This window comes from Streptomyces sp. NPDC048644 (genome assembly GCF_043199105.1).
Taxonomy (GTDB): domain Bacteria; phylum Actinomycetota; class Actinomycetes; order Streptomycetales; family Streptomycetaceae; genus Streptomyces.
Genome location: NZ_JBICVO010000002.1, coordinates 673,255 through 723,378, shown reverse-complemented (window position 1 = coordinate 723,378; position 50,124 = coordinate 673,255). Strand labels below are relative to the sequence as shown.

At 71.4% G+C, this 50,124-nt stretch carries 41 protein-coding genes (1 of these 41 only partly in view); 26 read left to right on the top strand and 15 right to left on the bottom strand.

The genetic code is table 11. The annotated features are described in order from the left end of the window. Positions 1 to 193 precede the first annotated feature (193 nt). The 8 genes from ACGFNI_RS07355 (at position 194) to ACGFNI_RS07320 (ending at position 8,713) form a co-directional block, all read left to right on the top strand. Positions 194 to 1,417: a CapA family protein gene (locus ACGFNI_RS07355; protein ID WP_393681426.1), complete on the top strand. Its 1,224-nt coding sequence runs from the start codon at positions 194 to 196 to the stop codon at positions 1,415 to 1,417. Between the two features lie 75 nt (positions 1,418 to 1,492). Next, the gene (locus ACGFNI_RS07350; RefSeq protein WP_393681424.1) at positions 1,493 to 2,029 is read left to right on the top strand and encodes a hypothetical protein; all 537 of its coding nucleotides are present in this window, start codon (positions 1,493 to 1,495) and stop codon (positions 2,027 to 2,029) included. A 159-nt stretch (positions 2,030 to 2,188) separates the two neighbouring features. Next, the gene (locus tag ACGFNI_RS07345; protein WP_393681422.1) at positions 2,189 to 2,812 is read left to right on the top strand and encodes a TetR/AcrR family transcriptional regulator; all 624 of its coding nucleotides are present in this window, start codon (positions 2,189 to 2,191) and stop codon (positions 2,810 to 2,812) included. A gap of 334 nt (positions 2,813 to 3,146) precedes the next feature. Continuing rightward, the gene (locus tag ACGFNI_RS07340; RefSeq protein ID WP_393681420.1) at positions 3,147 to 4,361 is read left to right on the top strand and encodes a cytochrome P450; all 1,215 of its coding nucleotides are present in this window, start codon (positions 3,147 to 3,149) and stop codon (positions 4,359 to 4,361) included. Between the two features lie 78 nt (positions 4,362 to 4,439). Beyond that, positions 4,440 to 4,634 carry a ferredoxin gene (locus ACGFNI_RS07335; RefSeq protein WP_393681418.1) on the top strand — a complete coding sequence of 65 codons (195 nt, stop codon included), beginning with the start codon at positions 4,440 to 4,442 and terminating at the stop codon, positions 4,632 to 4,634. Beyond that, positions 4,631 to 5,923: an NAD(P)/FAD-dependent oxidoreductase gene (locus ACGFNI_RS07330; protein ID WP_393681416.1), complete on the top strand. Its 1,293-nt coding sequence runs from the start codon at positions 4,631 to 4,633 to the stop codon at positions 5,921 to 5,923. Before ACGFNI_RS07335 ends, ACGFNI_RS07330 begins: the two co-directional genes overlap by 4 nt. Before the next feature lie 49 nt (positions 5,924 to 5,972). Beyond that, positions 5,973 to 8,444 (top strand): ATP-binding cassette domain-containing protein, encoded by a 2,472-nt coding sequence (locus ACGFNI_RS07325; RefSeq protein ID WP_393681414.1) that lies wholly within the window; start codon positions 5,973 to 5,975, stop codon positions 8,442 to 8,444. Between the two features lie 56 nt (positions 8,445 to 8,500). After that, the gene (locus tag ACGFNI_RS07320) at positions 8,501 to 8,713 is read left to right on the top strand and encodes an EF-hand domain-containing protein (protein ID WP_393681413.1); all 213 of its coding nucleotides are present in this window, start codon (positions 8,501 to 8,503) and stop codon (positions 8,711 to 8,713) included. Between the two features lie 7 nt (positions 8,714 to 8,720). Here the strand turns inward: ACGFNI_RS07320 and ACGFNI_RS07315 are convergent, their stop codons facing one another. Further along, positions 8,721 to 9,644, bottom strand: coding sequence for a LysR family transcriptional regulator (locus ACGFNI_RS07315; RefSeq protein ID WP_393681411.1), 924 nt, complete (start codon positions 9,642 to 9,644; stop codon positions 8,721 to 8,723). A gap of 84 nt (positions 9,645 to 9,728) precedes the next feature. Between ACGFNI_RS07315 and ACGFNI_RS07310 the strand changes: the two genes are divergently transcribed. Further along, positions 9,729 to 10,391, top strand: coding sequence for a LysE family transporter (locus tag ACGFNI_RS07310; protein ID WP_393681410.1), 663 nt, complete (start codon positions 9,729 to 9,731; stop codon positions 10,389 to 10,391). Here ACGFNI_RS07310 and ACGFNI_RS07305 read toward each other — a convergent pair. Then, the gene (locus ACGFNI_RS07305) at positions 10,356 to 12,737 is read right to left on the bottom strand and encodes a GH92 family glycosyl hydrolase (protein WP_393681409.1); all 2,382 of its coding nucleotides are present in this window, start codon (positions 12,735 to 12,737) and stop codon (positions 10,356 to 10,358) included. The genes ACGFNI_RS07310 and ACGFNI_RS07305 overlap by 36 nt on opposite strands. Positions 12,738 to 13,114: 377 nt before the next feature. On the opposite strand from ACGFNI_RS07305, the gene ACGFNI_RS07300 reads away from it, so the two are divergent. Next, positions 13,115 to 13,582, top strand: coding sequence for a hypothetical protein (locus tag ACGFNI_RS07300; RefSeq protein WP_393681407.1), 468 nt, complete (start codon positions 13,115 to 13,117; stop codon positions 13,580 to 13,582). Between the two features lie 58 nt (positions 13,583 to 13,640). Here ACGFNI_RS07300 and ACGFNI_RS07295 read toward each other — a convergent pair whose 3' ends face one another. The 4 genes from ACGFNI_RS07295 to ACGFNI_RS07280 form a co-directional block, all read right to left on the bottom strand. Then, positions 13,641 to 15,080 carry an amino acid permease gene (locus ACGFNI_RS07295; RefSeq protein ID WP_393681405.1) on the bottom strand — a complete coding sequence of 480 codons (1,440 nt, stop codon included), beginning with the start codon at positions 15,078 to 15,080 and terminating at the stop codon, positions 13,641 to 13,643. Between the two features lie 133 nt (positions 15,081 to 15,213). Further along, positions 15,214 to 15,429: a dodecin gene (locus ACGFNI_RS07290; RefSeq protein WP_393681403.1), complete on the bottom strand. Its 216-nt coding sequence runs from the start codon at positions 15,427 to 15,429 to the stop codon at positions 15,214 to 15,216. Between the two features lie 135 nt (positions 15,430 to 15,564). Further along, positions 15,565 to 16,026, bottom strand: a complete 462-nt coding sequence (locus ACGFNI_RS07285; RefSeq protein ID WP_393681401.1) for a universal stress protein — start codon at positions 16,024 to 16,026, stop codon at positions 15,565 to 15,567. Between the two features lie 80 nt (positions 16,027 to 16,106). Beyond that, positions 16,107 to 16,778 (bottom strand): PAS domain-containing protein, encoded by a 672-nt coding sequence (locus ACGFNI_RS07280; RefSeq protein ID WP_393681489.1) that lies wholly within the window; start codon positions 16,776 to 16,778, stop codon positions 16,107 to 16,109. Between the two features lie 205 nt (positions 16,779 to 16,983). On the opposite strand from ACGFNI_RS07280, the gene ACGFNI_RS07275 reads away from it, so the two are divergent. After that, positions 16,984 to 20,157 (top strand): bifunctional cytochrome P450/NADPH--P450 reductase, encoded by a 3,174-nt coding sequence (locus tag ACGFNI_RS07275; RefSeq protein WP_393681399.1) that lies wholly within the window; start codon positions 16,984 to 16,986, stop codon positions 20,155 to 20,157. A gap of 123 nt (positions 20,158 to 20,280) precedes the next feature. Continuing rightward, positions 20,281 to 21,462 carry an FAD-dependent monooxygenase gene (locus ACGFNI_RS07270; RefSeq protein ID WP_393681397.1) on the top strand — a complete coding sequence of 394 codons (1,182 nt, stop codon included), beginning with the start codon at positions 20,281 to 20,283 and terminating at the stop codon, positions 21,460 to 21,462. A 55-nt stretch (positions 21,463 to 21,517) separates the two neighbouring features. On the opposite strand, the gene ACGFNI_RS07265 is transcribed toward ACGFNI_RS07270, so the two are convergent. Continuing rightward, positions 21,518 to 22,042 (bottom strand): DUF2165 domain-containing protein, encoded by a 525-nt coding sequence (locus ACGFNI_RS07265; protein ID WP_393681395.1) that lies wholly within the window; start codon positions 22,040 to 22,042, stop codon positions 21,518 to 21,520. Positions 22,043 to 22,265: 223 nt separating this feature from the next. Here ACGFNI_RS07265 and ACGFNI_RS07260 point away from each other — a divergent pair, with 223 nt between their 5' ends. Beyond that, the gene (locus tag ACGFNI_RS07260) at positions 22,266 to 23,300 is read left to right on the top strand and encodes a phosphatidylinositol-specific phospholipase C domain-containing protein (protein WP_393681393.1); all 1,035 of its coding nucleotides are present in this window, start codon (positions 22,266 to 22,268) and stop codon (positions 23,298 to 23,300) included. Between the two features lie 51 nt (positions 23,301 to 23,351). Here ACGFNI_RS07260 and ACGFNI_RS07255 read toward each other — a convergent pair whose 3' ends face one another. The 7 genes from ACGFNI_RS07255 to ACGFNI_RS07225 all read right to left on the bottom strand — a co-directional run bounded on the left by ACGFNI_RS07255 (position 23,352) and on the right by ACGFNI_RS07225 (position 32,111). Continuing rightward, positions 23,352 to 24,893 carry a DUF4157 domain-containing protein gene (locus ACGFNI_RS07255; protein WP_393681391.1) on the bottom strand — a complete coding sequence of 514 codons (1,542 nt, stop codon included), beginning with the start codon at positions 24,891 to 24,893 and terminating at the stop codon, positions 23,352 to 23,354. Positions 24,894 to 25,009: 116 nt separating this feature from the next. Beyond that, positions 25,010 to 25,924, bottom strand: a complete 915-nt coding sequence (locus ACGFNI_RS07250; RefSeq protein ID WP_393681390.1) for a phosphatidylinositol-specific phospholipase C — start codon at positions 25,922 to 25,924, stop codon at positions 25,010 to 25,012. Between the two features lie 192 nt (positions 25,925 to 26,116). Further along, positions 26,117 to 27,079 carry an L-histidine N(alpha)-methyltransferase gene (gene egtD, locus ACGFNI_RS07245; RefSeq protein WP_393681388.1) on the bottom strand — a complete coding sequence of 321 codons (963 nt, stop codon included), beginning with the start codon at positions 27,077 to 27,079 and terminating at the stop codon, positions 26,117 to 26,119. Continuing rightward, positions 27,076 to 27,831, bottom strand: a complete 756-nt coding sequence (egtC, locus tag ACGFNI_RS07240; protein WP_393681387.1) for an ergothioneine biosynthesis protein EgtC — start codon at positions 27,829 to 27,831, stop codon at positions 27,076 to 27,078. Before egtC ends, egtD begins: the two co-directional genes overlap by 4 nt. 50 nt (positions 27,832 to 27,881) lie before the next feature. Continuing rightward, positions 27,882 to 29,201, bottom strand: a complete 1,320-nt coding sequence (gene egtB / locus ACGFNI_RS07235; protein ID WP_393681386.1) for an ergothioneine biosynthesis protein EgtB — start codon at positions 29,199 to 29,201, stop codon at positions 27,882 to 27,884. Continuing rightward, entirely contained in the window at positions 29,198 to 30,598 is a 1,401-nt protein-coding gene (gene egtA, locus ACGFNI_RS07230; RefSeq protein ID WP_393681385.1) for an ergothioneine biosynthesis glutamate--cysteine ligase EgtA, read from the bottom strand. The genes egtB and egtA overlap by 4 nt, the downstream gene beginning before the upstream one ends. Positions 30,599 to 30,899: 301 nt before the next feature. Then, entirely contained in the window at positions 30,900 to 32,111 is a 1,212-nt protein-coding gene (locus tag ACGFNI_RS07225; protein ID WP_393681383.1) for a pyridoxal phosphate-dependent aminotransferase, read from the bottom strand. 116 nt (positions 32,112 to 32,227) lie between these two features. On the opposite strand from ACGFNI_RS07225, the gene ACGFNI_RS07220 reads away from it, so the two are divergent. From ACGFNI_RS07220 to ACGFNI_RS07160, 13 genes are all read left to right on the top strand, one after another. Beyond that, positions 32,228 to 32,857: a winged helix-turn-helix transcriptional regulator gene (locus tag ACGFNI_RS07220; protein WP_393681382.1), complete on the top strand. Its 630-nt coding sequence runs from the start codon at positions 32,228 to 32,230 to the stop codon at positions 32,855 to 32,857. A 405-nt stretch (positions 32,858 to 33,262) separates the two neighbouring features. Then, positions 33,263 to 35,002: a condensation domain-containing protein gene (locus tag ACGFNI_RS07215; protein ID WP_393681380.1), complete on the top strand. Its 1,740-nt coding sequence runs from the start codon at positions 33,263 to 33,265 to the stop codon at positions 35,000 to 35,002. A 165-nt stretch (positions 35,003 to 35,167) separates the two neighbouring features. Beyond that, positions 35,168 to 36,190, top strand: coding sequence for an LD-carboxypeptidase (locus tag ACGFNI_RS07210; protein WP_393681378.1), 1,023 nt, complete (start codon positions 35,168 to 35,170; stop codon positions 36,188 to 36,190). Positions 36,191 to 37,282: 1,092 nt separating this feature from the next. Then, on the top strand, positions 37,283 to 38,629 hold the full coding sequence (locus tag ACGFNI_RS07205; protein WP_393681377.1) for an SUMF1/EgtB/PvdO family nonheme iron enzyme: 1,347 nt from the start codon (positions 37,283 to 37,285) through the stop codon (positions 38,627 to 38,629). Positions 38,630 to 38,642: 13 nt separating this feature from the next. Beyond that, complete coding sequence (locus ACGFNI_RS07200; RefSeq protein ID WP_393681376.1) at positions 38,643 to 39,392, top strand: class II aldolase/adducin family protein; 750 nt, start codon at positions 38,643 to 38,645, stop codon at positions 39,390 to 39,392. A gap of 31 nt (positions 39,393 to 39,423) precedes the next feature. Continuing rightward, the gene (locus ACGFNI_RS07195; RefSeq protein WP_393681375.1) at positions 39,424 to 40,509 is read left to right on the top strand and encodes an LLM class flavin-dependent oxidoreductase; all 1,086 of its coding nucleotides are present in this window, start codon (positions 39,424 to 39,426) and stop codon (positions 40,507 to 40,509) included. A gap of 41 nt (positions 40,510 to 40,550) precedes the next feature. Continuing rightward, positions 40,551 to 42,395 carry a non-ribosomal peptide synthetase gene (locus ACGFNI_RS07190; protein ID WP_393681374.1) on the top strand — a complete coding sequence of 615 codons (1,845 nt, stop codon included), beginning with the start codon at positions 40,551 to 40,553 and terminating at the stop codon, positions 42,393 to 42,395. Beyond that, the gene (locus ACGFNI_RS07185) at positions 42,392 to 44,128 is read left to right on the top strand and encodes a condensation domain-containing protein (protein ID WP_393681373.1); all 1,737 of its coding nucleotides are present in this window, start codon (positions 42,392 to 42,394) and stop codon (positions 44,126 to 44,128) included. The genes ACGFNI_RS07190 and ACGFNI_RS07185 overlap by 4 nt, the downstream gene beginning before the upstream one ends. Before the next feature lie 53 nt (positions 44,129 to 44,181). Further along, on the top strand, positions 44,182 to 45,348 hold the full coding sequence (locus tag ACGFNI_RS07180; protein WP_393681372.1) for a PLP-dependent aminotransferase family protein: 1,167 nt from the start codon (positions 44,182 to 44,184) through the stop codon (positions 45,346 to 45,348). Continuing rightward, complete coding sequence (locus ACGFNI_RS07175; protein ID WP_393681371.1) at positions 45,345 to 45,854, top strand: pyridoxamine 5'-phosphate oxidase family protein; 510 nt, start codon at positions 45,345 to 45,347, stop codon at positions 45,852 to 45,854. Before ACGFNI_RS07180 ends, ACGFNI_RS07175 begins: the two co-directional genes overlap by 4 nt. Beyond that, entirely contained in the window at positions 45,847 to 47,310 is a 1,464-nt protein-coding gene (locus tag ACGFNI_RS07170; RefSeq protein WP_393681370.1) for an MFS transporter, read from the top strand. The genes ACGFNI_RS07175 and ACGFNI_RS07170 overlap by 8 nt, the downstream gene beginning before the upstream one ends. Then, on the top strand, positions 47,307 to 48,038 hold the full coding sequence (locus ACGFNI_RS07165) for a class I SAM-dependent methyltransferase (RefSeq protein ID WP_393681369.1): 732 nt from the start codon (positions 47,307 to 47,309) through the stop codon (positions 48,036 to 48,038). Before ACGFNI_RS07170 ends, ACGFNI_RS07165 begins: the two co-directional genes overlap by 4 nt. Positions 48,039 to 48,146: 108 nt before the next feature. Then, on the top strand, positions 48,147 to 49,646 hold the full coding sequence (locus ACGFNI_RS07160) for an AMP-binding protein (protein ID WP_393681368.1): 1,500 nt from the start codon (positions 48,147 to 48,149) through the stop codon (positions 49,644 to 49,646). 69 nt (positions 49,647 to 49,715) lie between these two features. On the opposite strand, the gene ACGFNI_RS07155 is transcribed toward ACGFNI_RS07160, so the two are convergent. After that, positions 49,716 to 50,124, bottom strand: the 3' end of a protein-coding gene (locus ACGFNI_RS07155; protein ID WP_393681366.1) for a calcium-binding protein. It continues 437 nt past the right edge of the window; the window shows 409 of its 846 coding nt (coding positions 438–846); its start codon lies beyond the right edge, outside the window — the gene reads right to left on this strand; it ends in the stop codon at positions 49,716 to 49,718.

The window sequence follows — 50,124 nt, the reverse complement described above, 5'->3', positions numbered from 1 at the left end:
CAACCGCCATCTGGCACAACTGGACCACCGGAGCCCCAGCCAAACGATCCCTGACCGCCTACGACCACTGAGAACATCGGACTCATTCATCTAGGCGGTCTCGCCCGGCACACGACCGGCCGTACGGGGGATAACGCGGGACACCGGCGGGCGACGGCGATTTCCGTCCGGTTGATGCTGATATGCCTCGCTCATGAGTGCGTATACCAGGTATGCAGCGGCCGTCCTGCTCGCCGGTCTCGCCGTCGGCTGCGCCGCCAGGACCGAGGCGCCGCAGCCACCGCCGTCCCCGCGGGCCACCCCCGGCGGGCACGCAGGTGCCCCCGCGCCCGCCGCGTCAGCGGAGCCCGCCAAGAGCCCCTTCACCCTCGTCGCGTCCGGCGACGTCCTCGCCTCGTATGCGACGGTGCTGGACACCGCGCAGCAGGACGCGCAGAGCAGCGGCTTCGACTACCGGCCGATGCTCAAGGGCATCAAGCCCGTCATCGCGTCGGCCGGCCTCGCGCTGTGCCAGTTGCCGACGCCGCTCGGCCCGCTGGAAGGCCCCTTCGCCAGTGGCCGCGAATTCCAGGCGCCGCCCCAGGTCGCCACCGCCCTCAAGGACGCCGGCTTCGACTCCTGCGCGACCGCGTCCGCGCACAGCCTGGACCGCGGCGCCGACGGCGTCGGCCGCACGCTGGAGGCCCTGGACACGGTGGGGCTGCGGCACGCCGGTACGGCCCGCAGCGTCGCCGAGGCGTCCCGCCCCGCGCTGCTCACGGCGCCAGGCGGCGCCAAGGTCGCCCAGCTCTCGTACACCGTCGGCGCGCAGGGCCGGGGCGCCGCCGCGCCGTGGGCGGTGAACCTGGCCGACGAGCAGCGGATCATCGCCGACGCCCGCGCGGCCCGCCGGGCGGGCGCCGACCTCGTCGTGGTCAGCGCGCACTGGGGGACCGAGTACCGCACCGCCCCCGACGCGCAGCAGACCGAACTGGCCCGCGTCCTCACCGCGTCGGAGACCGACGGGCGTCCCGACATCGACCTCATCGTCGGCAGCCGCGCACGCACCCCGCAGCCGTACGAGAAGGTCAACGGCTCCGGGGACGGTGACACGCAGGACGATCAAGAGGTGAGCGACGGGGGGACGTGGGTCGTCTACGGCTTGGGCGACCAAATCGCGGGCGAGATGAGAAACAAGCACGGGAAGATGGGGACCGTCGCCCGGTTCACCTTCACGCCTCCCGCGGAGGACGGCGACCGGTGGCGCGCGTCAAAGGCCGAGTTCATCCCGCAGTGGTTCGACACGAAAACGGGACGCGTGCGGAAGCTCGGCAAGTCCGCGAAGCTCAGCCGGGAACTGGCGGCCGTACGCGAGGAAATCCGCCGGACGACGCTGAGCCGGGGCGCGGCCAAGCACGGTCTTGTGATGGGGGACTGAGGAAACCGGCCGTGCCGAGGCCGTGCGAAGGCGACCGTGACGACCCGGTCCCAGCAGGTCGGTACATTGTCCGCGATGGACAGGACCGGATTTCCTCAGCTGCACGTCGTCACCGGTGCTCCAGGAGCCGGGAAGTCCACGCTCCTGCGCCACCTGGGGGCGTACCCGTTCGCCACCGTCGATTTCGATGAATTGCTGGAATCCGACGGCAGCTTGCTCGGGATCGACATCGCCTCGCCCGAGGCGAGCTTGGCATGGCCCGCCTACAACAGGCTCTGGGTGAAGATCGCGACGATGCTGCTCCGGGCGGGCAGCCCTGTGCTGATCTTGTGCCCCCTCGCGCCGGACGAATGGACGGCGGCGACCGCACACGCCCGCAATCCGCCGGGCGCCGCATGGGGGCGCCTGGACTGCGACGACGCGGACAGGCGGGTACGCCTCGCCGCTCGCGGGTGGACACCCGAGCAGATCGAGGAAGCGGTCGAGGACGCGGAGGAACTGCGCCTCGCGATCGGCCGGGAGTTCACCACCACCGGCAGCAGCGCTGCCGACGTTGCCGCGGCCGTGGCGGACTGGGTGCTCAACGGTGCGGAGAAGCAATCGGCGCAGTAGCTGCCGAGAGGCCGTTTCGGCCGGTCAAGGCACGTTGTACGTTCCGCATCCGGACTTGACGGACATGCCCTCGCGTGGGCCGGGCCGCCGCGGTGTGAAACCCTGGTGGACGCGGCAGGGTGCCGAAAGCAGGGCAGCAGGGGAGAGGACCGGCGGGCAGTGAGCGGGAATGCGGCCACCCGGGCCAGGAATCCACGCGGTCAGGGCGACCGGCTGCGTGAGGAGCTGCTGCGGGCCACCGAGCGTCTCCTGGAGCAGGTCGGCAGCGAGGACGCGCTGTCGCTGCGTGCCGTCGCCCGCGAGGCGGGGGTCGCCGCCCCGAGCATCTACCGCCACTTCGCCGACAAGACCGAGCTGGTCTGGGCGACCCTGGAGATCAGCTTCGAGCGGCTGGCGCGGGCGATGTCCGAAGCCGCCGCGCAGGCAGGGGCCGATGCCGACCCGGTGGCCAGGCTCCGCGCCCAGCTGCGCGCCTACTGCCACTACGCGGTCGAGCACCCCGCCACCTACCGCCTGCTCTACGAGACCCGGCAGACGCCGGTCGGTCCCGAGCGGCTGGCCGGGCACCCGGCAGGTCTCGTGGTGCGCAGCTGGCACGACGCGCTGACGGCCTGCGAGGACGCCGGCTGGCGGGTCCGCTGCGCCCGCTCCGAGGCCCCGTACATGCTGTGGTCGTCGGTGCACGGCCGGGTGATGATCTGGCAGGTCATGCCGAGCCGCAAGGACGCCAGCCGGCTGGACAGGTTCGTCGACGAAGTCCTGCATCTGCTCCTGGAGCGCTGACGTTCATCGAGGGATGCTGATGTTCCTCGTCGAAAGGTGACCGGCCGCTTAGCCCCGCGTCGCCGCCGTCCTCCCGGACGCCACCGCCCTTTCCGGCCGCCCGCGTCTGTCTCCTGAGCCGTGCCCTCCGGGCGCCTCCCGCCCGTTCCCTGCCCTTCCGCGCCCGCCTTGCCCTGCCTTGGCGCGGTTTCCTGCTGTTCCCGCCCCCGCGGGTTCCCTCTTCCGGCACCCCCGGCCCGTTCACCTGCTCATTACGGTTGTAAGTTTACGAGTGTTAGGCGATACGTCCGACGTGAGGCGCACACCCCCGACGGTGTGCGCCCGAGGAGCGAAGATGACTCTTTCCGCCGCCGCACCGGCGCCCCTTCCCGTCCAGCCGCCGAGCGGCTGCCCCTTCGACCCGCCGCCGGAGTTCGGCGCCCTGCGCACCGAGGAGCCGATCTCCAAGATCTCGCTCCCGGACGGCAGTTGGGCCTGGCTCGCGACCCGCTACGCGGACATCCGGGCGATACTCGGCGACCTCCGCTTCAGCTCCGACACCACCATCGCCGGCTACCCGCTCAGCGGCATGACCGGCGGCGCCACCGCAGGTGAGCACCGTGGCTTCATCCGCATGGACCCGCCCGAGCACACCCGGCTGCGCCGGATGGTCACCCGTGAATTCATGGTCAAGCGGGTCGAGGCGCTGCGCCCGGAGATCCAGCGCATCACCGACGAACTGTGCGACGCGATGGAGCGCGAGCAGGGCCCGGTGGACTTCATCGAGGCCCTCGCGCTGCCCGTACCCTCGCTCGTCATCAGCCTGCTGCTCGGCGTCCCCTACGACGACCACGCCCTCTTCCAGCGGCTGACCGGCACGCTGCTCTCGCGCACCGTCGCGGACGGCGAACGGGGCGTCGCGCGCACCGAACTCCGTGACTACCTCGACCGGTTGGTCACGGCGAAGGAGGCGGCGCCCGGCGACGACATCCTGAGCCGGCTCATCGTCGAGCAGCAGCGGACCGGCGAGATCACCCACGACGACGTGGTCTCGTTCGCCGCCCTGCTGCTGATCGCCGGGCACGAGACCACCGCCAACATGATCGGCCTCAGCGCCCTCACCCTGATGCGGGACGAGGAGTCCGCGGGCCGGCTGCGCGAGGACCCGGCGCTGATCCGCGGCGCCGTCGAGGAACTGCTGCGCTTCCACAGCATCATCCGCAACGGACCGCGCCGGGTCGCCACCGCCGACGTCGAGATCGACGGGCACCTCATCCGCGCCGGCGAGGGTGTCGTCGTCGCCGTGCCGTCCGCCAACCGGGACGAGGACGTCTTCCCCGACGCCGGCCGCCTCGACGTCTGCCGGCCCAACGCCCAGCACCACGTGGCCTTCGGCTACGGCATCCACCAGTGCCTCGGCCAGGCGCTGGCCCGCGTCGAGCTGCAGGTCGTCATCGGCACCCTGCTGCGCCGCTTCCCCGCGCTGCGGCCCGCCGTGCCGGTCGACGAGGTCCCGTTCCGAACCGACATGTCGATTTACGGCTGTCACGCCCTGCCCGTCACCTGGTGACATGGGGCGGCACCACCCACCCGTGCCGCCCCGAACCGACCGCATCCGCACACCGAACCACCCCACGGGAGTCCTGCCATGAAGATCACCATTGCTGCCGACAAGTGCTGCGCCGCAGGCCAGTGCGTGCTGATCGCCCCCGAGGTCTTCGACCAGCGTGACGAGGACGGCGTCGTCGTCGTGCTCGACGACGCGCCGCCCGCCGCACAGCACGACGCGGTCCGCGAAGCCGCCGCGATCTGCCCCGCCGCCGTCATCGAGCTGCACGCATGACCGCCCTGCCGCTCGCCGTGGTCGGCGCGTCGGCCGCCGGGCTCGCCGCCGCCGAGGCGCTGCGCCGCTTCGGCTGGACAGGACCGCTGACCCTCATCGGCGACGAAACACACCTTCCCTACGACCGGCCGCCGCTGTCCAAGCAGCTGCTGCACGGCACCTGGGAGGCCGAGCGGCTGCTGCTGCGCAGCGCCGAACAGCTCGACCCGCTCGGCCTCGACCTGCGGCTCGGCACCCGGGCGACCGGCCTGGACGCCGCCACCCGCACCCTCACCCTCGACGGCGGCGAACAGCTCAGGTGCGCCGGAGTGATCATCGCCACCGGCGTCGCCGCCCGCACCCTGCCAGGGGCCGCGCACATCGACGGCGTGCGCACCCTGCGCACCCTCGACGACGCGCTGGCCCTGCGCGCCCGGATGACCGGCGGAGGCCGTCGCCTCGTGGTCGTCGGCAACGGCGTCCTGGGCTGCGAAGCCGCCGCCGTGGCACGGGAGTTGGGGCACGAGGTCACTCTCGTCGGCCGCGACCCGGTGCCGATGTCGCGTGCCGTGGGCCCCGGCGTCGGCGCGCTGCTCGCCGATGAGCACCGGGCGCGCGGCGTACGGCTGCTCACCGGCGCCGTCGACGGCTTCGAGACCGCGCCGGGGAGCACGGACGAGGGCGCGCGGCTGACCGGCGTACGGCTCGCGGACGGCGGCCTGCTGCCCGCCGACACCGTGCTGCTGGCCATCGGATCCGAACCGGCCGTCGGCTGGCTGCGCGACGAACCGGCGCTGGACACCAGCGACGGGCTGCGCTGCGACGCGTACTGCGCGGCGGCCCCCGGCATCTACGCCGCGGGCGACGTGGCGCGCTGGGACCACCCCGTCCACGGCGCACCGCTCCGCTTCGAACACCGGATGAACGCCACCGAGCAGGGCATGGCCGCTGCCCGCAACCTCCTGGCCGAACTGGCCGCCGAAGCACCGGAATCCGCGGCGGACGACACCCCCGCCCAGGAACGCCGCCCGTTCGCGCCGGTGCCGTACTTCTGGTCCGACCAGTACGGCATCAAGCTCCAGGCGTACGGGCTCACGGCGGGCGCCGACCAGGTGGAGACCACCGTCATCGACCGCGCCGCGCACCGCACCGTCGCCCTCTACGGCAGGGACGGCACCGCCACCGGCGTCCTGGCGGCCGGCCTCCCGCCACGCCAGGTCAGGGCGCTGCGCGCGCTGGTCGCCACCCCGCTGCCGTGGGAGGAGGCACGCGAGCGGGTCAAGGACGCCACCGCCACCGCCACCGGCTGAGCGGCCGGGCCGCCCGACGCCCCGGACGGCCGTGCCCGATCATGGAGGGATGACCGACTCGTACGTACGGGTGCGCGGCGCCCGTGAGCACAACCTCCGCACCATCGATGTGGACATCCCGAGGGACGCGCTGGTCGCGTTCACCGGGGTGTCCGGATCGGGCAAATCCTCTCTCGCCTTCGGCACCCTCTACGCCGAGGCGCAGCGCCGCTACTTCGAGTCGGTCGCCCCCTACGCCCGCCGGCTGATCCACCAGGTCGGTGCGCCCAAGGTCGAGGAGATCACCGGACTGCCGCCCGCCGTCGCCCTGGAACAGCGGCGCTCCGCCCCCACCTCGCGCTCGTCCGTCGGCACCGTCACCACCCTCTCCAACTCCCTGCGGATGCTCTTCTCCCGGGCCGGCGACTACCCCGAAGGCACGTCCGAACGGCTCGACTCCGACGCCTTCTCGCCCAACACCGCGGCCGGCGCCTGCCCCGCCTGCCACGGTCTCGGCCGCGTCCACCGCGTCACCGAGGACTCCCTGGTCCCCGACCCCTCGCTCACCATCAGGGACGGCGCCGTCGCCGCCTGGCCCGGCGCCTGGCAGGGCAAGAACCTCCGCGACATCCTCGCCGTACTCGGCCACGACATCGACCGGCCCTGGAGCGAGCTGCCGCAGGCCGACCGCGACTGGATCCTGTTCACCGACGAGCAGCCGGTCGTCACCGTCGAGCCGGTCCGCGACGTCGGCCGCATCCAACGCCCCTACCAGGGCCGGTACATGAGCGCCAGACGCTATGTGCTGCACACCTTCGCCGACTCCAAGAGCGAGACGCTGCGCAGCCGCGTGCGCGGCTTCATGGTCGCCGAGCCCTGCCCGTCCTGCGACGGCCGGCGGCTGCGCCCCGAAGCGCTCGCCGTCACCTTCGCGGGACACGACATCGCCTCACTCGCCGCCCTGCCGCTGACCGCGCTGGCCGGGCTGCTGCGCCCCACCGCCGACGCGCCGGACGACGGCGTGGCCCCGACGCTCGCCCGCGACCTGATCGCCAGGATCGGCGTGCTCACCGAACTCGGCCTCGGCTACCTGAGCACGGACCGGCCCGCGCCCACCCTCTCGGCCGGCGAACTCCAGCGGCTGCGGCTCGCCACCCAGCTGCGGTCCGGGCTCTTCGGCGTCGTCTACGTCCTGGACGAGCCGTCCGCCGGACTCCACCCGGCCGACACGGAGTCGCTGCTCACCGTGCTCGGCCGGCTGAAGGAGGCGGGCAACTCGCTGTTCGTCGTCGAGCACGACATGGACGTGGTGCGCAACGCCGACTGGCTCGTGGACGTCGGCCCGCGCGCCGGCGAACTGGGCGGACGGGTGCTGCACAGCGGCCCGGTCGCCCAGCTCGCCGACAGCGCGGAGTCCGCCACCCGCAGATTCCTCTTCGACCCGCCACCGCTCCCGGACCGCGCGCCCCGCACCCCATCGGGCACCGTACGGCTGCGCGGCATCACCCTGCACAATCTGCGCGGCCTGGACGCCGACGTCCCGCTCGGCGTCTTCACCGCGGTCACCGGCGTCTCAGGATCGGGCAAGTCGACCCTGGTCACCCGGGTCCTCGCGGACGCGGTGCGGGACCATCTGGGCGCGTCCGACGGGCAGTTGGGGGCCGGTGAAGCGGCCGAAGCGGCGGGCGCGGCCGAGGACCCGGAGGTCAGGGCCAGGATCGGCAGCGTCGACGGCCTCGACGCCGTCGACCGGCTGGTCCGCGTCGACCAGAAGCCGATCGGCCGCACCCCGCGCTCCAACCTCGCCACCTACACCGGCCTGTTCGACGCCGTCCGCAAGCTCTTCGCCGCCACCGACGAGGCCCGCGCCCGCGGCTACACCGCGGGCCGGTTCTCCTTCAACGTCACCTCCGGGCGCTGCGAGACCTGCCAGGGCGAGGGCTTCGTCGCCGTCGAACTCCTCTTCCTGCCCGGCACCTACGCGCCCTGCACCGCCTGCCACGGCGCCCGCTACAACCCCGAGACGCTGGAGATCACCCACCGCGGCCACACCGTCGCCGACGTCCTGGAGATGACCGTCGACGCCGCCGCCGGCTTCCTCGCCGACGTGCCCGCAGCCGCCCGCAGCCTGCGCACCCTCCAGGACGTGGGCCTCGGCTATCTGCGGCTCGGCCAGCCCGCCACCGAACTCTCCGGCGGCGAGGCCCAGCGCATCAAGCTCGCCACCGAACTCCAGCGCACCCGCCGCGGCCACACCCTCTACCTCCTCGACGAGCCCACGACCGGGCTGCACCCGGCCGACACCGAGGTGCTGCTGCGCCAGCTGCACGGCCTGGTGGACGCGGGGCACACCGTCGTGGTCGTCGAGCACGACATGGGGGTGGTCGCGGGCGCCGATCACGTCATCGACCTCGGTCCCGGCGGCGGCGCCGACGGCGGCCGGATCGTGGTGGCCGGCACACCGGCCGAGGTCGCGGCTGCCGGCGATGGCCGCACGGCGCCCTATCTGGCCCGGTGGAGGGGCCGCCGGGATGCCACCTGACCGTCGGCTAATCTACGCAGGTCACATCACCGGACACGACGAAGGGGGCACCTCTCGTGGCAGACATCGAGAAGGCCAAGGAGCAGTTCGAGCGGTTCGACGCGGACCAGGACGGTCTGGTCACGCCGGATGAGTTCAAGCGCGCGATGGCCGAGATGGGCGACCCGTTCGTCACCGGACCGATAGCCGAGTCGGTCATCAAGTCCAAGGACAGCGACGGCGACGGCCGGATGTCGTTCGACGAGTTCTGGGCCGCACTCCAGGGCTGACGGCCCGTCACATCCCCTTCGCCGCCCGCTCGTCCGCGGTCGCGCGCAGAGCCGCGAGGCCGCGGGCGACCGGCGGCTGCCGCTCACTGCCCCGGCGCACCGCCGCCACGAACCGCCGCACCGGGACCGGGTTCCCGCGCAGCGGCACCCGCACGACGGGACAGTCCCCGGGAACCGGGGCCAGCCGCGGCAGCAGGCAGATCCCGAAGCCGTGGGCGACCAGCGCGGCGATGGCGTACCAGTCGACCGCGTGGTGGCACGTGCGCGGCGTGAATCCGGCGGACGCGCAGGCGGCCGGCAGCAGTTGGTGCTGATCGGCCGGATCGCCCGCGCGGATCCAGACCTCATCGCCCGCCTCCGCCAGCTCCACACCCTCCGCGGCTCGGGCGGCGAACGGATGCCCGGCGGGCACCAGCAGATCCTGCGGCTCCCGCAGCACCGGTTGCTGGGTGAACCGTATGTCGGCCGCCGGAGGCCCGTTTGGCGCCGGGATCACGACGGCGATGTCGGCCCGGCCCGCCAGCAGCAGCTCGAAGCGGTTCTCGCCCGGGTCCTCGCCGATCTCCACGTGCAGCCGCGGCAGTTCACGGCGCAGTCGCTCGGCGGCCGGTGCGATCACGCCGGTGATGGCCGTCGCGACGCCGGTGATCCGCAGTCTCCCTGCCACCTGGTCCGCGTATCCCGCGAGGTCGGCGCGGGCCTCCTCCCAGCGGGCGAACAGCGCGTCCGCGTGCCCGACCAGCGCCCACGCCGCCGGCGTCAGCCGCACCCTGCGCCCATCAGGCACCAGCAGTTCCACACCGAGCCGCGCCGACAGCTGCCGCAGCTGCTGCGAGACCGTCGAAGGCGTCAGATGCAGGGCCTCGGCGGTGGCGGTGACGGTGCCCCGCTCGGACAGCACACGGAGGGTCTGCAACCGGGGGTCGATCATCAAGCGATCGTAAGGCGCCGCCGCACGACACCGTGCGGAAACCTTCGATGGACCCGAACGGCCGGGCCCGCCGATGCTGGCGGCATGAGCGACTGGAGCGGGACGCTGAGCGGAGTGCTGACCGAGGGCTTTCTGCCGGGGCTGTGGGCGGGGTATGCGCTGGCGGTGCCCGTCGGGGCGCTGGCCGTACTCCTGGTGAGCGTGACGGCACGGACCTCGTTCCGGGTCGGGGCGACGGCCGCGCTGGGTGTGGCGACCGCCGACGGTCTCTACGCCCTGCTCGCGGTGGCCGGCGGCGCCGCGCTCTCGCACGCACTCGCCCCGGTGGCGGGCCCGCTGCGCACGACCGCCGCCGTCATCCTGCTGGCCATGGCGCTGCGCACCGCCGTACGGGCGGTGCGGGCCCGCGGGAGCGACCCGGCAGACGCGGGCCGGGACGTCCTGGGACGCCCCGGCCGGGCCTATCTCGCCTTCCTGGGGCTGACGTTGGTCAATCCCTGGGCGATCCTCTACTTCTCGGCGCTGGTGCTCGCGGGCGGCACCGGGGCGGGTGGCCTCGGCACCGCCAGGGGCGTGGCCTTCGTGGCCGCCGTGGTCACCGCGTCCGCGAGCTGGCAGCTGTTCCTCGCCGCCGGGGGAGCGGCCCTGGGCAGGGTGCTGACCGGCGCACGGGGGCGGTCCTTCACGGCGGTGGTGTCCGCCGTGGTGATCTCAGCCCTGGCGATCGGCCTGCTGTGCTCCGGCTGACGTGCCCACCGGCGGCGGCGCGTCGTGCTCCCCGGTGCCCCAGCCGGACGGCTTTGAGCCGACGGTGAACGCCAGTTGGCGGCCCGAGCGCAGGTCGTCGGTGGTCAGGTAGGTACGGTCGCCGGCATGGCCGTCGAGGGTCACCGACTGTACGTAGCGGCGGGCGGTCGAGGTGCCGGGTGCCGTGACGGTGAAGTGGCCCGCCGGGTAGTAGCGCCGGTCCAGCGTCAGGTCCACCCGGTCGAAGACCGGCGTGCTCAGCCCCCAGCTGTCGGTGCCTGGCTGCACGGGGAACACCCCGATCGACGACAGCACCATCCACGCCGACATCGTCCCCAGGTCGTCGTTCCCGGTCATCCCGGACGGGGTGTCGGTGAACAGGGTCAGTGCGGCGTGCACCACGTCCGTGGTCTTCCAGGGCTTCCCGGTGGAGAGGTAGGTGTACGGCGCGATCAGATCCGGCTCGTTCTGCGGGTTGTACTTGTCCGCGTTGTAGTAGTCGTACGGGCCGTTGACCCACACCTCACGGGCCGTCTTCGCCGGGTCCTTCAGCAGCTCCGGGTAGGCGAAGAACGCGTCGAGCCTGGCGTCCGCCTTCTCCTTGCCGCCGATCAGGCCGATCATCCCTGGCAGGTCCTGCGGCACCATCCACTGGTACTGCCAGGACGTCCCCTCGTGGAAGCCCTCGCTCTTGGCCGGGTCGGCGGGTCCGGTGAAGGCGCCCCGCGCGTCGCGCGCCCGGAAGAAGCCGGTCGAGGTGTCGAAGATCCTGCGGTAGTTGTGGGCCCTGGCCGCGTACCGGTCGGCGTCCGCGCGATGCCCCAGATCGTGCGCCATCTGGGCCAGCATGGCGTCCGACAGCGCGTATTCGAGGGTCGCCGAAGCGCCGTGGTCGAAGTCCGAGTCGCCGGGCTTGGTGTGTGTGCGGCCCTTGATGTACGGCACGAAACCGTGCTTCAGGTAAGGGGTGTTGGCCTCCCGGCCGACCGCGGGCGAACCGGCGGGCGGCACCCCGTCGGCGTTCTTCTTGAGCGCCGCGTACGCCTCCTCCTCGTGGCCCTTGAGCAGTCCCTGCTGGTAGGCGTTGGTGAGGAACGGGGTGACCGGGTCGCCGGTCATGATGTTCGTCTCGACCGTGCCGTAGCCCCACTTGGGCAGCCAGCCGCTCTCCTTGTCGATCCGCAGCACCGAAAGCGCCATGTCACGGGACTCGCGCGGGGCAAGGAGCGCCAGCAGCTGCGCCTGGGTGCGGTAGGTGTCCCACAGGGACCAGTTCTGGTAGTAGGTGAAGCCGCGCGCCCGGTGGGGTTTTTGGTCCCAGCCGGTGTAGCGGCCGTCCACGTCGCTGCCGACGTTCGGTGCGAGGAAGGACCGGTAGAGCGAGGAGTAGAAGGTACGGCGCAGCGTCGTGCCGCCGCCCTGCGCGGCGACGTGGCCGAGGCGCTGCTGCCAGGCCGCGTCGGCCGCCGCCCTCGTCCGGTCGAAGGAACGGCCGCCCTCCGCACGGAGGTTGCGGGCCGCGCCCGCCGCGTCCACGTAGCTGATCGCGGTGGTCGCCTCGACGGTGCGGTCCTCGCGGGTGTCGAAGCGGGCGTACGCGCCGTGCCTGCCGGTGGCCGTGGAGCCGTGGGAGCCGGGCCGCACCGTGTCGCCATCCCAGGTCCCGTAGGACGCGAAGGGCCGGTCGAAGCGGGTGAGGGTGTGGACGGTGTACGGAGCGGTGTCCTGGCAGAAGCCGTGGCCGGTGACGGAGGTGCGGATGGTGTGCGAGTCCAGCACCTCGACCCGGGTGGAGGTCACCTCGTGCAGCGCCTGTCCCGCGTTGAGCAGCACGTTGGCCTTGCCGGTCGCCGGGAAGGTGTAACGCTGCTTGCCGGTACGGGCGGTGGCGGTCAGCTCGGCCTCGATGCCGCCGTACGAGGTGAGGCCGACGCGGTAGTAGCCGGGGCGGGCGGACTCGTCGTCGTGGCGGTAGGAGGCGGCGTATTTCGCGTAGTCGGTCTCGGTGATGTCGCCGGTCGTCGGCAGCACCGGCAGGTCGCCGCCGAGACCGCACCCGACGCCGGATATGTGCACCGCGCTGAAGCCGCGGATGCGGGTGTCGTCGTAGTCGTAGCCGGTGGTGTGGCCGGTGTCGGGGGAGAGCTGCACCATGCCGAACGGGACGGCGGCGCCCGGGTAGGTGTTGCCGTCGTTCCGGCTGCCGATGAACGGGTTGACCAGGCCGGTGAGCGGGCCGCCCGAGGACGTGGCCTGCGCGGCGGGGGCGGTGAGCGCGCCCCCGATGAGGCAGGCAGCCAGCACCGCGCCCGCGGTGCGCAGCCGGGTGCGACTGAGCCATGGCATGGGTCGGGACCTCCGGAGTCGTCGCTGCGCGGCGGTCCGCCGGGAGTACGGCCCGGAGGGTGCCGACAACGATGTCAGGGCGCGCTCATTCTTGAGGTCGGGCAGGTGCACGTCAAGAGGTCGGGTCGGGTGCCGCTGTGGCACACCCCGGCGGACTGTTTGACAATGACACGTCAAAAATCATGAGGTGTCGGCCTTGCTCTCTTCAGGGGCCCGTGCCTCAATGGTCAGCGCTTCAGGTCGCTGACCACCCATCAGATCTGGGGTGGCCGCCACAGGACCGCACCGCGGCCCCGTGGGACGCCCTGCCGTTCACTCCAGTACCCCGACGGCCCGGCGCCGGCCTGCCCTCTTCCCCTCACGAAGGCGGATCCCCCATGAGACACGGCACGCTCGGAACCGGTACCGCACTCGCCGTCGGCGCGGCACTCGCCTGCACCCTCGCGATGGCACCGGCCGCGGGCGCGGTGACCCCCGACACCGCCACCATCGGCTTCGACTGCGGCAGTTACGGCTCGGGCACGGCGACGCTCACCGCCACCCAGGACGGCACCGCGGCCACCATCAGCCTGTCCACGTCGGCGATCACCGCGCCCCTCGACGTCGGCGCGGGCGCGGTCAACTCCACCCTCACGATGACCAAGAACGGCTCGGGCACCACCACCTTCAGCGGCAGCGACAATCCCGCGATCCCCTCCGGCAGCGCCGTCTCCACCGGCCCCCTCACCGGTACGGTCGCCGCGGGCGACAGCCTCGAAGCCACCTCGCTGAAGGTCGTGGTCTTCGGCATCACCGCCACCTGCAAGGCCACATCGGCCCAGACCCCGGGCCCGTTCGTCTTCTGACGCGACAAGGCGGGCCGCCGGCTTCCCGCCCGGCGACCCGCCCGTCGTCCCTCCGACCCTATGGCCTGTCGTTCTGCTCCGCCCGCCGCTCGGCCTTGGCCACCTCGGACCGCCGGTAGGAGTAGCCGAAGTAGATGACGAGGCCGATCAGCAGCCACACCACGAACCGCACCCAGGTCTGCCACTCCAGGAACGTGATCAGCCAGAGCGAGAAGACCACGCCGATCGCGGGCACCACCGGCATGCCCGGCGTGCGGAACGTCCGCGGCAGGTCGGGGCGCTTGTAGCGGAGCACGATCACCGCGACGCAGACCACCACGAACGCCAGCAGGATGCCGATGTTCGTCAACTCGGCGGCCTCGCCGATCGGCAGGAACCCGGCGATCGCCGCCGAGGCGGCGCCGACGATCCAGGTCACCCGGGTCGGCACGTGCCGGGTGGGGTGCGTCTTGGCGAACCACTTCGGCAGCAGCCCGTCCCGGCTCATCGAGAACCACACCCGGGTCACCCCGAGCATGAACGTGAACATGACCGTCAGAATGCCGATGATGGCCCCGACCGCGATGACGTCCGCGAGACTGCCAAGGCCCACCGACTTGAACGCCGTCGAGAACCCGCTCTCCGGGTCGATGTCCTTGTAGTTCTGCATGCCCGTCAGGACCAGGCAGGCCAGCACGTACAGCACCATCGAGATGATCAGCGAATAGATGATCGCCTTCGGCATGTGGCGCTGCGCGTCCTTGGACTCCTCGGCCGCCGTGCTCATCGCGTCGTATCCGAAGACCGCGAAGAAGACGGTGGCGGCGCCGGTGAACGCGCCGCTCACCCCGAACGGGAAGAACGGCGAGTAGTTGCCGGTCTTGATGTGGAAGAACCCGACCGCGATCACGCCGATGACCACCAGGACCTTCAGGCCCACCACGATCATCTCGAAGCGTGCCGCGTTCTTGATGCCCAGCGTCAGCAGATACGCGATCAGCAGGCAGAGCACCAGGGCGAACAGGTCCACCCGGTGCCCCTCGCCGGTACCCGGGGCGCCGAGCATCCAGGCGGGCAGATCCACCCCCAACTCGCCCACCAGGAAGCTGAAGTAGCCGGAGATGCCGATCGCGACGACCGCCACGATCGCGGTGTACTCCAGCAGCAGGTCCCAGCCGATGAACCAGCCGGCCAGCTCACCGAGTACCGCGTAGCCGTACGTGTAGGCCGACCCCGCCTTCGGGATCAGCCCGGCGAACTCCGCGTACGAGAAGGCCGCGGCGGCGCTCGCGATGCCCGCGATCAGGAAGGAGATCAGGACGGCAGGACCGGCCTTGCCGTTGGCGACGGTCCCGGCCAGCGTGAAGATGCCCGCGCCGATGATGCCGCCGACGCCGATGGCGGTCAGCTGCCACAGCCCGAGCACGCGGGTGAGCTGCTGGCCCGAGCCGCCTTCCGCCTCTTCGATGTGTTCGATCGGTTTCCGGCGCAGTACGCCGTGTCCCGCGCGCAGAGCCATGCCTGACCTCCGTGCCCTCCGTCGTAGCCTGACGGCGGACCATCATGGACCGTCGACGGCCCCTTCGGAAGGCGACTCCCGGTGTATCCGGCGGGCGGCCCGGGAGCTCACCGTGGCGACACGCGGCAGGGCGTCAGCCGGCGTCCTCCAGCCGGAAACCGACCTTCAGTCCGACCTGGTAGTGCTCGATTTCGCCGTCGACGATGTGGCCGCGTACCTGGACCACCTCGAACCAGTCGAGATTGCGCAGGGTCTGCGAAGCGCGCCGGACACCGTTGCGGATCGCGGTGTCGACGTTCTCGTGGGAGGTGCCCACGATTTCGGTCACCCGGTACGTGCGGTCGGTCACGGTGCTCTCCCTCGCCGGGGCGGCGCTCCGCCCGTGCACCTCCACGGTGCCTCAGCACCGGGCCGCCCACCAGCGGAGCGGTCCGCTCAGCGGAAGGCCGGGCTCGCGGCGTCCGGCCTGATCGACCGAGCGGCCCTACGGGACGACCGTGACCGGCCAGCGCCCCGCCTTGACCAGACGGACCGCGACCGAGCCCATGATGCGGTGCCCCGCCGACTCGGACGCGCCCACCACCACCGCGTCGGCCCGCAGCTCGTCGGCCATCCGCACCATGCCCGCGTACGGATCCCCGCGCAGCGTGTGGAACTCCCACCGCATGTCGTATATCCCCTGGAGCCGCTCGGTCGACCTGCGGATCTCGGCCATCAGCTCGTCGGCCACCTCGTGGGTGACGTCCACGACCGGAGCGCCCATGGTCGCACCGGCCGGCAGCACCGGCTGGACGTAGACCAGCGCCAGCATGGCCCCCTGGCGGCGGGCGAGCCCTGCCGCGTAGGCGGCGGCACGCCACGACGAGTCGGAGCCGTCGATGCCGACGACGATCACCTTCGGGCCGTCCGTTCCGCGCTCGAAGGGCGCGGGCTGCTTTTCCTGCACATCAGGGAGGTTATCCGTACGCGCGTCCGAGTACCCCGCGGGGCCGCGCGGTGGCACGCGGACGGCTGCGGCACCGGCTCTCAGGCCGGCTCAGGCGGCCAGCTGTCCCGATCCAGCACGCCCAGCACATAGGCCCTGGCGACCAGCGCGGTACGGCCCTGCACCCGCCAGCGGCGGGACAGCTGCGTCAGGTGGTAGTTGACGCCGTCCACGGTCAGGCCCAGCGCCTTCCCGATCGCCGCCGTCGTGGCACCGCCGGCCGCCAGCGCCAGGATCCGGGCCTCGACCGGGCCGGCCCGGTCGCGCGGCGGGGGCGGCGGCGCGGTGTCGCGCACCCGCAGCAGCGCCAGCAGGGCGGGCGGTCGCACCGAGGGGTCGCCGACCGGATCGACCGTCAGCTCGCCCTCCCGCTCCAGCCCTTGCGACCTGTCACGCCAGCGCACCGCCACCGGATAGCGCGACCTGCGGCCCATCCGGAGCGCCTCGGTCAGCCGGTCCAACTGGGCGGTGTCGCGCGGGTGGAAGAGGTCCAGCAGATTGCGGCCAGGCAGCCGCCCGGGGGCCGCGCCCCACTGCTCGGCCATCGCCGGATTGGCGATCAGCACCCTGCCGTCCGCCCGGCACACCGCGATCGGCATGGGGATGCGGTCGAGCAGGATGAGGAAGTAGTTGCGCCAGGGGCCGTCCCGGTACGCGCCGCCCGGATCCGGGCGGTCACCGCCGGGCGCCGCACCGTCGTCCGGGCCGCACATCGCGTCGCCCGCGGGGTCGTCAGGCCACGCACCCCGGGGATGCCGCGGCCCGTCGCATCCGGCCCCGTCCGCGCCGGTTCCGTCGTCCATGGCCCCTCGTCCGACCCTTCTTCGGCCCGCCGCAAGACCCGGCGGGAAGAATTCACTGCACAATCATGCAGTCGACCGGCCGGGACCTGCACACCGGGCCCCTCACGCTGGAGACATGACCGACACGATCGCGCTCCACGACGACGCACCCACCGGCGGCGACGGCATACCGGTCGCCGACATCTCGGCGGCCGGACTCTCCGCCGCCCCCATCCAGACGACCATGGATCTCGCCCGTATCCACGGCCCGGTGTTCAAGCGCAAGCTCAACGACCGCGAGACGATCTTCCTCTCCTCGCTCGACCTGGTCACCGAGGTCGCGGACGAGACCCGCTTCGCCAAGGGCGTGTCGGTCGTCCTGGAGGACGTACGGGAGTTCGCCGGTGACGGACTGTTCACCGCGTACAACGACGAGCCCAACTGGGCCAAGGCGCACGCCGTTCTGATGCCGGCCTTCGCGCTCGGCTCGATGCGCACCTACCACCCGGCCATGCTCAAGGTCGCCCGCCGGGTGATGGCCGCCTGGGACCGCAAGGCGGCCGACGGCACCGCCGCCGACGTCGCGGACGACATGACCCGGATGACCCTGGACACCATCGGACTTGCCGGATTCGGCTTCGACTTCGAGTCGTTCGCGCGCGACACCCCGCACCCGTTCGTCGAGTCGATGGTGCGCTGCCTCCAGTGGAGCATGACGAAGTTCGCCCGCGAGCCCGGCAGCGACCACTCCGCCGACGACGCGGCCTTCCGCGCCGACGCCGACCACCTCGCGTCCGTCGTCGACGAGGTCATCGAGGCCCGCACCAAGAGCGGCGTCAGCGGTGACGACGACCTGCTCGGCCTGATGCTCGGCGCCTCGCAGGACGCCGGTGCCGGGCCCGCGCTCGACCTCGCCAACATCCGCAACCAGGTCATCACGTTCCTGATCGCCGGACACGAGACCACGTCGGGCGCCCTGTCCTTCGCCCTCTACCACCTGCTCAAGGACCCGGTCGCGCTGCGCATGGTCCAGCGCGAGGCCGACGAGCTGTGGGGCGATGACAGCGACCCCGACCCGTCCTTCGACGACATCGCCAGGCTGCCGTTCACCCGCCAGGCGCTCAACGAGGCGCTGCGGCTGTGGCCCACCGCCGCCGCCTTCACCCGCCAGGCCCGCACCGACACCCTGCTCGGCGGTCGCTACCCGGTCCGCGCCGGACAGCAGGTCACGGTGCTCACGCCGATGCTGCACCGCGACCCGGTGTGGGGCGACAACCCCGAGCTGTTCGACCCGTCCCGCTTCAGTCCCGAGGCCGAGGCGGCCCGCTCCCCGCACGCGTACAAGCCCTTCGGCACCGGTGAACGCGCCTGCATCGGGCGGCAGTTCGCGCTGCACGAGGCCACCATGCTGCTCGGCCTGCTGGCCCACCGCTACCGGCTGATCGACCACGGCGACTACCAGCTGCGCATCAAGGAGACGCTCACCCTCAAGCCGGACGACTTCACCCTGCGCCTCGCCGCCCGCACCCCCGCCGACCGCGCCGCGGTGCGTGCCGCCCTCGCGGTGCTCCCCGGGGGCACCCCGGACGAAGGCGACGCGGCGCCCGCGGCCACCGAAGGGCTGCCCACCCGCGTCCCGCAGGGCACCGGGCTGCTGCTGTTGCACGGCACCAACTACGGCACCTGCCGCGAGTTCGCCGAGCGCCTCGCCGACGAGGCCACAGGAATCGGCTTCGACACCGCCGTGGCACCGCTCGACGCGTACGCGGGCGCGCTGCCAGCCGACCGCCCCACCGTGATCGTCGCCGCCTCCTACAACGGACAGCCCACCGACGACGCAGCCGCCTTCGTCCGCTGGCTGGACACCGCGCCCGACGGGGCAGCCGACGGCGTGCCGTTCGCGGTGCTGGGTGTCGGCGACCGCAACTGGGCGGCGACCTACCAGCATGTGCCGCTCCGCATCGACGACCGGCTCGCCGCGCTCGGCGGCGAGCGGCTGCTGCCCCGCGCCGAAGCCGACGCGTCAGGCGATCTCACCGGCGCCGTCAAGCAGTTCGGCGCCGCGCTCCGCACCGAACTGCTGATCCGCCTCGGCGACCCGGCGAGCATCGGCGCGAGCGCCCCGGCCGCCGACGCCGCCGCCCGCACCGTCACCGAGATCACCGGCGGCCCGCTGGACGCCCTCGCCGTCCGCCACGACGTCGTCCCGATGACCGTCACCGAGGCGTACGACCTGACCGCCCCCGGCAGGCCGCGGCCCAAGCGGTTCCTGCGGATAGCGCTGCCCGACGGCACGTCCTACCGCACCGCCGACCACCTCGCGGTACTGCCGGTCAACGCACCGGCCGCCGTCGACCGGGCCGCGCACGCACTCGGCGTGGACCAGGACACCGTCATCGCCCTGCACGACGGCCGCCCCGGCCGCCCCGCGCTGCCCGTCGACCGGCCGCTGACGGTACGCGAACTCCTCACCCACCACCTGGAGTTGGGCGCCAGGCCCGCCCCCGGCGACCTGGCGGTGCTGGCGGCGCTCAACCCGTGCCCGCCGGAGAAGGCCGCGTTGGAAGGCCTCACCGACGACGACCCGCGCACCCTCATCGACCTCATCGAGGCGCACCCCGCGCTGCGCGAGGCCCTCACCTGGCCGGTGATCCTGGACCTGCTGCCGCCGCTGCGCCCCCGGCACTACTCCCTGTCGTCGTCGCCGGCCGCCGACCCCAGGCACGCGGACCTGATGATCTCGCTGCTGCCCGGCGGCACCGGATCGGGACACCTGCACAGCCTGCGGCCGGGCGACACCGTACTCGCCCGGGTGCAGCCCTGCCGGGAGGCGTTCCGGCTCGACCCGGCCGACCCCGCCCCCGTCATCATGGTCGCGGCGGGCACCGGCCTGGCGCCCTTCCGCGGCGCGGTGGCCGACCGCGTCGCCGCCGGCACCACGGCCCCCGCGCTGCTCTACTTCGGCTGCGACGCCCCGGACGCCGACTTCCTGCACGCCGCCGAACTCGCCGCGGCCGAAACGGCGGGCGCGATCACCCTGCGCCCGGCCTTCAGCGCCAGGCCCGAGCACGGCAGGCGCTACGTCCAGCACCGCATCGCCGCCGATGCCGACGAGGTGTGGCGGCTGCTCCAGGACGGGGCGCGGGTGTACGTGTGCGGCGACGGCAGCCGGATGGCACCCGGCGTACGGGCCGCCTTCCGCGCGGTGCACGCGGCCCGTACCGGCGCGTCCGACGCGGAATCCGATGCGTGGCTGCGGGAGTTGACCGCGTCGGGCCGCTACATCGAGGACGTCTACGCGGCGGGCTGATCCGTACCGCGGCGCGCGGTTTCCCGGCCGCCCCGGCGGGCCCGCGGGTACGTTGATCCGGTATCCGCAGGCCCGCGGGGCCGCACCACCGCCGGTCACGGCCGGCTCAGGACAGGGGAGCGCATGACCGAGAAGGCCCTGATCATCGGCGGCGGCATCGCGGGAGCGGTGACCGCGATGGCCCTGCACAAGGCGGGCATCGAAGCGGAGATCTTCGAGGCGTACCCGACCGGCGCCGATGACGTCGGCGCCTTCCTCGTGGTCTTCACCAACGGCCTCGAAGCGCTGCGGGTCATCGACGCGCACGGCCCCGTCGTCGACCACTCCTTCCCCGCCCGGCGGGTCGCGCTCATCGGCGACGACGGCCAACTGCGGGGAGAGCGGCCGATCTCCGGCATCGACGACGGCACCGCGCTCGGCCCCCGCACCCTGCGGCGGGCCACGCTCTACCGCGTGCTGCACGACGAGGCGGCCCGCCGCGGCATCCCCGTCCGGCACGGCAAGCGGCTGGTCGGCGCGGAGACGGTCAGCGGCCCGCACGGCGACCGGGTCGTGGCGTCCTTCGCCGACGGCAGCACCGCCGAAGGCGACGTCCTGATCGGCGCCGACGGCCTGCACTCGGCCACCCGCCCCCTCATCGACCCCGTGGCCCCGCGGCCCCGCTACACCGGCCAGAACACCGTCTGCGGCTATGCGCACGGCATCGACACCCCGCTCGCACCCGAGACCTACACCATGATCGCCGGGAAGCGTGCCTTCCTCGGCTGCACCCGCGCCCCCGACGGCGACGTCTGGTGGTTCGCCAACGTCCCCGGCGACGAACTGACCGGGGACGGCGCCGCCGACCGCACCCCCGCCGACTGGCGCTCGCGCATCGCCGCACTCTTCGCGGACGACGACACCCCGGCCGCCGCCATCGTCCGCGCCACCGGCGACACCGTCATCGCCTCCAACTCCTACGACATCACCACCACGCCCACCTGGCACAACGACACCATGGTCATCCTGGGCGACGCGGCCCACGCGGCTGCGCCCAACGCCGCCCAGGGCGCGTCGATGGCCATCGAGGACGGCGTGGTGCTCGGCCGTGCGCTGCGCGACCACGCCGATCCGCGCGCCGCGTTCACCGCGTTCGAAGAGCTGCGGCGGGACCGCGTCGAGAAGGTCGTGGCCACCAGCGCGGGCCTGGCCGGGCGGGTCGGCACACAAGACGGTGCCCGCGCCCGCGAGGCCGCAGCATCTCGCGCCGAACGCGGCGGCGCCGGCACGTCCGACTGGCTGACGGGCTACCGCATCGCCTGGTGACCGGGGCCACCGGAGTCGCGAGCGCACCCCCCGACTCCGGTGGCAGGCACCGCCGTTACGCGGCCGGCTCGGCCCGCCGTTCCCCCATCCCCGCCAGCTGCACCACCAGCAGCGCGATCCCCGCGATGGTGAAGTTGCGGGTGGCGGCCTCCGTCCCGTTCCAGTCCTTCGACTGCCACATCGCGAACCACTCACCACCGATGGCGAGGAAACCGGCCCCGAACAGCACCAGCACCATCAGCAGCCCCAGCGTCGACAACAGCCGCCCCCTGCCTCCCTCGTGCCGTATCCGCACGGCCCACCACGCGGCTCCCACGGCCAGCAGCAGCGCGGCGGCGGTCTCCCAGGCGATGACCGCCAGATACGCCACGTCCGCCGCCGTGTGCGAGGTGATCGACCGCCACATCAGGTCCGTGTCCTTGAACGTCGTGTCCATGGCCAGGACGTGGCGCACGAACTGCTGGTTGGTGCCGAAGTCGGTGATGTTGCCGAACGCGACCAGCGCCATGTACAGCGCCACGATCGCGGTCAGTACCACCGCGGCCCAGGGCAGGGCGGTGTGCGGTTTACGGTTCGTCATGGTTCCTCCGTTGGTTGCCCGGCCCGCGAAGCCGGCCGGTGCAGCCCTGATGGTGCCCCGATGATCACTCCGACCGGAAACCGGGGCGTGCCGCGGTGCGCAGTGCCCCACCCCGCACACCCTCAACTCCCGTACGCTGCTGCCCATTCGGCCGCACGGCCGACCGGCGCCGGGCCGCGCAGTGTCCGCACGGCCGGGGGGATCCAGACGGAGGGCGGGACAGATGAACAAGGTCCGGTGTGGGGCAGCGGTCGCCGTCGCGGCGGCGGCGATGGTCGTGGTGAGCGCTCCGGCGGGCGCCGAACCCGCCGCGACGACGTACGCCACCAGCACGGGCGTGGGGGTGCACAACGCCTACGAGAAGGACAAGTACCCGTACTTCGCGGACGCGCTGGACTCCGGCGCCGCGCTGCTCGAACTCGACGTCTGGTCCAACGGCTTCGGCTCGTCCTGGCGCGTCTCGCACAGCAATCCCCTCGGCAACAACAGCAACTGCGTCAACGCGTCCCGCGCGTCCGACCTGCGCACCAAGGACCGCAACCAGGACCTCGGCGGCTGCCTCGCCGACATGCGGGCCTGGCACGACGCGCACCCCGGCCACCGCCCGATACTCGTCAAGGTCGAGATGAAGGACGGCTTCAACGCCAAGGGCGGCCGTGGCCCCGCCGAGTTCGACGCCCTGGTCCGCCGGAAACTCGGCGACGCGGTCTACGGCCCCGGGGACCTGGCCGCCGGGCACGCCACCCTGGACGAGGCGGCAGCGGCCGGCTGGCCCGACCGTTCGTCGCTGGCCGGCAAGTTCCTGATCGAGCTGATCCCCGGCACCGTCGAGGAGAAGAACCCGCTCGACCACCTCTGGACGGACGTCGAGTACGCCACCCACCTCAAGGACCTGGCGGCACAGGGCCGACTGGCCACATCGACGGCCTTCCCCGCGGTGCACGGCGCGGCGCCCGGCGACCCCCGCGAGCGGTACCAGGACCGCTCCCTGCGCCCCTGGTTCGTGGTCTTCGACGGCGACGCGTCGGCCTACCTCAAGGACGGCATCGACACCGCCTGGTACGACACCCGCCACTACCTTCTCGTGATGACCGACGCGCACAAGGTGCCGCCGGAGATCGACGGCACCCGCCCGACCGAGGCCGCGGCGCTGGCCAGGGTGGGCCAACTCGCCGCCGCCCACGCCAGTTTCGCCACCGCCGACTGGTACCCGCTGCCGTCCGTCCTCAAGACGGTGCAGCCGCGCGGCGGCGCCTGAGGCCGGGCGGCCGGTGCCGGGCGCCCGCGACCACGGCGCCCGGCCGGCGGCCTACTTCTTCAGCTGCGGCCTGCGGCTGAGATACAGCTGGGTGCCTTCGGCGAGACCGGACGTCACGGCCTGCGGATTGTTCCTGAGCCACTCAAGGGTGTCGGCTGACGAAGGGATCTGGGGCACGATCTTGTACTGGCTGAGGTAGGCGGCGGTCCGCTCCAGCAGCTTGCTGGAGTTGACGTTGATGGCCGGGCCGAAGGCGGCGAGTATGCCCTTCGGGGTACGCGAGTAGGAGGCGAGGTGCTGGAACTCGATGGCCAGCGCCTTCTGCTCCGGCGAGATCGAGGAACTGCTCAGGGCCGACACCAGGGAGCTGAACGGCTTCTCGCCCTCGGCGTAGTGGTCGCCGAGCGCCAGCTTCGCGCCCGCCGCCGCCTCGACGCCGAAGGCCCGCAGCTCGGCGGCCAGGTGGCCGATTTTCTTGTTCTGCTCCGTGTCGTCCGCGTACTTCACGCCCTTGTCGGCGGGGAAGCGCTTGTTGATGAAGTCCACCGCGTGCTGCAGCTCGTGCGTCAGCGTCGTGGCGAACTCCCGCAGTACCGCGGGGCCCGCGCCCTCGGCAGGCGGCTGGATGGCGAGGCTTCCGCTGCCTCCGTCGGCCCTGAACGACGCGCGTGCGCCGCTCACCGACGGCGGCTGCTCCTGGAAGTACACCTCGCGCCCGCCCTGTTCCACCTGTTTGACCAGGTCCAGGAAGGGCGCCTCGAAACCCTCGGCTCCCGCCCCCCGCTCCGTCGGCGGGAAGAGGCTCATGAACTGCTCGTTCTTGATGTACTTCCCCGACCACGCCCCGTATTCGAGCTTGCGCTGCACCGGTCCTGTGCCCGGAGCCGGGGCGGCGGACTCCGGTGACGGCTGCGTCGTCCCCTCGGCCGCCCGCGGGGCCGCCTCGGGGGGCGCGCCCTGCATGACCCTGGTGGCGTTCTCCTCCGCAGCGCGCTCGTACCGGTCCGACGGGTCGCTCATCGCGAGCCCGTCACCGTGGTCGGTGCCCGCCACCGGCCCCTCGCGCTGCTGGATGACGTGGGTCAGTTCGTGGGCGAGGGTGTGCCGGTCCGCGCCGCCCGACCCGATCACGATGTGGCTGCCCGAGGTGTAGGCGCGGGCACCGATCTCGGACGCGGAGCGCTGCGCCGTGGTGTCGGTGTGCAGGCGTACGTCCGAGAAGTCGGCGCCCAGGCGGGCCTCCATCTCCTCGCGGACCGGCGCGTTCAGGGGCTGCCCCGACCCGCGCAGCACGTCGTGCACGGCGGAGCGCTGCACCGCGGGCGCTTCCTGATGGCCGCAGCCGGCGCCGTGCCGGTGCCGCGCCTCGTCCACCAGGCGGGACGCCGCGGCATTGCCGATGCTGCGCTGCAACGCGAGCATCGCCGCGGCGGACGGCTCCGCGCCGCCGGCCACGTCGGGTCCGACGGCGGGCGCCGCGGTGGGTGTGGGCGTGCGCGGCTGCCGGCGGGACTCGGTGGTGTCGGAACGCTTTCCGGGATCCTGCGCGCGCATGGGGGCCTTTCCGGCGAGGTGCAGCGGTGGTCCCGCCATACCTACTCCCGCGGGGCCCCTCCGGGAAGGCCCTTCGGGGCACTCCTCGGTGTCCTGTCGCGCAATGTGCCGCGCGCGGCCCGGAGTTGGCGAGCCGCGCGCGACGCGCCCGCCGGTCAGGCCAGTGCCGCGCCGACGTTGTGCCGGATCAGCGTCTCGGCCAGGCCGAACTCGTTCGGGAAGTCCATCGGCACGATGCCGAGGCCCTGCCAGCCGCTGCCGTCCGATCCCTCCAGCAGGCTCTTGACCTGCGGGTTGAGCCGGTCCGCGTTGGAGCGGGGCGGGAGCAGGGCGGCGGTGCTGACGTAGTTGACGAACAGCTTGCTCGGTTCGGCGACGGCCTTGCGGAACTGCGCCTCGACCTTAGGCCACTTCCCGAACGGCTCGGCCATGTAGTCGTCCTGGATGTCGAACAGCTCCGGGGCGGCGTAGCGCACCCCCGGCATTCCGTCGGAGTCCGCGAGCAGTACGACCCTGCCCCTGGCCTCGCCCAGCGCGGGCAGCCCGCCGTCCAGCCGGAACAGCGAGCGGTAGCCCTTGTCGTCCAGGTAGATGTCGAAGATCCGGCGGAACTCATCGGCGGCGACCTCGGAGTACTCCTGCTTGACCCGCATCAGCACCGTCTCGGACGGGTGCGCCCGCAGGAAGTCCCGGCACGCGTTGAGCACGTCGCCGAACATCATCTCCTGGTAGAAGGCGCCGTGATGGATGGCGAAGACGTCGTCGATGGCCCGGCAGCGTACGTCGAGGAAGCGGATGCCGGAGGCCAGTTGCGCGTCGACCGCGGTGTTCTGGCAGGCGACCCAGGGGCCGCCGTGCCGGGCGCCGGAGTCGTGGGTTCCGGGGATGCTGAGCCGCTGCACGGGGGTCGCGTCGCCGACCGCCGACATCCAGTCGAGCGCGGACACCGTGGCCGTACGGCGCTCGGCCGCCGACGCCGGGAACCCGCCGCCCACTCCCGCCAGCACACCGGCAGCCGAAAGCCCGGCCGCCCCTCTGAGGAAACCCCGCCGGTCCAGCCTCGTCCCCATACCGCTACCCCTGCCCCTGGACGAGTACCGGCCGCGCCCGCAGCGCGCCGCCGATACGCACGTGTGATCGAAGCATCGAACCATACGGGCGGATGCCGCGGCACCCGCCCGGCACAACCCGACGGGTCACACCGGCCGGATGCCGCGCGGGGCGTTCCCCGGATGAGGCGGGCCGTGCGCCGGCCCGTCAGATCAGCGGCGTACCGCGAGCGACAGGGCGAACCGCCCGGCGTCGTCCGTCCACCAGTGCGCCAAGTCGAGCCCGGCGGCGGCCAGTTCGGCCCGTACACCGTCCGCACGGAACTTGGCGGAGACCTCGGTGCGCACCTCCTCGCCCGCGGCGAACGGCACCGCGAGGTCCAGCGCCGGGATCTTCACGGTCAGTTCACGGCGGGCCCGCAGCCGCATCTCGATCCAGGCGTCATCGGCGTTCCACACCGCGACGTGCGCGAAGTCCGCCGGATCGAAATCGGCGCCCAACTCGCGGTTGATGACCAGCAGCACGTTCTTGTTGAAGGCGGCCGTCACCCCGTCCGGGTCGTCGTACGCGGCGACCAGCGTCTCCTCGTCCTTGACCAGATCGGTGCCCAGGAGCAGCGCGTCACCGGGGGAGAGCAGGCCGTGCACCGTGCGCAGGAACACCGCGCGCTCGGCCGGCAGCAGATTACCGATGGTGCCGCCGAGGAAGGCCAGCAGCCGCGGTCCGGGCGTCGGCGGCAGCGTCATGCCCTGCTGGAAGTCGGCGACCAGCGCGTGCACAGCGAGCCGGGGATGGTCGGCGAGCAGCGCCAGGCCCGCCGATTCCAGCGCGGACCCGCTGACGTCGACCGGTACGTAGGAGTGCAGCCCGGTCAGCGCGTCGATGAGGTGACGGGTCTTGTCGGACGAGCCGGAGCCCAGCTCGATCAGGGTGCGGGCGCCGGTGACCGCCGCGATCCGGTCGGCGCGGGCCAGCAGGATCTCCCGTTCCGCGCGGGTCGGGTAGTAGGCAGGCAGCCGGGTGATCTCGTCGAACAGCTCGCTGCCCCGTGCGTCGTAGAACCACTTCGGCGGCAGCTGCTTGGGCGTGCGGGTCAGGCCCTGGGACACGTCGGCGCGCAGGGCGGCCGTGGTGGCATCGGGGGGCAGGGTGCGGGTGAGGGAGAAGGGGCTCACGGTGCGGGCTCCTCAAGCGGGGTGAGGCGGACTTCGGTGCGGGTGGCGCGCAGCAGCGTGCGGTCGGGCACCTCCGTCCAGTGGGGGGAGTCGTCGTACGGCTCGGAGGCGACGACCGTGCCGCCTCCGGGGATCGACAGGTGGAAGAGGGTGTCGCCCCAGGTGGTGGCGGCGATGCTGGTGCCGTCGGTCATCAGGAAGGTGAGCCGGGATCCGGGCGCGGCCTCGGCCACCGCGGCGACCGTGTGCGCCAGCGCCCGGCCCTGGTCGTCTCCGACGGCCAGCCGGTGTAGGACCAGCGCCCAGCAGAACGCCGCGTCGCACCGGGCCGCCAGCCGCAGCAGCTCGGCGGGCGGCAGCGCGGAGGTGAGCGGGGCCAGCGAATCGGGCCAGCCGCGCACCGCGCCGTTGTGGCTGAACAGGTGGTGCCCGCCGGCGAACGGTGCGGCGGCTGCCTCGGCGTCAGCCCCCGACTCGGTCGCATCGCGGACGGCGCCCAGCAGCGCGCCGGTGCGGACCACCCGCGCGATGCCGGGCAGACATTCGTCCGCCCAGATCGGACCGGCCCGCCGGTAGCGGGCGGGCACCGGGTCGCCCGGCGCGTACCAGCCGACGCCGAACCCGTCGGCGTTGACCGTCCCGTGCCGCTGGTGGCGCGGCGCCCACGACTGCCGGTACAGCCCGTAAGGGGGCTCAAGGAGCACCTGGCCGATGGGGACGTCCGGCCCCAGATAGGCGATGTGACGGCACATCGGCTACCGCCCCTTCCGGTGTGCGTCGTCCGGGGCCGCGAGTGCCGGGCTCATGCGTCCGACGGGACGCCGGCGTCCCGTGCGGTGCGGAATCCGGTGAAGATCTGCCGCCTGACCGGCAGGTCCCAGTTGCGGAAGGTGCCCCGGCAGGCCACCGGGTCCACCGCGAAGGAGCCGCCGCGCAGCACCTTGTACGGGCCGCCGAAGAACACCTCCGAGTACTCCCGGTAGGGAAAGGCGGCGAACCCCGGATAGGGCAGGAAGTCGCCGGCCGTCCACTCCCACACGTCGCCGATCAACTGGCCGACCCCCAGCGGCGACCGGCCGTCCGGATAGCTGCCGACGAGGGCGGGCCGCAGGTGCCGCTGCCCCAGATTGGCGTGGGACGGCGTCGGGTCCTCGTCGCCCCACGGGTAGCGCAGCGACCTGTCGGCCACCGGGTCGTGACGGGCGGCCTTCTCCCACTCGGCCTCGGTGGGCAGCCGCCGCCCCGCCCAGCGCGCGTACGCGTCCGCCTCGTACCAGCTCACGTGTACCACCGGCTCGTCGGGCACCACCTCTTCCGTCACCCCGAACCTGCGGCGCAGCCAGCTGCTGCCCTCCCGGCGCCAGAACAGCGGGGCCCGCAGCCCCTGTTCGCGTACCTGCGCCCAGCCGTCCGCCGACCACCAGCGCGGCTCGTCGTAGCCGCCGTCCTCGATGAAGCGCAGGTAGGCGCCGTTGCTGACGGGCGCGGTGTCGATGAGGAAGGCGTGCACCATGCGGCGGTGCGCGGGCCGTTCGTTGTCCAGGGCCCAGGGTTCCGTGGACGTGCCCATCGTGAACAGGCCGCCGGGCACCAGGACTTCGGCGGGCAGGATGCCGTCCGACGTGACGGGCGGCGGCGGGGCGGTCAGCGCGGCGGGGCCGCTGCGCAGCTGGTGCGTGATGAGCATCGTCTCGTCGTGCTGCTGCTCGTGCTGGGCGATCATGCCGAAGGCGAAGGCGGCGTCCAGCAGCGGCCCGCCGCGCAGCGCGCTGCGCTCCAGCACGTCCAGGACCCGGCCGCGGACCTCGGAGACATAGCCGTGTGCCTCGGCCGGATCGAGCAGCGGCAGCGAGGGGCGGGTGGCGCGCGGGTGCTCGAAGGCGTCGTAGACGGAGTCGATGTCCGGGCGCAGCGCCTCCCGCCCGCCGACGGTGCGCAGCAGCCACTGCTCCTCTTGGTTGCCGATGTGCGCCAGGTCCCACACCAGAGGCGACATGAGGGGGGAGTGCTGCGCGATGAGTTCCGGCTCGTCGACGCAGGTGGTCAGCAGGTGCGTACGGTCGCGGGCGGCGAGCAGCGCGGTGGCCGCACGGGCGCGCAGCGACTCGGGGTCGTAGGTCACGGGCTGTCCTTCCCAGGGGTGAGGTCGGCCTCGGCAGCGCTGCCTGTGCTGTCCTGCGGGTGCCCCGCGCCGCCCATGCCCAGGAATCCGGACAGGTCCAGGGCGTCCGCAGGATCGGCGTCCGGCCGCCCGCCCTGCGGGGCGCCTGAGGTCTCCGCGGCGTACAGGGCGTCGAGGTGGTCGTCGGCGGGACAGCGTCCGCGGGCCACATAGCGGTCGGTGAACTCCGCGACCGCCGCCAGGACTCCGGGCGAGGCGCCGAGCCGCGGCAGCGCGTCCTGCGCGGCGGTGAAACACGCCAGCGCCGCGGCGTGCAGCTCCGGGTCGCTCAGCCCGCCGCGGGCGGCCCTGCGCCACAGCGGATTGCGCGGCGCGGGCCGTGAACCCGCCGTCTCCGCAAGGGGTTTGACGATGCGGTAGGCACGCTCGGCGGCCTCCGGATCGTCGAACAGGGCGGCCGTGACGGCCAGCGGCACGACCCACCCGGCGTCGCCCGCCTGCGCGTCGATCATGCGCAGTTCCAGATGGCCGCGCGGCCTGACCGGCGGGAAGAGGGTGGTGACGTGGTAGTCGAGGTCCTCCAGCGTCGGGGGCCTGGGGCCGCCCGTACGGACCCAGTCGCGGAAGGTGAGGCCGTCGGGAGTGTCCCAGGCCCCCTCACCTGACCTGATGCACATCACCGGCGCGTCCAGGACGTAGCGCGCCCAGGCGTCGCGCGGCTCGCCGTCCAGCGGCGGCGCGAGGGTGCGGGCCGGGTCGAGCTGGGACCAGACGGCCTGCCGGGTCGTGCGGTAGCCCGTGGGACAGCCCTCGCTGGTCGGCGAGTTGGCGAAGGCGGCGGTCAGCACCGCGCCCAGCAGATGCGCCATCAGCCAGCGCCTGCCGAGCCCGAGCGGCCCCGGCTCCTCGTGCCCTGCGTCCAGGCACACCTGCACCGAAGCGGTCGCGCACATCATGGAGCGGCCGGCCGATCCCCAGCGGTCGAAGTACGCCTCCATGGCGTCGTAGCGCGGTTCGGACAGCACTCGGCTCGGGGCGTGCCAGGGATTGTGGCCGTGCCCGGCCAGGCCCAGGCCCCGCTCCAGCATGGCGGGCCTGACCTGCGCGAGGTCGGCGGCGACGGACGTGATGCAGGACGTCAGCGACGTCGCGGGCAGCGAGCTGAGCTCCAGCTGGCCACCGGGTTCGAAGGTGAGGAGGGACTCCAGGGGGAGGGCGCGCAGCGCGTCGGCTGCGGCGTGCAGCCGGGACGGTTCGACCGGACATCGGGGGGTGCGCGCATCGTGCACCAGCCACTCGATCTCGACGCCGATGAGCCGGGGCGGACCCGTCTTGAAGCATATTCCGTGCAGGTGGGCTTCGAGTTCCGCTTCCGTCACCGCAGGCCGTACGGGCATGGGTTCCCTCTCCCCTCCGGAGTGGCGGCAGGCTTGCCGTCCTCCACCTAAGCGGCTGCGGCCGATGCGCTCAAGGGCGTCGGCGCTCCGCCGGTGACGAGGGGCGGGTACCGGCCGCGGAAGCTGGCGGCTCCGGGGGAGGGCAGCTCACTCGGAGTCGTACGTCCATTCGAGTGAGGAGGTGATGCGCGGGTGACGGCAGGCCGTCGTCACCCGCGTCCGCGCCCCGTGCCGCCGGGCGGAACCGGCCAAGCGCGGGGCGCGGACCGACGGCGCGGCGGCGCGGGGCCGGGGCCGTCCGTCACTGCCGGTAGCCGGCGAGAAAGCGGCCGATCCGGCCGATCGCCGCGTCCAGGTCGTCCGCGTGCGGAAGGGTCAGGATGCGGAAGTGGTCCGGGCGCGGCCAGTTGAATCCGGTGCCCTGGACGACCTGGATCTTCTCCCGCAGCAGCAGGTCGAGCACGAACTTCTCGTCGTCGTGGATCTTGTGCACGGCCGGGTCGAGCCGGGGGAAGGCGTACAGCGCGCCCTTGGGCTTGACGCAGGAGACACCAGGGATCTCATTCAGCCGCTCCCAGACCACGTCGCGCTGCTCGCGCAGCCGGCCGCCCGGCAGGACCAGGCCCTCGATGCTCTGCCGGCCGCCGAGCGCGGCCTGGACGGCGTACTGCGCGGGCGCGTTCGGGCACAGTCGCATCGAGGCGAGGGTGCTCAGGCCCTCCAGGTAGTCGGCGGCGTGCTGCTTGGGCCCGGAGACGACCAGCCAGCCGGAGCGGAATCCGGCGACGCGGTACGCCTTGGAGAGCCCGCTGAAGGTCAGGCACACCAGATCGGGGGCGAGCACCGCGGCGTGGTGGTGCACCTCGCCGTCGTACAGGATCCGGTCGTAGATCTCGTCGGCGAACACCATCAGCTGATGCCGCCTGGCGAGGTCGAGCATGCCCTCCAGCAGCTCGCGGGGGTAGACCGCGCCGGTGGGGTTGTTGGGGTTGATGATGACCATCGCGCGGGTCCGGTCGGTGATCTTCGACGCGAGGTCGTCGAGGTCGGGCAGCCAGTCGGCCGACTCGTCGCACATGTAGTGCACCGCGGTGCCGCCGGCGAGGGTGGTGACCGCCGTCCACAGCGGGAAGTCGGGGGCCGGGATGAGGACTTCGTCACCGTCGTCCAGAAGGGCCTGGACCGCCATCGAGATGAGTTCCGATACGCCGTTGCCGAGGTAGATGTCGTCGACGCCGACATCGGGGAGGCCATTGCGCTGGTAGTGCTGGGCCACCGCCCGGCGCGCGGGGAGGATGCCGCGCGACTCGGTGTAGCCGTGCGCACGGGAGAGGTTGCGGATCACGTCCTGGAGGATCTCCTCGGGCGCATCGAAGCCGAACAGCGCCGGATTCCCGGTGTTCAGACGGAGCACGCTGTGACCCGCCTCCTCCAGCGCGTCGGCGTGCTCGATCACCGGCCCACGGATCTCGTAACAGACGTCGGCCATCTTGCTCGACTGCTTGAACTGCATGCGGCGGCCTCCCGGTTCCTCACCCACCGCGGCGCGGCGGCTTCCGTATCCCTCACCGTACTTGGTTTTACCAAGTTGCCACTTGGAAAGTCCAACCGATTGTCTATGCTGGTGTCATGCCGCGCCGAAGTTATGACCAGTACTGCGCCGTCGCCCGAGCCCTGGACGCCGTCGGCGACCGCTGGACGCTCCTGATCGTCCGGGAACTGCTGGGCGGAGCCCGCCGCTACACCGAACTCCACGCCGACCTGCCCGGCGTCAGCACGGACATGCTCGCCTCCCGCCTCAAGGACATGGAGCGCGACGCACTGGTCACCCGCCGCAGACTCGCCCCGCCGGGCGCCGCCTTCGTCTACGAACTCACCGGGCGCGGCCGGGCGTTGCTGCCGGCGCTCACCGCACTCGCCGACTGGGGCGCGCCCGACCTCGGCAGCCCGCGCCCCACCGACGCGGTACGCGCCCACTGGTTCGCCGTACCGCTCATGACCCGCATCGCCGACCACTTCGCCGGCGGTCCCGGCGTGCTGGACGTCGTCCTCGACGAAGGCACCTTCCACCTCACCCTCGACGGCGAAGCGCCCGGCTACCGCGAGGGCCCCGCCGAACACCCGGACGCCCGGCTCGAAATGGACACCGCGACCTGCGCCGACCTCGCGTACGACCGCCTCTCCCTCGCGCAGGCCATCGCAGCCGACCGGATCGCCGTCACCCTGCCCGACGGCACGGCGGACGGCGCCCACGCCTGAACAGCGGGCCGCGGTCCGTATCCGGACGCGCGCCGAACGGCGATTGCCGCTGGGATGCGGCGAGATGACGGTACGTCAGTCGGGGTGCCGGACCGCCGTCCGGCAGGCGGACCGCCCTGTTTTGGAAGCGCAACGGGTGGGCAAGAAGGAAACGGGTGGGCAACAGGGAACTGGTGAGGCGCCAGAAACGATCACGACGGTGCCTGACCTCCGGAACGGCGATGAACGGTCGGACGGCGAGTGTGCGCTCGGCGCCCGGAGCGGTGTGACCGTGGGCGCGCTGCATCGACCGCGGTGACGGGTGAGCGCGGTGACCGACCTCTCCGGACACTGCTCTGCCAGGGCGGTGACGACCGGCTGGACGAGGCAGGTCGAGGCGGAGAATCGCGCGAAAAGGAGAGCACCGTGCAACCATCCCGGGTGGAAGAGATCCGCTTTTCCGGCTGCCGTCGCGACACCCGGCGTCTGACGTGGGCGCAGCGCCTTCTGTGGAACGACACGCAATGGCTCAAGCCGGAGGATCACTTCTACAATCAGGCTCTGCAATTCAAGATCCCCGAAAGGCATTCCACGCAAGACATCTTGGATGCCTTGGGCGCTCTCGTGCAACGCCATGAGGCGCTGCGGACGCGTTTCACCGTCTCCGACGGCGGGGAACCGATGCAGGAGGTGACCGCGGAAGGCGCCCTGTCGGTCGAGATCCTGTCACCCGGTTCAGCCGATGTCGATGCGGTGGCACGTGAATGGCTCGACATCCATCACGACATTTCTTTCAACTTCCCCGAAGAATGGCCTACGAGGGCCGCAGTGGTCGAGGTCGACGGCTCGCCGAACCGGGTCCTGTTCGTCATCTCCCACATCACTATCGATGGGGTGGGCGAGCGCATACTTGAGGATGAATTCCACCGAATCGTGGCGGAGGGCGCCGAGTCCGCGGCGCGGCGCGGCGCGGCGTACCAACCGCTGGACCGAGCTGCGTACGAGGCGACGAGGGAGGGGATCCGGCAGTCCGAGAGCACGCTCGGCTACTGGGAGACCGCACTGCGGGCGACACCTGCGCGCATGTTCTCCTATCGCCGAAGGGAACCCGCCCAGCCGCGCTATGTGAATGTGTCCATGAATTCGGAGGCGATCTCCGAGTCGCTGAACATCCTTGCGGGCCGCTACCGCGTCACCAACCCCGCCGTACTGGCCGCAGCGACCGCGGCGGTGCTGAGTTCCGTGACCGGAAACAGCAACGTCCTCCTCAAGACGGTGAGCAATAATCGATTCGTCGAGGACTTCAGCAACATGGTGGGCATTGCGCTGGGGAACTCCCTCATGGCGGTTCCGATCGGGCACCGCGGATTCACGGAAGTCATCCGGGACGTCGGGAACACGGCCATAGACACCATCATGAATGCGCAGTGTGACCCCGTCGAGCTGTACGAGCGCGTAGCACGTCGGAACCACGAACGCGGTGTCTACACCGACCTCTTCGAAGCATTCATCAACGACCGCCGGTACCTCAAACGCCCGGGAGCCGGTACGGGGCTTTCCGGCGCGGAACTCCGCAAGCTTGCCGAGAAGTCCACCGTGTACGTGAACGGCAGTTGGGAGCGGAAGAACGCCACATTCTTCCTGGACGCGGGCCCGAACGTGCCAGGTGGCGACGACATATTTCACATCATGGCGGACACCGCCTTCCTCTCCACCGTGGAGATCAAGCAGCTGCTGCGTGGCCTGGAGGCGCTCCTCATCACGGCGGTCGACCGCGAGGTGCGCTGCGCGGAACTCCCGGACATCATCGGCTTGCCACGACCGGAACGGGGCGACGGCTGGAAGCTCATCGACCAGTGCTGGGTTGATATGGAGGAGGCATCGGAAGTCCTGCGTCAGGTGACGGGCAGTACGGACGCGGCCCTCTTCGCTGTCGATTCCGGGGCGGGGGAGGAGTTGGTGGCGTATGTCCGGAGCGGGGATCCCCGGGCGACCCCGGAGAGCATTCACCGCTCCTTCGTCGCCGCACTGGAAGACCACCCCTCGGTGTCGGCGCCCGGCCGGTACGTCATCTGCCGCAGTGCCCCTGAGCTGCCTGCAGCAGACGAAGCCGCGTGGATGCGGCAGCCGGTCATCCATGCGGGCACCGGACGCACAGGGCGCTGAACTGGGCGTAGGCGGATGGGAATTGGGTACTCACCGGGTCGGCGCGCAGGGCAACGACGGGGCGCGCGGCACCGGTGAAGGCGCTGCACGACAGCGCCAACAGGGCACCAGGGGTCGATCGGTAAATGTGTAGCGGGTTGTCACGGGTGCCGGGATACTGCGCCGGTGACCCGTGCCGCACTGCCTCAACCGCTTCGTCCTCGCGCCCTGGCGCCCGGAGATCTCGTCGTCATCGCCTCGCTGTCCGGGCCGCTCGAAATCGATCAGGTACCCGGACTCGACCGGTCGGTGGCCGTGCTCGAGCGGATGGGATTCCGTGTGCGCCGGGCGCCGCTGCTCGAAGCAGGGCGGCACCATTGGTGGAGCGCTGCTCCGCCGGCGGAGATTGCCGAGGAGTTCAACGGTCTTCTGCGTGATCCTGAGGTGCGCGCGATCATCGCGCATGACGGCGGCCAGACGGTGCTCGGTTACCTCGACCTGATCGACGTCGAGGCGATCACTGCCGATCCCAAGCCGATCCTCGGCTACAGCGACATCTCGCTGCTGCATCTGGTGCTCCATGCGCGCACAGGTCTGGTCGGATTCCACGCCGACTTGGCCACCCCCGGGCTCGGAGAGGCGTGGCAGACCGCACCCGCAGCTCGTAGAGCGGAACTTGAGACGCTCTACTCGACGCTGCTGACCGGCGCGGAGGCGATCGGTGCGCTGCCTGCCGGCCCGTCGTGGGAGTGCTGGCGTGCCGGTCGCGCCGAAGGCCGGCTGATCGGCGGGGTGCTCAATCGCATCGTGCTGGCGCAGGCGACGCGTTACGCGCTGCCGCTCGAACGGTTCGACGGCGCGGTGCTGTTCTGGGACGAGATGGGTGGCCACGCCTCGCATGTGTGGAGCTATCTGCAGGTACTGCGGCACTGCGGCATCCTCGACCGGATCTCCGGCATGGTCGTGGGCGTTCCGCGCGAGATCGGCGGGCTCGGTGCGCCCGACGCGTCCCCGACTCTCCCCGAGATAGTCCTCGACGTACTCGGCGACCGTGACATCCCCGTCCTGGGCAACGTCGAGTTCGGACATGCCGGCCCGAATCTGCCGATGCCGGTCGGCATCCACGTCGGCCTGGACGCGCAGCAGCGGACATTGTCGCTGCTCGAACCGGCGGTACGGGCGCCCATGGTGGCGGGACCGGCAGGCTGAGCAACACCGATCAGCGAGCCGACGGCCTCGGCAGCATCCGGGGGCCGACTCAGGTTTGGTGACCGTCCCTTGGGCCGTTTGTCCGGCCGGGTGCGGCACTGTGCGCACGGCGCCGGCCTCGATGTGCCCGTCCTCGGGGACGATCTCGCGGCGGTGATCGCGTAGGTGGGCGACGACGACCGTGCCGATCTTGGCCGGATCGAGGCGCCTCGGCGCGCTGCGCGGGGTCCAGCCCGGGGGCGCGTGGTGGGGCAGGCCGAAGGCGGCCGGTTTTTGCCGGCTCCGTGTGGATCGGTGCCCGAGGTGAACGGTGCGGTACGCGAGGTGAACTCGGTGACCGGGCTGCGTACTTGATGCCGTGTGGGCCCCTTACGCAGGGCTTGTGGGGGAGGCCGGGGCGAACGGGAGCGGTGAGGCGGAGGTGGCGCGACGCACACGGCATCTTTGTGGATCTTGGAGTGTGGAGAACTCTATGATCAACGGGGAGTGGTGTGTGCCTGTTCTTGAGGCTCACCGCCTATGCCGACGATCAACTGACCCAAGTCCGGATGAGCCGGGCAAATACCGGGGATCCGGGGTCGTGGGGACGCCTTCTAAACCCATATTTAGCCACGGGAACTGGTCGGTAGGGGAACTGTTTCGGCCAGATGATGTTTCTCTGAGGTGGGGTCTGGATGCGCGCTAATTCATGCTCTACGATCAGTTCATCGTACAGTTGATCTCCGACCTTCAATGAGTCTCACTTATCGCTGTACATTCCTTGAAAACTTCTACGCTGAAGGTATCCGCTGCGTCTGGAACCCTCCGACGCCGCTCGTTCTGCGGCATGCCTTCGCGTTTCCCTGGAATGGCCGGCTCAAGCTCTGGCCGGCCACACGAGCGGCCGTGGAAACCATCCACGGCTTGTCAGTTGCTCCCTCTAGTAGTGAAGGAGGTGACCAGACATGACCGCCGAAGACTTCCTGGCATCGCGCGAATCGGGTGAGGCCGCGACGAAGTGGTAGTCGCCGCCAGCAGATAAGTGAGTGCCGGGTGATCCTTGTGTTCACCCGGCACTCATCCGGCAGACCGTGACAACAATAGGCTGGGGTAATGCTGCACGAGCTTGTGGATGGAGCGCTCCTGAGGTCTCTCGGTGGCCAGGAGTACCGCGACAGAATAGCGAAAATCGAGAAGGCGCTGACCGGCGCGGCGGCCTCCGATCTGTCCGTCCAGGAACTGCGCGAGTGGGCCGTGGGGCACGCTGACTGGAATGTGCGGCGGCTGGCCGTGCAGACCCTGGCGGAGCGCTTCATCGAACACGCGGAGGCCCGCGAGGCGATCAGCGAGGCGATTCACGACGATGTGGACTGGGTTGCCTTCACCGCCATCAAAGTCGCAGGTCAGCACCGCATTGCAGAGGCCGTGCCGCACATGATCCGCATCTCCGGCTGGCCCAGCAACTTCACCAAGCCGGCCTATGCGCGCAAGCCTGTCGGCTGCGGTGCCGCCTTCACCAAAAACGGGCTGCTCAACTTCTTTCAGTCGACCGACTTCCAAGAGTTGCGCACGCTGGAGAACGAGCACTTTGCCGACCTCCACGCCACAGTGGCAGCGGCGGCGAGAGAGCCTGATCTGAGCGATGCGGTCCTCATTCCGGCCGGGCCGTTCATCGCGGGAGCCCGAGTGCTGGAGATCGGCCCGTTCCAGATGGACAACACCGACAATCCGCTGCGGACGGAGGAGCTGCCGGCCTACTACATCGACCGGACCGCGGTGACGAATCGCCGGTATTCTGCTTTCCTCGCGGAGGTCGGAGAGAGCCGTGAATTCTCTCATCCGGATGAACCCGAAGGCAAAGACTACACCCCGGCCCATTGGCATGACCTGCGTTTCAACCATCCCGACCACCCGGTCGTGGGAGTCGACTGGTACGACGCCTATGCATTTGCCCGGTGGGCCGGAGGGCGACTGCCTTCGGAAAACCAATGGGAGAAGGCGGCACGCGGTACGGACGGGCGGGTGTACCCCTGGGGTGACACCTGGAGCAATGAAAGGGCTCAGAGCGTCTTCGCCGCTTACCGGAAGGACGACATCAAGGATCTGGCAGAGCTGGAGGAGCTGCTGGTTTCCACGACGGTGAGCTGGCCCGAAGACCCGGTGGCACCGGCTGATTCCTACCCGCAAGGTGCCAGCCCGTACGGACTGCTGAACATGGCAGGAAACGTCTGGGAGATGACCCGGACCAACTTCTTCACCAGGGAGGACATGGCTCCCTTCTTCCGGGGGCGGTCCAACCAGGAATTCATGAACCGCCCGGAGGCATTCCATGTGCTGCGCGGCGGCACCTGGACCTCGCCCCCGGTGTGCCTGTCCACCTTCTACCGCGGGAAAGACCTGCTGACGGACCGCCACAACGAGGTGGGCTTCCGCTGCGTCTACGACGCCCCTGCAACGTGATGTAAGGAGTGGCATGCCTACTTCCACACCGCCGGCCGCCTCCCCGGACGCGGCCGTCGTCCCGGCTCAGGACCAGGTGCGACAGTCCCTGGTGGAGGCGATCCACCTCCTTGCAGCCCTCGGCTACAGCGAAGGTCTCGCCGGCCATGTGAGCGTCAGGGATCCGGAGGACGACAACGCCTACTGGGTCAACCCGTTCGGTCTTGACTTCCATCACGTGACGCCCGATGACCTGTTGCTCGTCGGCTCCGAAGGCACCGTCCTGCGCGGGACCGGCGCTCTCAACCCCTCGGTGGACCCGCTGCACGGTGAACTGCACCGCAGCCGCCCGGATCTGACCGCTTTCGCGCACACGCACTCCATGTACGGCAAGACGTGGTCCTCTCTCGGCCGCCGCCTCGACCCCATCACCCAGGACGCCTGCGTCCTGTACCAGCGGCACAGCGTCTACGGACAGTTCCTCGGCCTGGTCAACGCCCGCAGGGAAGGCAAGGAAGTCGTCAAGACGATGGGCGACGGCACCGCGGTCATCATGCAGAACCACGGCTTCCTCACCGGTGGGCGCAGCATCGGCGAAGCGGTGTGGCTCTTCATCGTGATGGAACGCGCCGCCCAGTCCCAGCTCATGGCCGAGGCATCGGCGTCCGAACCGCTGCTGATCCCGCACGATGTCGCGGTGGATACCGGACGCGCGCTGGCCAAGCTGGAGTTCGCGGACAAGCAGTACCGGAACTTGTACGAGACGACGTGCCAACGGCGCTGACGCTGTCCGCCGGAGAGAGGAAGCGAACCGGATGAAGCTAGGCATCAACTTCCTGCCCACGGTCGGGCCCGCGGAGGCGGCGGCCGACCAGTTCTACGACGAATGCCTGGAACTGGGCGCGGAGGCGGACGAACTCGGTTTCCACCACGTGAAGATGGTCGAGCACCACTTTCACGAGTGGGGAGGCTACAGTCCCGACCCGGTGGCCCTCCTGTCGGCCATGGCCAGGCACACGCGCCGGGTGCGGCTGGTGACCGGCGCCGTGACTCCGGCGTTCACCCATCCGATCAAACTGGCCTCGTCCCTACTGGTTTTGGACAACCTCTCGCACGGCCGACTGGACGCCGGCTTCGGACGGGCCTTCCTCCCTTCGGAGTTCGCCGCGTTCGGCGTGGACATGGACGACAGCCGGGCGCTTCTTGAGGAAAACGTCGAAGCCATCCATCGTCTGTGGACGGACTCCGGCTTCCGTTGGGAGGGACGCTTCCACCGCTTCGGCCCGCTCCCTCCGATCCTGCCCCGGCCGGCCCAGCAGCCCGCCCCGCCGGTGTTCATCGCGGCCACGACGTCACCCGAGACCTTCGTCTGGGCGGGACGCCACGGCTATCACCTCATGGTCATGCCGGTGGTGGCGAGCCACGAGAAGCTGACGGGTCTGCTGGACAGCTACCGGCGGGCCAGGGTCGAGCACGGTCACTCCCGGACCCACCGTCTGCACGTCAGCTACCACGCCTACGTCGCGGAGAGCCACGCCGAGGCGGTCGAGCGGGCCGAGGAACACTACGAGGTCTACCGCGACAAGCAGATCGAGGCGTACAGCAGCTGGCGGGGCAACGCCTCCGCGCAGTACCCGGGGTACGAGCGCATGGAAGCGTCGGCCCGCAGCACCAAGCTCTCCGACCTGATGGCGGCGGACAACGTCGTGATCGGCGGGGTGGCCGAGGTGGGAGCCGCGCTGCGTCGCATCCACGACCTCTACCCGGGGGCTGAGATCAGCCTCCACTGCCGCTACGGATCGATCACCCAGCCCGAAGCGCTGCGTACCGTACGGCTGTTGGGGGAGAAGGTCCTGCCCGACCTGGCATCGATCGGCCCCGAAGAAGCCGGCCAGGACTGATCACGACGACAGGCGGTCCCAGAACCATGACCCACAGTCCGGTGACGTCAACCCGGCCGTCGACCACGCACGGCCGCGTCGAGCTGATGGCCCGCACATATCCTCGTGCGACCGCCCTGATCAGCACGGGGGAGACGCTCAATTACGCCGAACTCGACGCCAAGGCGTCGGGCCTGGCCCGGATCCTGGGAGAGCACGGCGTCGGGCCAGGCACCACCGTGGCCGTCCGGCTGCCGCGCTGTGTCGACCAGGTCGTGGCGACCCTTGCCATCTGGAAGCGCGGTGGCGCGTGTGTGCCCGTCGATCCGCTGCTCCCCTCGCAACGTGCCGAACGGCTGCTGGCGCTCTCCGGTGCGCAGTTGTCGATCGGCCCCGGCTGCCGCGTCCTGCCGGAGACCGCGGCGGGAGGCGGTCACCGGTGGTTCGCCGATGCTCCCGAGCCGGAGCGGATCGCCTACGTCTTCTTCACCTCCGGCTCCAGCGGTGAACCCAAAGCCGTCGGTGTCCCGCACTCGGGAATCGTCAACGAAGCGGTGTGGACGGCCGAGACCTACCGCTTCGCCCCGTTCGACACGGTGGGCAGCTGGCTGTCGTCGCCCGGGTTCGCCATCACCCGGTGGGAGCTGTGGTCGCCGCTCGGTGCCGGAGCGGCCGTCGCGATCGCCGAGGAGAGCACGGAATGGGACGCCGAAGCGGTCCGGACGTGGCTCCTGGAGTCAGGCGTGACCTGGAGCGTCGTGGTGACCCGCCTGGGCGAGCAGTTGATGGCGCTGCCCTGGCCCGATGACACCGCCTTACGCGTGCTGATCACCGGAGGCGAGCAACTGCGCTCATGGCCGGGCGATGTGCCCTTCGACGTGGTCAACTCCTACGGCATCACGGAGACGTCGGGAGTGCGCCTGGTCGCCCCGTTGACCTCGCGTGGAGCCGTGGACGAACTGCCGCCGATCGGCGACGTGATCGACGGCACCCAAGCCCACGTGCTGGACGACGCCTGGCACCCCGTACCGGACGGCGAGACGGGGGAGTTGTACATCGGCGGCATCGGGCTCGCCCGCGGCTACCTGGGGCGTCCGGGACTGACCGCGGCGACGTTCCTGCCTGACCCGTTCGCCGGCCGGGGGCAGCGGATGTACCGCACCGGCGACCTGGTGCGCCGCGGCGCGGACGGGCAAATCCGGTACGTCGGACGCAATGACGGCGAGAAGAAGACCCGGGGTGTGCGCCTCAACCCCGCCGAAGTGGAGGCCGCCCTCCTGGAGCACCCCGCGATCGACGCCGCCGCGGTCCGGGTACGGTCCGACGCGGTCATCGCGTACGTGGTCTGCGGCGCGGACGACGCCCCTCCGGTGCACGAACTCAGGGGCTTCCTGGCCGAACGGCTGCATCCGTCGACCGTGCCCAAGACCTTCGTCCGGCTCGCCGCCCTGCCGACGCTGCTGAGCGGCAAGACGGACCGTGCGGCACTGCCGGAGCCCGGTCCTGACAACGTCATCACCGACACGTACGCGGCGGCGTCAGGCGCCGGGGAACGCGCCGTGGCCGAGGCGTTCGGCACCCTGCTGGGCGCCGAACGGGTGGGCCGCGACGACGACTTCTTCGCTCTGGGCGGCGACTCACTCGGAGTGGCCCGGCTCATGACCGCGCTCACCGGGCAGTTCCGCGTCGAGGTGCCCGCCGCCGTGCTGTTCGAGGAACGCACCCCCCGGCGTATCGCCGCCGCGCTCCGCCTTCCCGCCGCCGGCCGCCCCGCCCCACCTGACGTGCCGCCGCCACCGGGGCCGACGGCGGCGGACGAGGCGGCCACCACGGACTGGCTGGACACACTCAGCGACGACGAGGTCGAGGACCTGCTCACGGTCATCGACCGGACAGAGGGCACATGACGAGGGGGAACACCGCACCGACGAGCGCACGCCGACGGGAGCTGGCTGGGCACCTGAACGGTGCCCCCACCCGCGACGCACCGCTGGTCCTGCCACTCAGCGGGGCACAGCGCGGACTGTGGCTCCGCGAGCAGCTGATCGCCGGCACCCTCGCGTACACCGAGACCGTGGCGATCGACATCGAAGGGCCGTTGGACACCGCGGCCCTGCGCACCGCGATCAACACCGTGGTCCGTTCCCAGGACTCCCTGCGCACCGCCTTCGTGGTGGGCCGTTCCGGGCCGGTGCAGGTGGTGCGACCGCCGTCCGCTGTCGAGGTGCCGCTGGAGGAGGTGCCGTACCCGGAGAGCCAGGACGGGCCCGACGGCCTGCTGGACACCGTGGTGCGGGACGGACTGCTCGTCCCCTTCGACCTGGGGCGGGCGCCCCTGCTGCGCACGCGGCTCTACCGGGTCTCGGACGTGCGCGCCACGCTCGCCCTCGTCGTGCACCACCTGGTCTGGGACGGCGGCTCGATGGCGGTGCTGCTCAACGGGCTGGCGGACGCGTACGCGGCGGCCGGCGGCGGGGCGCTCGCCCCGCAGGCCGCAGGCGACCCCACGCCGTCGTACGCCGACGTGGTGCGGACGGTACGGGCCCGCGAGGCCGACGCGCAGCACCGGGCCGACGCGGATCGCTGGGCGGACAGGTTCGATGACGTGCCCGCCGGAGCCCTTGCCCGGTCGGTGCCTGCCGATGACGGGACACCGGATCGCGGCGGGCGGCGCAGCGGCGTGATCCACCGCGAGATCCCCCCGCCGGTGCGGCAACGACTGCGCGCCGAGGCGGCAGCGGCCGGATGCACGACGTTCATGATGGGGATCGCCTGCCTGACGGCCGCCCTGCGCAGCGGTCCCGCGCCGCGCCCGGTCCTGGTCTCCGCGCCGATGTCCGTACGCCCCCAAGAGGCGGCAGGGCAGATCGGTTACTTCACCAACACGGCGCCGCTCGTGGTGACGCCTCCCGAGGGCGCGTCGCGCCGGGTGTTCCTGGAGGAGGTGCGGCGCAGTTGTGTGGAGTCCTGGACGCACCGGCACGTACCGCTGGAACACCTCGTCACAGCGGCGAGGACCCGCCACACCGGGACCTCGCCCTTCGAGAGCGTGCTGTTCAACAGCTTCAGCTCGACCGCGCCTGTCCAGGACGGGACCGGTCGGACGTGGACGGCTCGTTGGCTGCCGAGCCGCGGCCCCCGGTGCGACCTGATGGTCTCCTGGGACGAGACGGACGAGCGGATCCTGGCCCGCTTCGAGTACGACGCGGACCTCATCACGGCCGACGACGCGGGCCGGATCGCCGACGCCGTGCTGAGCGCGGCCGAGCACCTGGCCTCCGGCACGGAGGTGCACTACGACGAACTGCCGCGGTTCGCGACGCGGGCCACGACGGCCTCGCGGCCCGCCCGGGACGCGCCCCCGCCCGCAGCGCCGGCCGCTGTGGAGGTGCCCGCCCGGATACGCCAGGCGGCCGAGCAGGTCTGGCGCGAGATCCTGGGTATCGAGGAGACCGACCCCTTGGACGACCTCGACGACTTCTTCGCGCTGGGTGGGCGCTCCCTGGAGGCGGTGCGCATCGCCACGCGGCTGAGCACCGGCCTCGAACGGCGCGTCCCGCCCCGCATGGTTGCCGAGGCCGAGTCCTTCGGCGAGTTCCTCACGCTAGTCGCCGCAACAGAGAGGGAGAAAGCCGAGTGAAGCCCGATCAGCACCGGGGTGGAGCCGTGCCCCTGGCATCGAGGACATCACGGTTGCGTTCCTCCGCGATCGGATCGGTCCTGAGGCTCGCGGAGGCCCCTGGGATCATTCCGCTGGCCGCGGGCAGCCCCGCCCGGGAGCTGTTCCCGAACGCCGACGTCCAGGAGGTGACGAGCCGGCTGCTCAGGGACGACCCGGACGCCTTGCAGTACGGCGATACGGCCGGGCTGGCCGACCTGCGCGAGTGGATCGTCTCCCGCAACGCCACCCGCCTGGGCATCACCGGCCGGCCCGAACACGTGACCCTGACGCACGGTTCGCAGCAGGCGCTGGACCTGATCTGCAAGACGCTGATCGATCCAGGCGACGTCATCGTCGTGGACCGGCCGTCCTACATCGGGGCCCTCCAGGTCTTCCGGCTGTTCGAGGCGGACCTCGTACCGGTCCCCTTGGCCGACGACCCGCAACTCGACGAGCTGAGCGCCGCGTTGCAGCGCGGACTGCGTCCACGGTTCCTGTACGTCGTATCCAACTTCGCGAACCCGACCGGCGCCACGCTGTCCCTGGTGCAACGGCAACGCCTGGCCGAACTCGCCGACCACTACGGCTTCTTCATCGTCGAGGACGATCCCTACGGAGAACTCCGCTACGACGCGCACGACGGCGACACCCTCCCCGCACTCGCGTCCTTGTCGGACCGGGTGCTGAGGCTGGAGAGCTTCTCGAAGGTCCTGTTCCCCGCCGCCCGCCTGGGCCATGTGACCGCGCCAGCCGAACTGGCTCCGGTCATCGGGATGTTCAAACAGGCATCCGACCTGGGCAATTCGGGATTCATCGAACGTGCCGTACTGGAACTCGTCACCCGTCCCGGCTTCGCGGACGCGCGCATCAAGGCGGCCCGATCGCTCTACGCACAGCGGCGGGACGCCCTGGTCGCGGGTCTTCGCCGGTACTTCGGCGACGCGCTGGACTTCGACGTGCCCGGCGGCGGCTTCTTCGTCTGGGCCCGCTTCGCCGGCACGACGAACGCCGAGGACCTGCTCACCGGCGCCCTCGCCCACCGGGTCTCGTACGTGCCGGGTACCGACTTCTACGCCGCCGACCCCGACCGCGGCACGCTGCGGCTCTCGTTCTCCGGAGTCGGCCCGGACGAGCTGACGGAAGCCGCGCACCGCCTCCACCAGGCGTGGGCCGATGGCCAGGGCGGAGCGGCCGGGTGAAGCGAACGTGGAAGGCCACGCGGCGCGGGAGTTCGTTCGGTCCGCTGACCGACGCGCCCTTCGACGTCCCCGCATTCCTGGCGCAGCCACTGGTGGCCCGTCTCGCCACGGACGGTCCGGTCGTGCGGCCGGTCTGGTACCTGTGGGAAGACGAGTCGTTCTGGGTGTTCACCGGGTCCTGGTCCCGGCTGCCCGACCGCTTGGCCCGCAATCCCGCCTTCGAGCTGGTGGTCGACGTCTGCGACCCGGGCACCGGACTGACGCGGCAGGTGGTGGCATCCGGGCGCGGGCGGACGGTCGCGTTCGACACCGCGCGGGCCCGCCGCAAGCTCGTGCGGTACCTGGGCCCTGACGAGTCACGGTGGGACGCCAGGTTCGCCCTCAGCGAGTCCACGGCGGCGAGCGGCGCGCTGTGGGCCCGGCTCGATCCGGACGTACTGCGGGTCGCCGACCTGTCCTTCACACCGTCCGCGATCGAGGCGGGCACGGTGGCGGCCCATGACTGAGAAGCCGGTGGACACCGAGGAGCCGGTCAGCCGCTCCTACCGGGAGGTGCTGCGCAACCGGCGCCTCGCGGCGCTGCTCATCGGTGACCTGCTGTCGCAGGTCGGGATGGGCACGGTGATCGTGGCGATGCCCATCCAGACGCTGCGCATCCACGGGTCGCTCGCCCCCGCCGTCGCGATCTCCGTGGTCGAGACCGCGCCGTTCGTGCTGTCCACCGTGCTGGCGCTGGCGCTGGGTCTCGGCAGGCTGCGGCTGCCGTCCCGTGCGCTGCTGCTCGTCGACTGTGTGCTGCGGCCCGTCATCTTCTTCGCGCTGGCCGTGCTCTCCGCGACGGACGAGCTGACGCTGCCCGTCCTGGTCGTCGGGCTGCTCGTCGGCTCCGTCTTCCGTCTGGCCGGGACCAGCAGCCGCCGCCTCCTGGCGACCGGCATGGTGGACAAGGAGGACCTGTTCGCCGTCAACGGACTGCTCGGCGTCAACAGCAACTTCGCGCTGTTCGTCGTCGGGCCCGTGATCGGCGGCCTGCTGGTGGCGGTCTGGGGTCCTGCGGCGGCGCTGAGCTTCGATGCGCTCGGCTCGGTGGTGCTGCTCGTCGTCGTGGCGCTGTGGGTGCCGGCGCCGCAGCAGGAGGATGCGGAGGCCGACGCCGCCCCTGCCGCGGGCTGGCAGATTCTGCGCAGCAGGCCGCTGCTGGCAAGGCTCTTCGCCGTCATCTTCTTCTTCAATTTCTTCTACATGCCCGTGGAAGTGGCGCTCCCACTGCTGGTCCGCGGCCCGCTGGACTCCGGAAGCGCGGGTCTGGGGCTCGCCTGGGGCGCCTTCGGGGCGGGCGCGTTCCTGGGAGCGCTCGCCACCAACTACGTGCGCCGGGTGCCGGAACGCGTGGTGCTGATCGCCATCATCGCCCTGTGGGGCCTGTGTCCGCTGGCGCTCTCCGCCGCGGGGAACCTGCCCGTCGCCATGGTGGTCTTCGCGCTGGGCGGTCTGGTGTGGGCGCCTTTCATCCCCGTCGCGTTCAGCTTCATCCAGTCCGAACTCGGCCCCGACGAGCAGCAGCCCGTGGTCACCCTCTGGGTGGCGGGCTCCACGCTCGCGGCCCCGCTGGGCCTGGCGGCGGGCGGCCCGATGATCGACGCGGTCGGTAGCCGCGGCGGCCTCGCCCTGTCCGGCGTACTGACGCTGGCGCTCATTCCCCTGGCCGGAGTGGGCCTGTTCGCCGTCCGGAGAAAGAGGTCGGAAGTGCCCCAGGAGACTTCCGTGACCACATACGACGTCGTGGTCAACGACGAGGAGCAGTACTCGGTCCATGACAGCGGCCGGCCGCTGCCCGAAGGGTGGCGCCCGGAGGGCTTCAGCGGGACCGATGAGGAGTGCCGACGCCACATCGACGAGGTAGGGACCACGCTGCGTTCTCCCGAAGGGGCGGCGCACACCCGGAAGGAGACACAGCAGTGAAGGCATTCGACAGCCCCGCCGCATGGGACCGGATGGAAGCCTACGACGCGACGCCGTGGGCCGCCGGTGACGACGAGGAGGCAGCCAGTGCCTTCCTCGCCAAGGTCGCCGACGGCGGCCCGGCACTCGAACTCGGTATCGGGACGGGCCGGGTGGCACTGGCCCTGGCCAGGTCCGGCGTACCGGTCACGGGTATCGAATCGTCCCCGAAAATGCTGGAGCAGCTGCGCGCCAAGCCGGGCGGCGCCGAACTTGACGTCGTCCTGGGGGACTTCGCCGATGTGCCGGTCGAGGGCGAATTCAGCCTGGTCTATTGCGTGTACCACAGCTTCTTCCTGCTCCTCACGCAGGAAGAACAGCTGCGCTGCTTCCAGAACGTGGCCGACCGGCTGAAGGACGGAGGTGCCTTCGTGCTCCAGACCTTCGTTCTGGACGTCGATCAGTACGGCCGTGAGAACTGGACCGACACCATGCACCTCGGCGACGACGAGGCGGTCCTCCTGATGAGCCTCCACGATGCGGACGAGCAACGGGTCAACCGTCAGCAAGTCGTTCTGTCCACGTCGGGGTCGCGCTTCTACCCGATGTCCTTCCGCTACGCCTGGCCATCCGAGCTCGACCTCATGGCGCGCATGGCCGGTCTGACGCGGGAAGAGCGCCGGACGGGGTGGGACGGCGAGCCCTTCCCGCACCCGGGGCACGTCACCGTGTACCGGAAGAGCGAGTAGGGAAACCTCCGAGCGCCCGCCCTGGCCGCCGAGTTGGCCGCGCGGCCGGCCAGGGCTGAAGAAGGCCACCCACACCGAACCGCAGCACCCGCTGGAGGGGCGCACAGGATGATCCTGGCGGCAGATGCATTCCTGAGACATGCCGAGCAGTCGCCCGATGCCGTCGCTCTCCTCGGCCATCGGCGGACCTGGAGCTACCGCGAACTCGCCGATACCGTAAGGAAGTTGGCGGAACGGATCGCCCGTCTCACGCCGCCGGGCTCTTTGATCGCGCTCGATGCGGTTGACGCTTCGGCCGGTGTGCCCGCGCTGCTCGCCGCCGGTCTGAGCCGACGTGCGCTGCTGCCCCTGGATCAGAGCTACCCTCGGGCCCGCCGTGACGCGGTGCTCAATGACGCGCGCCCGGTACTGGTACTCCGCGACGACGGGACCGGGGACGGGCTCACGGCCGAGACGATTCCCCGCACACCGCAATCCCCGCCCCGCACCGGACTCGAAGACGTCGCATACGTCATGTACACCTCTGGTTCGACCGGCGTGCCCAAAGGCGTTGCCGTCTCCCACCAGGCACTCGGTACCCGCCTCGGCGGGCTCGCCCGCACCCCCGGGCTCGCCGCCGGTGAGGCCATGCTGGCGCTGACCGCGCTCTCCTTCGACATCTCCCTGGCCGAACTCCTGCTCCCGTTGCAGGTCGGTGGCGCCGTGGTGGCCGCCCCGGCGGAGGCGCGCGGCGATCCGGGCCTCTTCGCGGAGACCGTCGACAGATACCGCCCCGACGTACTACAGGCGACCCCGAGCTTCTGGCGCCTGGTGACAGCCGCCGGCTGGAAGGGACTGCCCGGCAGCCGCATCTGGTGCGGCGGTGAGGCCCTGACCACACCGCTCGCCCAGTGCCTGCTTCCGCTCACCGCCGAACTCTGGAATCTGTACGGCCCGACGGAGGCCACCATCTGGGCGAGCGCCCAACGGATCACCGACCCACGGGTCATCGGCCTGGGCAGCCCATTGCCGGACACCGGCCTGCACCTCAACCCCCTGGAGGCCCACCAACTTGCGGAGCACGACCCTGACGCGGCGGCGATCCATCCGGCCGACGGCAGTATCGAAGGCGAGATCCTCATCCACGGAGCATGCCTCGCCCAGGGGTACCTGGATCGGGAGGAACTGACCGCTGACCGCTTCGCCGGCTTCGCTCTTCCCGAGGGCGACCGCCGCTGCTACCGAACGGGCGACCTCGGCCGGCTCCACAAAGACGGCAGATGGGAGTTTCTCGGCCGACTCGATCAACAGGTGAAGATCCGAGGACACCGGATCGAACTCGGCGATATCGAGGCGGCATTCGAATCCCACCCGGCGGCACGCGAGGCGGTCGCCGTCCTGCTGCCCGGAGACGAGACGGCCGGCCGCCCCGCCGAGGTCGGCCTGGCCGTCGTCCTCGCCTCGGGCAGGCAGGCCACCTCACGCGAACTGCGCAGGTGGGCGGCCGACAGGATCCCGCGCGCCTTGACGCCGGGCCGGATCACGGTCATGGACCGACTGCCGCGCACACCCGCAGGCAAGACCGACCGCCTCGCCCTACGGGCGCAGCTTTCCGCGAAGGATGCCTGACCCGAGGGGTACGGCCTGCCGTGTGGAGCAGGTCGGGCTCGCGGCCCGTTCCGGCGACGCAGGGCGAGTTCAGTCCTGGTGCAGCTCGTTGCGGCCGGGCCCGCCGGAAAGCTTGTCGGTGCCCGCGCCGCCCCACAGGACGTCGTCACCGCTGTTGCCCCACAGCGTGTCGTCCCCCGCCTCGCCGTACAGCGTGTCGTTGCCCTTGCCGCCATAGAGGACGTCGGTGCCGCCCGCGCCGTGCAGGACATCGTCGCCGTCGTCACCGTGCAGGCTGTTCTCCTCGCCGGTGCCGGTCAGCGAGTCGTTCCCGGCTCCGCCGTAGCAGTCCTGCCCGCAGCGGGTGAGGGTGTCGTTCCCCGGACCGCCGAAGGAGCCGAAGCCGAACGGGCCGCCGCCGCCGTCGAGATGGTCGTCGCCGTCATCGCCGTGGAGCATGGCGGATGCGGACCCCTTGAGCACGTCGTTGCCAGGACCC

Excerpts from the sequence above, each read along its gene's own strand:
- ACGFNI_RS07200 (WP_393681376.1), top strand. The coding sequence starts at position 38,643 with ATGCCTACTTCCACACCGCCGGCCGCCTCCCCGGACGCGGCCGTCGTC.
- ACGFNI_RS07195 (WP_393681375.1), top strand. The coding sequence starts at position 39,424 with ATGAAGCTAGGCATCAACTTCCTGCCCACGGTCGGGCCCGCGGAGGCG.
- ACGFNI_RS07250 (WP_393681390.1), bottom strand. The coding sequence starts at position 25,924 with ATGGGGACGAGGCTGGACCGGCGGGGTTTCCTCAGAGGGGCGGCCGGG.
- egtC (WP_393681387.1), bottom strand. The coding sequence starts at position 27,831 with ATGTGCCGTCACATCGCCTATCTGGGGCCGGACGTCCCCATCGGCCAG.
- ACGFNI_RS07220 (WP_393681382.1), top strand. The coding sequence starts at position 32,228 with ATGCCGCGCCGAAGTTATGACCAGTACTGCGCCGTCGCCCGAGCCCTG.
- ACGFNI_RS07300 (WP_393681407.1), top strand. The coding sequence starts at position 13,115 with ATGAGACACGGCACGCTCGGAACCGGTACCGCACTCGCCGTCGGCGCG.
- ACGFNI_RS07255 (WP_393681391.1), bottom strand. The coding sequence starts at position 24,893 with ATGGCGGGACCACCGCTGCACCTCGCCGGAAAGGCCCCCATGCGCGCG.
- ACGFNI_RS07355 (WP_393681426.1), top strand. The coding sequence starts at position 194 with ATGAGTGCGTATACCAGGTATGCAGCGGCCGTCCTGCTCGCCGGTCTC.
- ACGFNI_RS07205 (WP_393681377.1), top strand. The coding sequence starts at position 37,283 with ATGCTGCACGAGCTTGTGGATGGAGCGCTCCTGAGGTCTCTCGGTGGC.
- ACGFNI_RS07305 (WP_393681409.1), bottom strand. The coding sequence starts at position 12,737 with ATGCCATGGCTCAGTCGCACCCGGCTGCGCACCGCGGGCGCGGTGCTG.
- ACGFNI_RS07310 (WP_393681410.1), top strand. The coding sequence starts at position 9,729 with ATGAGCGACTGGAGCGGGACGCTGAGCGGAGTGCTGACCGAGGGCTTT.
- ACGFNI_RS07185 (WP_393681373.1), top strand. The coding sequence starts at position 42,392 with ATGACGAGGGGGAACACCGCACCGACGAGCGCACGCCGACGGGAGCTG.
- ACGFNI_RS07270 (WP_393681397.1), top strand. The coding sequence starts at position 20,281 with ATGACCGAGAAGGCCCTGATCATCGGCGGCGGCATCGCGGGAGCGGTG.
- ACGFNI_RS07265 (WP_393681395.1), bottom strand. The coding sequence starts at position 22,042 with ATGACGAACCGTAAACCGCACACCGCCCTGCCCTGGGCCGCGGTGGTA.
- egtA (WP_393681385.1), bottom strand. The coding sequence starts at position 30,598 with ATGCCCGTACGGCCTGCGGTGACGGAAGCGGAACTCGAAGCCCACCTG.
- ACGFNI_RS07315 (WP_393681411.1), bottom strand. The coding sequence starts at position 9,644 with ATGATCGACCCCCGGTTGCAGACCCTCCGTGTGCTGTCCGAGCGGGGC.
- ACGFNI_RS07325 (WP_393681414.1), top strand. The coding sequence starts at position 5,973 with ATGACCGACTCGTACGTACGGGTGCGCGGCGCCCGTGAGCACAACCTC.
- ACGFNI_RS07160 (WP_393681368.1), top strand. The coding sequence starts at position 48,147 with ATGATCCTGGCGGCAGATGCATTCCTGAGACATGCCGAGCAGTCGCCC.
- ACGFNI_RS07275 (WP_393681399.1), top strand. The coding sequence starts at position 16,984 with ATGACCGACACGATCGCGCTCCACGACGACGCACCCACCGGCGGCGAC.
- ACGFNI_RS07330 (WP_393681416.1), top strand. The coding sequence starts at position 4,631 with ATGACCGCCCTGCCGCTCGCCGTGGTCGGCGCGTCGGCCGCCGGGCTC.
- ACGFNI_RS07295 (WP_393681405.1), bottom strand. The coding sequence starts at position 15,080 with ATGGCTCTGCGCGCGGGACACGGCGTACTGCGCCGGAAACCGATCGAA.
- ACGFNI_RS07170 (WP_393681370.1), top strand. The coding sequence starts at position 45,847 with ATGACTGAGAAGCCGGTGGACACCGAGGAGCCGGTCAGCCGCTCCTAC.
- ACGFNI_RS07260 (WP_393681393.1), top strand. The coding sequence starts at position 22,266 with ATGAACAAGGTCCGGTGTGGGGCAGCGGTCGCCGTCGCGGCGGCGGCG.
- ACGFNI_RS07280 (WP_393681489.1), bottom strand. The coding sequence starts at position 16,778 with ATGTGCGGCCCGGACGACGGTGCGGCGCCCGGCGGTGACCGCCCGGAT.
- ACGFNI_RS07340 (WP_393681420.1), top strand. The coding sequence starts at position 3,147 with ATGACTCTTTCCGCCGCCGCACCGGCGCCCCTTCCCGTCCAGCCGCCG.
- ACGFNI_RS07225 (WP_393681383.1), bottom strand. The coding sequence starts at position 32,111 with ATGCAGTTCAAGCAGTCGAGCAAGATGGCCGACGTCTGTTACGAGATC.
- ACGFNI_RS07335 (WP_393681418.1), top strand. The coding sequence starts at position 4,440 with ATGAAGATCACCATTGCTGCCGACAAGTGCTGCGCCGCAGGCCAGTGC.
- ACGFNI_RS07350 (WP_393681424.1), top strand. The coding sequence starts at position 1,493 with ATGGACAGGACCGGATTTCCTCAGCTGCACGTCGTCACCGGTGCTCCA.